Raw genomic sequence first — 56,597 nt, 5'->3', positions numbered from 1 at the left:
GGCATTTGAAATTGCGGTTGTGCGGTTTGAGGGGCAGGTCTATCGCTTCATCTTTGCGGCAAAACATGCAGACAAGCGGCTAAAGAAAGACTTTGATTTCACACTTGGTAGTTTCAGGAAATTAAGAAGTGCGGATCTAAAGCAAATTCAACATTTTGAAGTGGAAGTTGTTGAGGCAAAGCCTGGACAAAGTGTCAGCAATTTGGTGGCGCGAATGGGTGGCGTTTCAGATGCCAGTGCGTTGTTCAATGTGCTCAACGGATTACTGCCGGGTGACCAATTGATTTCGGGACGTAGTTATAAGGTTATACAAAAAAAATAGGGCCGGTCGAATGACCAGCCCCATTTGGATATCTCTTGTATTCTAAAAACTATGCAGCGGCTTCTTCGGAATCGTCTGCATCGTCAGATTTTGCGCCACGACGTGGGCTTTTTGCCAAGTTTTTCTGGATCAGCTTCAGCGCTTCGGTCAATGTGATTTTATTGACGACGCTGATTTCACGTGACATGCGATCGATCGCTGCTTCAAACAATTGGCGTTCTGAGTATGATTGCTCGGGCTGTTCTTCAGAGCGGAACAGATCACGCACAACTTCAGCGATTGAAATCAAGTCACCAGAGTTGATCTTGGCTTCATATTCTTGTGCCCGACGGCTCCACATTGTGCGTTTAACGCGGGCGCGACCGGTTACGGTTTTCAGTCCTTTTTCAACGACTGAGTCTTCGGCTAGTTTGCGCATACCAACACTTTTAACTTTGGCGAGCGGAACGCGAAGGGTGAGTTTGTCCTGTTCGAAATTGATGACAAAAAGCTCAAGCGAAATGCCTGCTACTTCTTGCTCTTCAATACCGGTAATTTGGCCGACGCCATGTGCAGGGTAAACAACAAATTCGCCTGTTTTGAACCCTTGACGCTGTACTGACTTTTTAGTTGCCATTCGGTAAACTCCTAATTGACGCCCCGGCACTTCTTTTCGAATGTGCCCTTACTGATCCATCCTGATCATTATCGCGAAAAATGCCGTTCACGAAACTTTTGAAGGTTTAGTGATTGGTTACCAAAATCCTAATTTAATTGCTGTGGAGCAAAAAAAACGTGCCCTCCGGCACGGTTGGGTAAACGACAAAATTACGACTGTGTTCAATATATAACACAAAAACGCGACAGAATCAATTTCTGCGCGTTTAAGGCGTGATCGTGCTTAATTTTCCCAATTTTGAACGCTATAGCGATCAATCACCTTCGCCAGGGGCCTCAGAGAAATACTTCTCAAGCTTGCCTGTTTCACCGTCAAATTTTGCGGCGTCTGCGGGTGGTTCACGCTTCTCGGTGATGTTTGGCCATACGTCTGCGAACTTTGTGTTCAGCTCAAGCCAAGCTTCTTGGCCAGGCTCTGTGTCCGGCAAAATGGCTTCGGCGGGGCATTCTGGCTCACATACGCCGCAGTCGATGCATTCGTCAGGATGGATTACGAGCATGTTCTCCCCCTCATAGAAACAATCTACAGGGCAGACTTCTACGCAGTCCATATATTTGCATTTAATACAATTGTCGGTGACGATGTAAGTCATACGGCGGGTTCCATTAGGTGTTCATTCGCTCAAGTGACAGTTGGGGGAGGTGCAACTGGACTTACCCGGTCCCTTGGAGAAACTGACGGTCTATTGGCTAATGAATTTTTGCCTAAAGTGCAAGGGTGGTTTTGAGCAAGCATTTTCAAACCTAGGCCAAAGTGTGAAATCTCGTTTCAATCGGGCTTTATTAGGCGGTCTGTGTCGCGTCTTTGGCGTTTTGTGGGGCGACCTGCGCCTTTTTCACGCACCGCTTGAGGTAAGGGGCGGGGGCCATCATGTTTGGGAATTGGGGGCGGGCTGAGGTCTTCATAGAGCAAAGCTGCCAAAGTGGCTGAGCCACGATTTTCGCCAAGATCAACAATTTTGAGCACCTTGATGCCGCGGGGCAGGGTGACGGTCAGCACGTCACCGCGTTTGATTCTTGTTGCCGCGTTTACGCAGCGCTCAGCATTGATGCGGACGTGTCCCCCGTTCACCAGCTTTTGCGCTAATGTGCGGGTTTTTGCGCATCGGGCAAACCAGAGCCATTTATCAAGCCTACGCTTTTGCTCGGGTTCACCCATGTTGGTATGTTTATTTTTTTAGCGCAGCCAAAGCAGCAAACGGCGAATCGGGGTCGATTGGCTTTGGTTTATGCTGGGGCTTGCTTGGGCGTTTGTGCTGATTGGGTTTTTTGTTGCCCGGTTTATTGTCTTTATTGCCCTTGGCGAACTGTTTGCGGTTTTGCTCGCGCTTTTTGTTGTGCTGCTGGTTGTTGTTGCGGCGCGGGGCTGGGTGCCAGACCTCGTCAAACTGTGGCTCTACAACGTCCGATTTTGCTTCAACTTGTGGTTCTGTGACTTCAGTTGCTGCTTCACCTTGCGGCTCGTTATTGTTTGCCGCCACAACAATGTCATCGCCTGTTTCAGGCGCAACAGGTGCTGTTTCAATCAAGGTCTTGGTGACCTTGTAGCCCAAAGAGGTCAGTACGGTTGAAAACTCTTCGCCAGCGCAACCCAAAAGGCTTGTCATTTCCACGGTGACGCGGAAACCGTTGCCCTCGGCTGCCCCTTCTGGGGGGCTGTCTTGATTGCGTTTAGGATCAAAGGCGATCAATGGGCGAATCAAATCGGCTAACCGTTCCAAAATGTCCACGCGCACTGCCCGGTTGCCCGTAACTTTGAAACCAGCAATTTCGTAAAGCTGTGTGGCGATTTCTGGATCGATATCAATCGAAGTGCGGCCAGACAATATGATTTGTGGCAGTTCGCGCACGCCCGGTTGACGCACACCGCCATTTTGCAGCGCCCACAAAATGAGCGCCATTTCGCGTGGTGCAGGCTTAAGCGAAAGCGGGAGATAGATGTGGTAGGCGCCGAATTTGATGCCCATTTTGCGCATGATGGCACGCACATCTTGGTCGAGCGATTTCACTTCGTCAGCAATCTCTGCTCTTGGGATCACCCCAAGGCTTTCAGACAGACGGAACGCAACACCACGGGCAGCACCCTCAAGTTCGGCGGGTTCACGCAGCGAAATGAGCTGCTCAAGTTGGGTATTGATCGCGTGACGTAGCCACAAGTCTAATCGGTCTTGTACCGCGCCTAAATCTGGACCAGTCAGGCTTTCGTCAGCCAAAATGATCAGGCGTGGGGTCAACATGTCATCGCCTGGGGCTAGTTCTGCGATGACTTCACCGCGCCAGCGGATAAGGCCGTCAGCGGTCAAAACAAACTCGTCGTTTGGCGAATCGGTTACTTTTTCGGCCCGTTTCTTGATCTCAGGCGCAATGGCTACGCTGGCCGCAGAGCGAAGATTTTTGGTTTCCCCGCCATCTTGAGATGAAAGGGTAAAGCGAAATCCTTGGATGGATCCAATGGTTTGACCCTCAAGGGATACTTCGCCGCTCTGTGATATTTCCGGTGCAGTCATTTGTTTATCTCTTAAATGGCGCATTAAAACACTTGTTCGACGATCAATAAATCGCTGCGTGAGACGCTTATGTAATGCGTCCGACAATGTATTTTCAATCTCATTTGTTTTTTCACGCCAATAGGTAGGGTCTTTTAACCAGTTTTTTCGATTTGCGACATAGGTCCAGGTTCGAATTTGTTTGATCCGATTGGACAAAGTGTCAATTTCACCTTGGTCATTGTCGCAAAACCTGACCTGTTCGGCAATCCAGTCTTCGCTAATTGTTTCACTTTGTTCAAGATTTAGGAAGATTGTGGCAATTATCTCACCATGTTGGGCGGGTGAAATGTTGCGATAATCGGGAATGAGGGCGCAATCCCATGCCAATTGAGTGACTTTTTTGCCGGTTTTGGGCCCAATGTCGGGGTGCCGCATCAAAAATTCGAGGCCCAATTGGTCTTTGGCGATAGGGACATTGGTGAGTTTTTGATGGGTTGAGCGCACATCCAAGGACTTTTGTAAGAGCTCGAATGAGGCGAAATTTAGATCTGCATTGCGCCATTGCAACACTTTCACCGGTTCAAATTCGTGGCTTTCAAGCTGTTGCACCAACTCATCAGAAAATCCTTCAACACCCCCCGTCACCCCAAAAGTGCCATCTCGCGTATGGCGGCCGGCCCGTCCTGCGATTTGCGCAAACTCGGCAGGGTTTAGAGGGCGCATTTGTTTGCCGTCAAATTTCATGTCAGCGGCAAAGGCCACATGGTTGATATCAAGGTTTAACCCCATGCCAATCGCGTCGGTTGCAACCAGAAAGTCGACCTCGCCATGCTCGTATAGTTCAACCTGGGCGTTGCGTGTGCGTGGGCTAAGGGCCCCCATAACAACAGCTGCGCCACCGCGCTGGCGTCGGATCAACTCGGCAATGGCGTAAACTTCGCTGGCGGAGAAGGCAACAATTGCGGAGCGAGGCGGCTGACGGGTGATCTTTTTTGATCCCGCGTAGGTCAGCTGCGAAAAGCGCGGCCGGTAGATGATTTCGGCATCTGGCAGCAATGCAGCAATGATCGGGGCCATGGTTGATGCACCCAAGAGCAGTGTTTCATGGGTGCCGCGTGCATGAAGGATGCGATCGGTAAAGATATGGCCCCGGTCCAAGTGGGTCGCCGTTTGAATTTCGTCCACTGCGACACATTCAACCGTTAGATTTGCAGGCATTGCTTCAACGGTTGCAACCCAATAGCGAGCATTCTTTGGCGATATACGTTCTTCGCCAGTGACCAGCGCTACGGCACCAATGCCAACCCGTTCGACTAGTTTTTGGTAGACTTCGCGCGCCAAAAGCCGCAGCGGCAAGCCAATCATGCCGGTCCGGTGTGCCAGCAAACGCTCAACCGCATAATGGGTTTTGCCCGTATTGGTTGGGCCCAAGATCGCCTTAACGTTGCCCGAGGAAAAGTGGGTCGTCATAGTTTCTCCGGCGTCCTTTGGAGTTGTGGCTGGTTTGACTGTCTTTTTTTGAGACAGGACGGCGGGTCAAAACAGCTTTGGATTAATGATTGGTACAAAAGAGGAACGAACACGGTCCGAATCGCGGTTTTGCACCAATTCTTGCTTCGTTCCCTACAGTATATGGTGGGTCATAGGGCTTGGGGCTACTATTTTTCTCATAACCCCAAGATTGTGGTCTTGAAAAAGCAAAATCATGTTCACCAATGTTTCGATATGCTTAATTTGTATAAAATCCTAATCAATGTTTCAGTTGTTTGAATGTTCAGATGGTGTTTTTTTTGTCCAAGTTAATCTTTGGGGCTGAAAATGGGCGAAAAAAACACACAATCTTTACGAAAAAGACTTTGACGTGTCGAAATGACCGGGCCGATTTGGGCGTTATGGTTAACGGTATCTCTGCGATTTGGCTGGCTTTATCAATAATTTAGCCGTGTGAGCACCATAGAGAGATCGCCAAAAGCTGTGCCCACCAAAACGCGATAGGGAATCATATAACCCGATTGACCCAAGGGGGCGTACCAGATCAAAAACCGCTGGTTGGATTGCATATAGGTGGTGGTATCAGAATTTGTGAAGTGCCCGGATATTGGATTGTAACGCATGGTGCATAAAATAACGGGGCCCTGATAGCCAGTAGCTTTGGATGTTGCGGTTTGCTCTTTTGCAAACTTGAGGTCGATATTGTAGCGCTCAACGCCTGTATAGACTTTTAGTTGGCGGTCGCACAGCGCCGGTTCTAAGCGATCTGCTTTCAGAAAAAAGGACGCAATGGGGTCATTAATATTCTGGCGGTGTTTGCGCACAATAGGAACGCGATTTTTGTTTTGGCTGAGGGGCGGCATGACTTGAGAGCTGGTGACATTGCCCTGGTTGGCTTGAAACATAACATTAAACGATTGATCGTTTGCAATGGTTTCTAGTTCGAATCGTTCGCTTTGCAGCTGGTCGCCTGATGAGTTGCCCGAGGAGGCAAACCGCGCAGTACCCGCTGCCACTAAAGAGGCCAAGCCCGTTACATCGCCTAAAATATTTACGCTGTAGATTTGTCCATTGTCTTTAAATCCGACACTGACGGTTGAAATATTGACGCCCCTCAAGGTGACAACATAATTGGCGTTTGCGTTTAGATTATTGGCCAAGGCGCTAAAAGGCGCGCAAAAAAAGGCCGCGATAAATAGGATTGAGCGGAAAAGAGTTGGGGTAAACGATGCGGCCACGATGTCGGTCGATCCTTGGTTAATGCATAAACTATTGCGCTTTTGACGAATCACTGATTTTTAACAGTGCCGACATGGTTTGATGCTTTCAAGGCAATTCGGATTGATTTTTGGCGAGAAGTGCTTGACTAATGGTCAGCGATTATCTACTTAAACGCGACTTTTTCATGTAATTGAGACCTGTCGGGCTCCGCGATTTGTGCGAGACAGACTAGGTACTATGGATCGAACGGGAATTAAAACATGGCACGGCGTTGTGAACTTTCTGGCAAAGGTGTGATGTCTGGTAACAATGTGAGCCACGCGCTCAACCGGACTCGTCGCAAGTTTTTGCCTAACTTGTGCAATGTGACTTTGATGTCTGAAACTTTGGGCCGCAACGTGAAACTCAAAGTTTCAGCTGCTGCTTTGCGTACTGTTGAGCACCGCGGTGGCTTGGACGCATATTTGCTTAAAGCAAAAGACACTGAATTGTCAGATCGCGCTTTGGGCGTTAAAAAAGAAATCCGTTTGGCGCAAGCGTCTTAAGCTACGGTTTCTTTTAGATTTTTGATTTGGAATCCGCGGAACGAATGTTCGTTTCGCGGATTCTTGTTTTCATAAGTGGCGTCGGTCTGTTGCCGGAGTTGCCGCGTAACTCAAGAGGTGCATTATCATGCTCGCTCGTTTTTTAGTGGCCGTTGTTGCCATGGCGATTGTCGTTGTCGCTTCGAACTATTTGGTCGCCATTCCGGTTGAGGTTCAACTCGGACCGCTAGACCTTAAAGAAATCCTCACCTGGGGTGCCTTTACCTATCCATTCGCATTTCTTGTAACTGATTTGACCAACCGTCATTTCGGCCCAAAATCTGCGCGCATCGTTGTGTTGGTTGGATTTTCTTTTGCCGTCTATTTGTCGCTACAATTGGCCAACCCACGTATTGCCGTGGCTTCTGGCTCTGCGTTCTTGATCGCACAATTGTTGGATATTTCCATATTTGATCGATTGCGTTCTGGTGGGGCTTGGTGGCGCGCGCCCTTGATTTCGTCAAGCATTGCTTCGGCAGTGGATACAGCGATTTTCTTCTCTTTGGCGTTCGCACCCGTATTTGTGGGGATCGACAATTTCTTTGCTCAAGCGGATAGTTCGCTAGGATTTGGTGTGCCTTTGCTCAGCATGGGACCTGAAGTGCCTTTGTATGTTTCTCTGGGGCTCGGGGATCTGATCGTCAAAGGTCTAATGGTGTTTGCACTGCTCGCGCCTTACAATTTCTTGCGCCAATTTGTTTCTGATCGGCGATCCGCTGAAAAAGCGATCGCCTAAAAGCGAACTAACCATTCGCACCCAACGTGCTGAATTGATGTGAGCCAATTTAGCCGTGTAGCAAAGCGCCCCGAAATTTCGGGGCGTTTTTTGTTGGGCGTTTAAAAAAGCTTCCCGCTTAGCTTTGAACAGACGGGTTGGACCATTTGGTTGGCGCAAATGGTTGCGAAAGTGCGCGCTTCACCAGCTCTAGATGATCTTGGCCATAAAATGGGTCGCCATCAACGATATAGGTTGGGGACCCGAAAACACTGTGCTCACGCGCCCAATCTGAGTTGGCTAGCAGTTTGTTTTGCACCTGTTGTGAAGCGGCTTTTTCCATCAACGCCTCAGCATTGTGACCCATATCCGATGCCACCTTTTGAAGCGTTTCATGGTTCGAAAGATCAGCGTCATCGCGCCAGTGGGCTTGAAGAATAGCATGGGCCATTCGATCAACTTGTATGCCCCTGTCCCCAAGGGCAAGAATTAGCCCTGAGGCAAGGCTATAGTCAGCGTCGTGATAGGTTGGTCGGAAGTTGACAATTGGCACCTTGCGGTACGCCGCCCATCTCTCGATTTGTCGACCAAAAAAATAATCCACATGGGCTTGTGTGCGTTCCCGAAATGGTTTTGAGCCTTGTGTTTCAACAACTGGCGACAACAGAATGGGTTTGTGCACCAATGTGGCGTTGTGTTCAGCGCATATTTTGTTCAATTCAGCAGAACCCAAATAGGCAAAAGCGGAATGGGCTGAATAGATATATTCGATTGTTGGCATTGGTTTGGGCCGATCCTGATCCGTTTTCTTAGCGTCAAAGCTGTAACAGTTTGGCGCAGCAATCAAGTTCGCAGTGGCTATATCTCGCTGATATCTTCTTACCTGTCTTGCATCTGAGTAAAGAGGTTGACCTGCCTCAATGACGCTGAACGCCTTTGGACTTAGCTTTTTTGAAAAGGAGGAAACTGACATGGCTTACATCTCTTTAACACCTGAAACGCTGCCAACAGAGCATATTTGCTGTGCGATTTCTGACAAGAAATGCACCAAAGGCTACGAGGCAAAAAAGCAATGGCTCTCGGATCAACATGCGCATGGCTATCGGTTCACGCGTTTGGACGAGCGTGGCAAAGTGTTTATCGAATATGGCCCGGGTGCTCAAACGTGGATGCCGGTTGTTGCGCCGGAGTGGATGGTGATGGGTTGTTTTTGGGTGTCGGGGAAATTCAAAGAGCAGGGCCACGGCAAAGCGCTTTTAAAGTCCGCCCTAGCCGATGCAAAACAACAAGGGTTGGCCGGCTTGGTTTCTGTTGTGGGTAAGAAAAAGATGCATTTCCAAAGCGATGGGAAATGGCTTTTGCGGCAGGGGTTTCGTCAAGTTGACGAGTTGGAAAATGGCTTTGTTCTCTTGGCGCTTGAAACCGGTGAGATGCCAAACGCCGAGCTACCGCATTTTGCTAAGAGCGCAAGGCTGGGGCTTGATCCAGCAACCAAAGGCGTCACGGTCTATTATTCAAATCGCTGCCCATTTACAGATTTTCATATTGAAACTTCACTTAAAGAAACTTGCGAAAAACGTAATCTGACCGCAAAAATCATCAAGTTGGACAGTTTGGAAGCGGCGCAGAATGCGCCAACACCAGCGACGATTTTCAGCCTCTTTATCGATGGTCGTTTTATCACGACTGACCTGAGCGTGTGCATGGACACTCGGTTTGATAAGATCGTCGATAAGGTGATTTCCAAATAGAGAAGCCCGCTGCGATAGCAACGGGCTTCCAATTGTCACCAGCTTTGCAGCGGGTTGATTAGTGATCCGCCAAATATGCGGTCAAAATATCACGGGCCGCTTTCAGATCAGTTTTGTCGATCATTTCGGTGACCGTATGCACATAGCGACAGCCGACAACGATGCCGACAGCTTTTGCACCAGCTGCAGCTTGTTGAGCTGCTGCGCCATCTTGGCCGCCACGGGCCAGAATTGTGCGCTGATAAGGGATGTCATTTTTCTTGGCCAATGCTTCAACTTCACGCACGAGGCCGATATCAGCGATGAATGAGCTGTCTTTGACGTGCAGGCCAAAACCTTTGCCTTGGATGGTCACGGCTTGGTGCTCAGGCACGCCTGGGGTGTCGCAGGCAAGGGTTACGTCAATACCTAGCCCAATGTCAGGCTGGATTGCGTGAGACGCTGTGCGGGCACCGCGCAGGCCAACTTCTTCTTGAGTGGTGAAGGCCACATGAATTTCGCAATCGTGAGAAGATTTGTCCTCAACCAATTTGCGGATAGATTCGATGCCCAACCAACATGCGACGCGGTTGTCGAGTGCTTTGGAGACCACTTTGTCTTCCAAATCCAGCAATGGCTCATCCATCACCACATAGTCGCCCACTTGCACAACGTCTTTGGTTTTTTCGCCCATGCCAAGGTCAATCACAAACTCAGAAACCGTTGGGATTTTTTTGCCTTCTTCAGCGGACTGAATGTGGATTGGTTTGCCACCCGGGTTCATCACCGCTTTATAGTCGCCATTTTCGGTGACCACGAGTACACGGCGGCTGAACAGGTTGCGGGTGTCAAAACCACCTACATTGTCCACATAGACGTGGCCTTTGTCTGTGACGTGAGAAACCAAAAATCCGATCTCGTCCATGTGGCACAAGAGCATGATTTTTTTGGGTGGATTTGCAGGTTTGCCGGTTGGGTTGCGTTTGCACAAAAGTGAACCCATAGCGTCGGTTGTTACTTCGTCAAACAGGCCGTCGATTTCTTTTTCAATGAGGTCGCGGATGCGGTCTTCGCGGCCCGGCGCGCCTGGTGTTTCGCACAGGCGTTTAAGTAGATCGATATTCATGAATTATCCCTTGTTTTGAGTATGCTCGTTATCCTCGAGCTTGCGTTGAGGTGGGGGCATATTAGACAGATTTTATTGGTGAAATCAAAATTATTTTACCCATTCAAATTGCAGCAAAAGGGTACGTTCCCAGCCGCGAAAATTGTCATCTGATAGAATGGAAATGACGGTTTCACCCTTTGTGCCAATATGGGTGGTCAGACCTTCCATATTGTCCACATCGCCGCCATTCGCTTCGAGCAGTTTTTTGCCTGAAAGGATTGTGTTGGCCCGAACGTCTTGTGCGGGAACCAATTGCAACTGCATGGAAAACCCAAATATCCCCACGTCGCGAAAGAGAATCAGCAAATCACCTGAAGGGGTGAAGGTGCAGGCGGTCGGGCGAAAACCACCTTCAGCTTTTACGCTTAGGTCGCCGCCATCACGTTTGCCCGAGAGCCAGGCGCGATTGTTGCCCTTTTGGTCGCGCACATCCTCCAAAATGACCAATGTCGAACCTGCGACCGGGGAAGTGGGTGGCGCGATGCACAATGATTCAATGGAGCCATTATTACGTTGCCGGGTGATCCAGCTTGGCAGGGCATAGTCTTTTGCCGCGCCTTCTGGTTTTCCATCGATAAGGCCAAAGTCCGCCACGCGGGTAAGATGTTCAAAGCCAACGCGCACCGCGCTTGGGGTGCCATTGCGATAGATGGTGTCAATGGCTTCTGGGTCGCGCGAAAAGTTTGAAGGAAGGTTTGCGCCCTTTGAGTTTTTGATCCGTTTGATTTCGGCCCTGTTGATGGCAATTGGTGCGTTTGTTGCGTCGTAGGACAGCTGAGCTGTGATCATACGGCCCTTGTCGGTCACGATCGCCAAATCCCCATTTTGGGAGGTGAACGTGAGGTCCGACAGGCCGCCAAAATCAGGGTGTGTGCTGGTGAGGTGCAGGCCACCACGCCAAATGAGATCTATTCCCACGGGCTTGCCAATCGATTGGCTCTTAAACCATTTGATTTGAGCGGCGTTTATGGTGAGCTTTTCGGCAAAAGCAGTGCCGGGCGCACAAAGGGCGCCAAGCATCATTGCGATCAGAAACGGATTTCGGGCTATTTTCGGCCTCTGCGACGGGTTTCTTGTGGCAATTCTTCGTCAAACAAATCTGCAAGATTATCGGTCAAAGCACCCGCCAATTCTTCAGCGTCCAGCAAAGTGACTGCACGTCGGTAATATCGGGTCACATCGTGACCAATACCAATGGCAACCAGTTGCACGGGTGAGCGGGTTTCTATGTCTTCGATTACGTAGCGCAGATGTTTTTCCAAATAATTGCCGGGGTTGACGGACTGCGTGCTGTCATCAACAGGCGCGCCATCAGAAATCACCATCAATATGCGGCGATTTTCGGGCCGACCCAAAATTCGCTTGTGGGCCCATTGCAGCGCTTCCCCATCGATATTTTCTTTGAGCAAGCCTTCACGCATCATCAAACCCAAGTTGGACTTGGCGTGCCGCCATGGTTCTTCAGCGGATTTATAGATGATGTGGCGCACGTCGTTGATACGGCCCGGATTGGCAGGGCGTCCCGCTTGCATCCAAGCTTCACGAGATTTGCCGCCTTTCCATGCGCGGGTGGTGAAGCCCAAAATCTCAACCTTAACGCCGCAACGCTCAAGCGTTCTGGCTAGAATGTCACCACAGATCGCGGCGATGGTGATCGGGCGACCACGCATAGAGCCAGAATTGTCGATCAGCAAGGTTACAACCGTATCGCGGAAGTCGGTGTCTTTTTCGATCTTAAATGAAAGCGGCTGCAGCGGATCGGTGACCACTCGGGTAATCCGTGCGGTATCAAGCAAGCCTTCTTCAAGGTCAAACTCCCAAGAGCGGCTTTGCTGGGCCATCAAGCGGCGTTGCAATTTGTTGGCCAAACGGGCCACAGCGCCAGAAAGGCCATCCAACTGCTTGTCCAATAAGGCGCGCAATTGTTCCAATTCGTCTGGTGGACAAAGGTCTGCAGCGCTTACGGTTTCATCGAACTTTGTGGTGAAAATCTTATAGTCCGGCATGTTGCGGAAATGATCACGAATATCATTGTCCGGCTGAGCATTGGGGCTGTCTTCGCCATGTTCAAGCGGGGCCTCTTGATCTTCCATATCCTGCATGTCGGCGTCTTCGCCTTCGGTTTCACCTTCTTGCTCGGTGTCACCTGGGGCTTGTTCCGCATCGATCTGCTCTTCGTCCTGATCAGACGTGCCGTCTTGCTGGTCGGCGTTTTCATCTGGGGCGTTTTGCGGATCCGCATCTTCGCCCGTATCGTCCTCGTCGCCGTCCAAATCGGTTGGGTCCGCGTCAACGATCAATTCCATATTGCGCAATGCAGTGCGGCAAAGTTTGGAAAACTCGGTTTGGTCATCAACCAGATTCGCAAGATTGTCGAGCTGGTCGCCAGCTTTTTGCTCAATGGTTTCGCGCCAAAACTCAACCAACCGTTCGCCGGAAGAGGGAATGTCGATACCCAATAGTTTTTCGCGCAACACTAGGCCCATAGCCTCAGCCAAAGGGGCATCGGCGATATCGGTGACAGATGCATAGTTGGCACGGAACAATTTGTCCTCAAGCATGGCGGCCAAATTGCCCTTCATGCCCGGCAGGCGTTGGGTGCCAAGCGCTTCCACACGTACCTGCTCTAAACTGTCAAATACGGCTCTGGCATCAGGGTCTTGGGGCGAAAACTTTTTGTGCAATTTTTGGTCGTGGGCGGCCAATCGCATGGCCATGGCGTCGCCTTGCCCACGGGCAATAGCAATGTCTTCAGGTTTTGGCAGGCGAGGCAGGTTGGCCAGCCGCGCCTTGTCTTTGGTCAAAAGAGGTCTGTCGGAGGTGAAGGCCACTTCCAACTCTTTATCCTCGGCAATGGCGCGCATGGTCACGCCAACCGCGTTTTTCAACGTGGCTGACGGATCAGGTTTATTGGCGCGTTTGGCGATGACAGACATAGTGTGCCTTTTTTCTGTTAGGCGCTCAGAGCGATATTTGCAGCAGATTCAGGCAAATCAGTACCAAAGACGCGTTGATAGAACTCAGCCACAACTGCGCGTTCCAACTCGTCACATTTATTGAGGAATGTGAGGCGGAAGGCCATGCCGATATCGCCAAATATTTGGGCGTTCTCCGCCCAAGTGATGACCGTACGCGGGCTCATCACGGTCGAAAGATCGCCATTGATGAAAGCTGAACGGGTGAGGTCGGCAAGTCGAACCATGTTTGAAATGGTTTGGCGCCCCTCTTCGGTGTCAAAGCTTTTGGCTTTGGCCAACACAATGCCCACTTCTTTATCGTGCGGCAAATAGTTCAGGGTGGTCACAATCGACCAACGGTCCATTTGACCTTGGTTGATTTGCTGGGTGCCGTGATAAAGGCCCGATGTATCACCCAAACCAATGGTGTTGGTGGTTGAGAACAAGCGGAACGCTGGGTGCGGCTCGATGACTTTGTTTTGGTCAAGCAAAGTGAGGCGACCTGAAACTTCGAGCACACGTTGGATCACGAACATGACGTCCGGGCGACCCGCATCATATTCATCGAACACGATGGCGATATTGTTTTTCAGCGCCCAAGGTAAAATACCGTCGCGGAACTCAGTGATTTGTTTGCCATCTTTGATCACGATAGCATCTTTACCCACCAAATCGATCCGGCTGACGTGGCTATCCAAGTTCACCCGTACAAGCGGCCAGTTCAAACGGGCTGCAACTTGTTCGATGTGGGTGGATTTACCCGTGCCGTGATAGCCTTGCACCATGACGCGGCGGTTGTGCTCAAAACCGGCAAGAATGGCAAGTGTTGTTGCTTTGTCGAACAGGTAGTCAGGGTCAACCGGGGGCACATGTTCGGTGCGCTCTTTATATCCTTTGACCACTAGATCTGAATCGATGCCAAAAAGCTCACGTACTGAATATTCGGTATCAGGCAGGGGTGCTGTCACACTCATAATGGGTAACCTTTTAGATAGAACGTATTTCTCAAATGGGTTTTGGCACAATTTGCGCGCAAAAGGTAGGGCGGGGTGTCGTAAAGATGCAAGATCTATAGCAATAAAATTTGGGCTCGACCAGTGCCGAGCCCTGTGTTCGTTTTCGCGCCTTAGGTCTTAAACAAACCCTTTGGACTTTAGGTGATTGTACGCTGTTACGATATTGCGCAGACGCTCTTCAGAGCTTTTGTTGCCACCATTGATGTCTGGGTGATGGCGTTTCACGAGATCTTTGTAGGCTTTTTTGATTTCGTCTGGACCAGAAGTTGGGCTGACATCAAGCATTTCGAGCGCTTTTTTGTCCGCATCTAAGATCTTGCGTTCAGCGGATCGATTTGGGCCTGCGGACTTGCCTTGCATGCGCTCATAGCGGCGAAAAACGTTCGATGGGTCGTGGTTTTTCTTTTTGCGACCGGCAGTGCTTAGTCCTTCAGAATCGGGCGCAACCTTGTTGACCCCCATATCCCATGTGGGACGGCCGCCGGTGCGGTCAGTCACGATTTTTTGAATTTCATCATCCTTCATTTCAGAGAAGAAGTTGAAACTCTTGTTGTACTCGCGCACATGGGCCATGCAAAATTGGTAATAGCCTGGTTGATCCGAGCCTTTTGGCGCTTTGTGCGCACCGGCCTGGTCGCAACCCTTCCAGGCGCAACGGGGCAGATCGTCTTCAGGTTTTACCGCAGAAGATGCGCGGCGTTTCACTTTGATTTTATCGAAGAGCTTGGAATTCAAGGTACGTGCTCTTAAAGTTAGAGAAAAGGACACCTCTTTTACATCAAAAACCGGCGAGAGCAAAACCCCTTATGTCGATGAAACAGACAATCATTGAGAAATTAACTGAAGAATTCCATCCAACACACCTGAATGTGATTGATGAGAGTGAATTGCATCGTGGGCATGCAGGATATCGTGAAGGTGGCAACTCGCACTTTCGGGTGCAGATTTCCTCGCCAATGCTGGACGGTAAACTGCGCGTTGCTCAGCATCGCGCCATTATGGATTGTCTGGCTGTTGAGCTAAAACAGGAGATCCATGCTTTTGCGATAGAGGTCAGCCCGAGCGCAGGCTAACGAGCGTTCTTGAGGGTCCTCGCTCTTGATAGAAGTCAAATCAGTCAGCTTTAAACTGCGATATCCTTCTTGCTTTTGAGGAGGAGATAATGAACGAGGAACGCACCTATTCACACAAGCGCTCAGCGATCATAATTGCTGTTCTTTTTATTATTGCAACGGTTGTCTTTTCGCTCGCTGAGCTCATCTACGCCCCCATACTCAATGCGCCAGACTATTTAGAAACCATCTATCCCAATAGGGTCCAGGTGATGGTTGGCCTTCTTATTCAAGTTGGCTCTTTGGTTGCCGTGCCGCTCATCGCGGTGGTGTTTTATCCAATTTTGAGGCGACAAAGTGAAATCTTGGCGCTCGCATATGTGGTTATGCGCAGCTTTGAAGCATTGTTGCTGATTGGGGTGGGTGAAATAAACAAGCTCTCTTTGATCGGGTTAAGCAAAGAATATATCGCGGGCGGTGGTGCTGAGCGGCAGATGATTGAACATATTGGCGCCTCCATTCAATCTGTGAATTATTGGGGCGCGGAGGCGGGGCCGGTGTTTTTGCTGTTTTTCGTAATCGGCGCGATTATTCTCAATATATTGCTGTTTCAGTCCAGGCTGGTGCCACGATGGATTTCATTGGCAGGAATAGTTTCTGCCGTGCTGTTACTGTCGGGCAGCCTGTTTTATACGTTTGAACTTATCTCACCTACGCTTGCAACCGGGCTCATGGTGCCAATTGCCGTGCAAGAGATGGTTTTTGCCCTTTGGTTGATTTTCAAAGGGTTTGATGAGCGCGCCTTGAAGAATCTGGGGCACTTAAAAACCGCATGATGTGGGATTGGTTGAGCGCGTTGGTCTTTTAATTAGCGCATCAACAGGGCTGACGTATTTATGTGTTTTCAACCGAAGTGAGGTTGCGAGCCAAAAAGCAGTAGTGGAGCAACAAAAGTATTGACGTGTGCCGTGGCGTGTTGCAATGTCACGGCACTGCCCAAGCTTCGTCCAAGTGCAGCTCAAATCAACGTCTGATTTGCGCACTTAGGGACCAAGCAATGCAGTATATTTTTCACAAAAGAGTAAATTTAAACGCCCCGCGCTTGCTTCTGCATGCGCGGTTTTTTGCGTGCGGTTTTGCATGTGGGGCGTTTTTTGCTCACTTATCGAATCAAAGGATAGTTTGAATGAAAAACGCTGCTACAGCGCCATCAGAGAATGTGCCCAAGGCGATCATTTTGACGCTTGTGTCATTGGTAATTTTTGGGGTGCAGGATATTGCTGTCAAATTATTGGTGGCCGATTTTTCGGTCATGCAGGTGGTTATGATCCGGTTTTGGGGGGTGGCATTATTCACCCTGATATGGATCGGTCGAAACAGTGACCTTCGATTGGTTGCACGCTCGCATTATCCCAAACTGCAAATCCTACGGTCTGTTTTGTTGCTCATTGACATTTGGCTGTTTTCCGCTGCACTGGGCCATATGCAAACCTCTGATTTGCAGGCCATGTTTATGCTCTATCCCATTGTCGTCAGCTTGCTGGCTGTACCGATCCTCGGGGAGAAGATGGGGATTTACCGTTGGATTGCTGTTTTGGTCGGCTTTGTGGGCGCAATGGTTGTCATTCGCCCTGGCTTCCAAACGATTGATGTTTCTATCTGGTTGGTCGTTGGCGCTGTATTGAGTTTTTCGCTTTACACGGTGTTGACGCGAAAAGTGGCCACAAAAGATAGTACCAAAACATCGATGCTTTATTTGGCTCTGGTGGCTTTGGTCTTGTCCACTGTAACTGGTGTATTTGAACTTGAAGCCATGGGTATGCGCGGCTGGTTGCTGATGATTATTGTTATCGTTTGCGCCATTGCGACGCACCTCTTGTTCACCGTGGCGTTAAAACATGCGCCAGCGAGCACATTGCAGCCGCTAAATTTCTTGGCGCTGCCGGTGGCTGTGGGGCTTACACTTTTGTTTTTTGGGCATATGACCGATGTGATCACCTTGATAGGTGGTGCGATTACCATCGGTGCGGGTTTGTTGGTTTGGTTTAGAGAAACCAAATCGAAAAAGGCACCAACAAACTAAGATCAGACGCCTTAGGCCCTGTCATTTGATTTGACAGGCAGCTGGATCACATTAGAGCCCGTCGCTTGGCTTGGGAGTATTTCTTGCATGCGGCGGGCGTTCACCGCGTTTACAGGTTTTGAGAAGAGATAACCTTGGAACTGGTGCACGCGCTCGCCTTTTGACAAGAATTCAGCCTTGGTGATGTCGTCGACGCCTTCGGCCACCAATGTGATCTCCATTTGTTTGGCGATCAGGGATACGCCGTTCAGAATGTTGCGGGAGATCTCAACCGTTGCTGCATCGTCGATGATGGATTTGTCGATTTTGATTTTATCAATTTCAATTTGACGCAAATAGTGAAGGCCACAATAGCCTGCGCCAAAATCATCTAAGGCAATTTGAACGCCTAGCGCGCGCACCCGCTCAAGAGTGGTTCGAATGTGCTCGACATCATTGATCAAAACAGATTCGGTGATTTCAAGTTCCAGCCGATATGGGGGCAACCCGCTGTCGTTAAGGGCCTCTTGAACGGTGGTCAAAAAGTCAGATCGGATCATTTGTACGGGTGATACATTCACCGATACAAATAGGTCGGGGTGCCAACTCGCACACTCGATACAGGCTTGCTGCAGCATGTGTGCGCCAATATCCAAAATCAATCCTGTGCTTTCAGCGATGGGGATGAATTGTTCTGGGTTTAGGATTTCGCCATCGGGCAATTCAATTCGGCAAAGGGCTTCGAACCCTGCAATTTGCAGTGGATTTTTGGCCTGAACGATGGAATGGAAATAGGGTATTAGGGTGCCTTTTTCAATTGTATCGCGCAGAATGCCCTCGATCCGGCGGCGGTTTGACGCTTCTGAGGCGAAGCGGGGTTCAAAGACGCAACTGGCGTGGCCGGTTTCTTTGGCTTTATAAAGCGCCAAATCAGCGGCTTTGAGCAATTGTTCTTGGTTGGTGCCATGAAACGGCGAAAGGGCTGTGCCAATAGAAGCGGTCACATTAATTTCGTGGTCTGACAGATTATACCGCTTCGCCAGATGCACGCGCAGCTCGCGGCCAAAATGGGTGGCAGCCAATTCATTTGACGTGGCAAATTGAATGACGACAAATTCATCGCCGCCAAACCGAGCAACAAATCCGGCGTTGCCGACCCAGTCTTGAATGCGCCGCCCTGTTTCAATGATCAGTTCATTGCCCACATCATGACCAAGCGAATCGTTGACCTGTTTAAATCGGTCGATATCTAGGAAATGTAGCGCAAAAGCTGTTTGGTTTTTGTCGTCAGTCAGAAGATTTTTCAACTGGTTGTTAAGCGCCAGCATGTTGGGCAGGCCGGTTAAATGATCGGTTGTGGCTTGCGCTTTGATAATGGCATTTGCGCGCTGTAAGCGCCCTGAAGTGCGGTAGGATGGGAACAGAAAGATCGGGGCCACGAAAGAGGCAATGACAAGGGTCACCCCCAATTGGTACCAAATGCCTGCGTAATAGACACCAACAGTATTATAGGCGATCACTGCAAGAATAGAGGCAAGCACTGTTGCCCCAGTTGATTGAAACAATGTCAGTTTGAACGGGCTGATCGAGGGATCGCCCGCAAAGTACTGACATAGTTTTTTCCAACATTTTTTCATCATCATGCTCAAAAGCATAATGAGCAGAACTTATGATAAGATCCGCAAATTGGGTGGCATTTTAGCCAACCGATTTTCCCTTTGAATTTCAACGACCTGATGAGAGCTTGATCTGTCGAGACCTCAGAAAATACTTAGGGAATTATCTTTAGTTCTGTGATGCGATTTCGTTCTTTTTTCAACACGCGGAAGCGCTTGCCGTGGAATGTGAAGGTCTGGTTGATGTTGGGGATCATTTTAGCTTCGTCCAAAACAAGACCAGCAATGGTGGTGGCATTTTCATCGGGCAGGTTCCAATCGAGCGCACGATTGATATCGCGGATCGGCAGAGAGCCATCAACAATATAGGAGCCGTCTGGTTGTTTTTTCGCCCCTTCCATGACTTCATCATGCTCGTCGGCAATTTCCCCAACGATTTCTTCCAATATGTCTTCAAGGGTTATGAGCCCTTCAACTTCGCCATATTCGTCGACCACCAAGGCAAAGTGCGCGTTTTCGCGCAAAAACGCGTTGAGCTGTGCCTGCACGGGGGTCGTGTCTGGTACAAACCAAGGTTTTGAAACGATGGCGGAGATATTGAGCTGCTCCACGTCGCCACCGGCTTTGAACAAAGCCCGCAGCATGTCTTTGGCATGTACAACACCGACAATGTTTTCTTTGTCGTCCTTCCACAATGGAATGCGGGTATAGGGGCTTTCAAGGATTTCCTGGACCAGCTGCTCTTTGGGCATTTCAGCGTCTAAAGCGAGCATTTTGGTGCGGTGGACCATCACGTCGGATACTTCCAATGCGCTGAGATCTAAAATGCCGCCAAGCATATCGCGGTCGTTTTTGATCACCTCGCCCTCTCGGTGCAAAAGGTCCACAGTGCCGCGCAATTCTTCGTGGCCGGTCATGCCCGTGTCATCGCCTTCGCGGCGGGCACCCACCATGCGCAATAGGGCGTTGACAAGTTTTTGGATGGCAAATGTGATTGGGGCAAATAAGGCCACGATGGGCCGCACAATTGGGGCAACGCCCAACGCAAATTCATCAGGTTTGGAAATGGCCCAGGTTTTTGGCAAAACTTCAGAAAATATAACAACAAGCGCGGTCATGGCGATCGTTGCATATATCACACCCGTGTCACCAAACAGGGCGATCAACACGCTTGTGGCCAAAGAGGACGCGAGGATGTTGACGAGGTTGTTGCCCAGCAATAGTGCGCCGATCAAGCGCTCTTTATCGGCAATAAGTTTTTCAACGAGCTCAGCACGCTTGTTTCCGGCCTTTACCCAGTGGTGAATGCGGGCGCGGGAAGCTGCGGTCAGGGCTGTTTCGGAGCCAGAGAAAAACCCAGAAAGGGAAAGCAGCACCAGAATTGAGACCACCGAAATCCAAAAGGTTGGTGGCATTGATGCGAAAAACTCAGCCATTAGGTTCGTTGCTCCTCAAGAAACGCAGAAATTGAATGTGGGTCACATCCCTTTTGAATGAAAGCCTTGCCAACGCCATTTGTCAAAATAAAGGTGAGTGTGCCGCGCGATACTTTTTTGTCTTGAGCGATATGATGCATTAATTCTTCGGTTGAAGCGAGGGGGCCTGGGATATCGTTGAGCTCGGTTGGCAGACCAACGGCTTTGAAGTGGTTGGTGACACGCACTGCGTCTTGGCCATTGGCGATACCAATTTTGGTGGAATAGCGATGGGCCAGCACCATGCCGATTGAAATGGCTTCGCCGTGCAACAAGCGATCTGAATAGCCGGTGACCGCTTCAAAAGCATGGCCAAAGGTGTGCCCCAGGTTGAGCAGGGCACGCGCGCCATGTTCTTTTTCGTCCGCTGCAACAAAGCGCGCCTTTGCGCGGCAAGAATGGGCGATGGCTTTTGCACGGGCGGGGCCGCCTTCAAAGATTTCGCGCCAATGTTCTTCCAGCCAAAAGAAAAACTCTTCATCGTCGATCAGGCCATATTTTGCCATTTCTGCATAGCCGGCACGGAACTGACGTTCAGACAAAGTGCCAAGCGCTTGCAAGTCGGCAGCCACATAGCGGGGTTGATGAAAGGCACCAATTAGGTTTTTGCCGTGGGGCGAGTTGATACCGGTTTTACCGCCAACAGAACTATCCACTTGCGCCAACAATGAGGTCGGAACTTGCACAAAATCCATGCCGCGCCGGATAATGGAGGCAGCAAAGCCTGCCAAATCACCCACAACGCCGCCGCCAAATGCAATAATAATGTCGTTGCGCTCAAGCCGTTCATCGAGCAAAGCCTCAACAACACGATTAAGCTGTGCGTTACATTTTGAGCTTTCCCCTGCAGGAATGGTGACCACCGAATAGTCTAGCCCTTCGCTCTCAAGGGCGCGTTTGAGACGAGGCAATTGCTCGCGTTCAACGTTCTCATCGGTCACAATTCCATAGCGTGCGCCGGGAAACATGGTTTTGAGTTTTGCGCCCAGTGTGTCGATGGCGTCAGGGCTGACATTAATATCATAGGCACGTTCGCCCAGATCAATATGAACGATATTATTGCTCGTCATTTGTTTTTTTTAACTTTGCGGTTGGGTCCAAATGGTCGGCGACGGCCGCCACTATTTCTGCACCAATTTGTTCGTGGCTTGCTTCATGGGACATAACGGTTACATCCGCTTCAGCGTAAGTTGGATATCTTAAATCAACCAGTGCTTTGAGTGTGCCAAACGGGTCAGGCGTGCGCAAGAGCGGTCGCGTGTTGCGGCGCGAAACACGTTCAAACAGCAATTCAACATCGGCTTTCAACCAAACGCAAATAGCGTGCTGCGATATGTTTTTGCGGGTGATCGGATCCATATATGCGCCGCCACCTGTTGAAATGATCGCATCACGGCGGGTGCGCAAAAGCCGGGCGATCACGCGGGTTTCCCCTGCGCGAAACTCTTCTTCACCATGGGTTTCAAAAATATCGGGAATTGGCATGCCCGCTGCCAATTCAATTTCGTCGTCGCTATCAACAAATTCAAGCCCCAAAAAATGGGCGACACGTTTGCCGACCGTGGATTTGCCTGCGCCCATCATGCCGATGATCACAATTGGTTTGGCGCCGCGATTTGCGTTAACCCGATCTGCATTGCGTTGCACTACGGTGCTGTCTAGTTCGACGGGCACTAACTTCTCCACCTTGTTCTTGAATGAGAGGTTGAAGCGATCTGTGGGGGAATTGTCAAGCCACCTCGCTCAATCAAATGCTTGATTGGAACCGCGAAATGAACGAAAAAGGGTGCAATTGGAAGGAACCAAGTCCAAATGCCCACGCTTATTCGTTTTCTGGTCTTTATCGGTGTACTCGCAGCGATCATCTATGGCTCAATGTATGCGCTGACGATTTTTGTTGAGCCCGAACCTCGTGAAATGAGCCAACGCATTCCCTCGCGCGACTTGTTCAACAACTAATGACTGATCAATATTTGGTCGAAAACTTCCTAGAAATGATGAGTGCAGAGCGCGGCGCTGCCAGCAATACGCTTGAGGCCTACCGGCGCGATCTCACCGATTATGCGGGGTTTGTTGATGGTCAAAAACATCAAATCGGTACCGCGGACCGTCAGCTGGTGCAGCACTATTTAATATCGTTGGATGAGCGCGGTTTTGCGCCTTCAAGTGCGGCGCGGCGTTTGAGCTCTTTGCGCCAATTCTATCAGTTTTTGGTTTCTGATGGGGTGCGCCCTGATGATCCAACCCGGGTCATTCCCGCGCCAAGAGCGGGCACCAAACTGCCAAAGACCATGAGCATTGAAGAGGTGGATCAGCTTTTTGCGCAGGCCGAACGTGAGGCAACGGAAGAAGAATTGTCAGCCAAGGCAAAACTTAGGGCGCAAAAGCTATATGTTTTGTTGGAGCTTTTATATGGCACGGGCATGCGGGTTTCTGAATTGGTGGGGCTTTTGCGCTCAAGCGTGACGCGAGAAGGGTCGATGTTAAACATTATCGGCAAAGGCAACAAAGAACGGGTGGTGCCGCTCAACGATCGCGCAAAAGATGCATTGTTGAATTATTTGCAAGGTTTGGCGCCGGGGCGGTTTGTTTTTCCGGCAAAAACGGACACCGGCTATATGGCCCGTCAAGTGTTTGCGCGTGAACTGAAAGCATTGGCGGCGCGCGCTGGATTGGATACTTCAAAAATCTCGCCACATATTTTGCGCCATGCTTTTGCCTCACATTTGTTGGAAAGGGGGGCAGACCTTCGTGTGGTGCAATTATTGTTGGGGCATTCTGATATTTCAACGACACAAATCTACACGCACATTTTGGATGAGCGGTTGACCTCGCTTGTGCAAGATCACCATCCCTTGGCCAAGGAGTAGGGGCATTGAGCGCCAAAACACGATAGCAGTTGGGCGAATGAGTTGCTAATCTGCGCATCAAAGCTTGACATTAACCGGGGGAATGGCCACTTTCCGCCGCAATCATATGGGTTCAAAAAGCCTTCAGCGATCGCTGGGCTTTGGAACGACAAAGAAGACGGATAAAGATGCAGTCCTATCTCGAATTTGAAAAGCCAGTCGCTGATATTCAAGGCAAAGTTCAAGAATTGAAATCGCTCGCACAAAGTGGCGAAGCGGTTGAAATTGACGATGAAGTGAAACGTTTGCAAACCAAAGCAGACGAGGCCATGCATGAGATTTATGGGCGTTTGTCCCCTTGGCAAAAAACCCAAGTGGCGCGGCATCCGCTGCGGCCGCATTTCGTTGACTATATCAAAAGCCTGATCACTGATTTTGTGCCATTGGCTGGCGACCGAAAATTTGCCGAAGACGCTGCGGTTCAGACGGGCTTTGGTCGGTTTGATGGAAAACCTGTTGCCATTATCGGGCAAGAAAAAGGCTCGAATACTGAGACGCGCCTGAAGCATAATTTCGGCTCTGCCCGGCCTGAAGGCTACCGCAAAGCGGTGCGTGTGATGGATATGGCGGATCGGTTTGATATTCCGGTGTTGTTCTTTGTGGATACCGCCGGTGCTTATCCGGGCGTTGGCGCTGAAGAGCGCGGCCAAGCCGAAGCGATTGCGCGATCTACCGAAATGTGCCTTGAAATTGGCGTGCCCTCAATTGCTATTGTTATTGGCGAAGGTGGTTCAGGCGGTGCGATTGCAATTGCGACGGCGAACAAAGTGGTGATGCTCGAGCATTCGATTTATACGGTTGCTTCGCCAGAAGCGGCGGCTTCAATTTTGTGGCGTGACGCGGCTAAAGCGCAAGATGCGGCAAACAATATGAAGATCACCGCGCAAGATCTTTTGCAGTTTGGCATAATTGATCAGATCGTGCCTGAGCCTGTTGGTGGCGCACATCGCCACGCACAAGAGGTTATGCAATCCGTGCACAAAGTGATTGAGGATTTCTTGGCTGAGTTTGACGGCAAGGGCCGTTTGGAAGTGCGCGAACACCGGCGCGAAAAATACCTCGCGATGGGCTCAAACCTCACCTAAATGTGAATTGGCTATTGCGTAAAAGCATTAGGCACCCCAATTGATTAACTGTAATTTATTGGGGTCCCCTTATGCTATTTGGCCGGGACCTGCATTTGGAGAGTTTGGTGTTGATTGGTTTGCGTCAATTTACAAAATTATCGTTGATCGTGTTGGCCATTGGCCTGCTTGGAGCCTGCACCACAGGGTTTGAAAGCAACCGGCACAATATACCTCTATCTTCTTTGACCAAAGCGCGGCTGAGCCAAATGGGCTCAAGCGAAAAGGCGCCCATGTTGGTTCGTATTTTCAAACGAGACAGCGAGTTGGAAGTGTGGAAAAAGGTTGAGAAAACTGGCAAGTTTGAGCACTTCCGTACCTATAAAATCTGCGCGTGGTCGGGCGATCTTGGTCCAAAAATCAAAGAGGGCGATCGTCAATCACCTGAAGGATTTTATGATGTAACCCCGGGTCTGATGAACCCACGCTCCAACTATTTCTTGGCGTTTAACCTTGGTTTTCCAAACAAATTTGATCGTGCGCATGGCCGCACCGGGTCAAATATTATGGTGCACGGCGATTGTTCTTCGCGCGGCTGCTATGCGATGACGGATGAACAGGTTGGCGAGATTTACGCTTTGGCACGGGAGACTTTTAAGGGCGGCAGCAAAAGCTTTCAGGTTCAAGTTTTTCCATTTCGCATGACGGCGGAAAACTTAGCTGAATTTAGCGACAGCAAGCATATGTCTTTCTGGCGTGATATCAAAGTAGGTTACGACCATTTTGAGTTGACCAAAGAACGCCCGAAGTGGGAAGTGTGCAATGGTCGATATGGCATCAATCGGGCAGGCGGTTGCGGCGCTTCAACATTGAACGCTGATATGAAAGCGGCCTATAGCCAAATGCAAACTGCAGATGCGGCTGCTTTTGAAGTTGCCATGGCCAACAAGGCTCAGTCGGAAAAAGATGCGGCCGCCGCAGCGCAGCGCAAAATTGAGGCGGCGCAAGCAGCTGAAGAGCGCAAAATTGCGGTGAATCAAACCACGAAGAAAGTGACGAGCTGGTTTGGTGGTTTGTTTGGTGCAGGTGAGCAGACTGAAGGTGGTGAAGACGCGAATGCGCCAGTGCCGCCGCCGCGGCAGTAGGCTTTAACATCGATTGACAGCTGATAAACGTGCGCTAGTGTCTTTGATATGAGTATTGAAGAGATTTTGCGCTGGTCCTCCTTGAAACATGAATTGGCTTTGGAAACTCAGCTTTTCGGTTTTCCATCAAAAAGGGTGCAAAATTGGCTACATCAGCAATTGAACTTCATCCATGACCCTGATTTTGCACGACTGTTTTCCGACAATATTGACCGTTTTGATGTTGAGCCAAGCGCCTACAATCATCGATTGATCGAAACTGAAGATGGCGCGATGCTGGCCGGCATTCGGTTTTATGGGCTGGACGTTGACCGACCCTTCGTTGACGTTATCGCGCATGAGTTTTCTGATCTTTATGCTTTGCGAAAACATGTCAAAGAGCATTGGTGTGTATTTGCGCCTCAATTTGTGCGCCTCACTGCTCCCGCGCATGAAATGCCAACTGCAGATGCAGTGCTAGATTGTTCCATTCATGGCGCTCAATATGCCCAAATGGCTGAGGCAACGGAACAGGTTTCTCTATCTCAAGATGCAGATGTGTGCGCCCTCAAAGAAATGATCGATGTGCGATATGAACGGGTGAAGCGGGATCACCCACAATTGCGGCGCAACACTAATGGCGCCGATTTGGATGATCTGACAAGTTGTCATGAGAACGGTGACCTCTATGTGGCGCATGTTGCACACCAGTCAGAGCCCATTGGTATGTTTTGCATTCGCGACAGTGCGATTGGCTGGCTGCAAGGCGATGAGGTGGTGGAAGAAGTGATTGTTTCTTCCGCGTCCGGACATGGATATGCCGCCCATATGCAAATGAGTTTGGCCACATTGCGGGCAAAACAAACACCAGAGCGGTTGATGATTGGTACCATCGATAGGTACAATCATGCATCACGAAAATCAGCAGAACGCGCGGGGCGACCTGAGATTATGCGACGGGTGTTTTTGCCGCTTTAGAGCTTTTTGATCCAATAGCCAACTGTTTTGGTTTCATCTAAAGCAGCGGTGTCGATCATTTCAAACCCCAGCTTTTCATGGAAGGCAACAGAGCCAGGGTTGGGTGGACAATGGTTGATTTCACAGCACACCATTTCTATGCCATCAGCTTTCGCCTTATCCATTAAATCAAGATAGAGCGTTCTGGCGTGGCCTTTGCCGCGCGCATGTTGCGCGGTGACGATCCTATCGACATAGGCAAAACTATCGTAGCGCTGTTTGAACCAAGAATAATTGATCCCATCATGGGGCGAATTGTGACTCATGGCGATCAGAAACGCGTCGAGTTCGCCGATGGTTTTGGTGAGATAAGAACGCTTGGTTAAGCGCTCAAGATCTGCGGTCTCAAGGAATGATGTTTCTTTGGCGTGAATGTTGTTGAGCGTTAAAACGCGATCAAATTGTTCAAATGATAGGGTCATTACTGCTCCTTAGAGCGGCCAAAAGACAAGAATGGCGGGCACGGACACTGCCACGATGATGATCTCAAGAGGCAATCCCATGCGCCAATAGTCGGAGAAAGAATAGCCGCCCGGCCCTAGAATGAGCATGTTGTTTTTGTGCCCGATAGGGGTGAGGAAGGCGCAACTTGCTGCAACGGCAACCGCCATCAAAAATGGGTCCGGATTGACCCCTAATTGGTTGGCGAGGCCAATGGCGATGGGGGCGGCAACAATGGCCGTGGCGGTATTGTTTAGAACATCTGAAAGGGTCATGGTGACGATCATGAGCAAGGTCAGCGCCATCCACGCAGGAAGACCTGCGGTGGCCGCAGCTAAACCATTGACGATCAGTTCTGTGCCGCCAGAGCTTTCAAGCGCCGCACCTAGGGGAATCATAGACCCCAATAAAACCACCACGGGCCATTCAATCGTGTCATAAAGTTCACGTAAGGGCACAATGTCGGTGAACACAAAGATTATGGCCACAACCGCCAAGGCGACGGGCAGGTATATCCAGCCAAAGCTGGCCGCAATCAGGGCTGCGGCAAAAACACCGATGGCGAGCCATGCGCGATCATATTGGGTGACAGGCAATTGCCGGTCGGCAAGGGGCAAAAAGCCCATGCGGCCGATAACATCTTCAACATTGTCTGGCGCACCTAAGAGCAGCAATATATCGCCGGGCTCTAGTTCTGTCTTGCGCACCTGGGTGCGTATGGCCTTGCCTTGGCGCGATATCCCTAACAGCGAAACACCATAGCGCGGCAATAGTTTTGATTGCATGGCCGTACGGCCCGCCAAACGGCTCTCACGTGTTACAACAGCCTCGGCCAAAACTACATCGCCCGACAAAGCGTTGTTTGTTGCGGTTTGGCCTTGGAATTTAAGGCCCAATGCGCCGACCAAAGCGTTTATGGCTTCAGGTGAAGCTTCAATGATCAAATGATCACCTGCTTTGATTTCTTCGTTCCGGGCCCGGCCGGCCAAACGCTTCCCACGTCGGGACAAGCCCAGCACATGGCAGTCGTTCTCTTCGGCGATGGCGTCGAGTTCTTTTACCTTTTGGCCGATCGCTTTGCTGTCATCGGCAACCACCAAATCCGCGATATAGCCTTCAAGTTCTGCCAATTCACTTGTGGCGTTTTTGCTGCGGGACTGTTCAGGGATCAACCGCCAGCCGATGGTGGCCACATAGGTGATGCCAACTACAGAGGCGATGATGCCAACAGGGGCAAAATCAAACATCTTGAACGGTTCGCCCAAGGTGGTCTCGCGGATTGAAGCGATAATGATATTTGGCGGTGTACCAATAAGGGTAACTAAGCCACCCAATATGGTAGCAAAAGACAAGGGCATTAGGGTTTGGCTGGGTGTGCGGCCCGCCTTTTGGGCGGCTTGAATATCTACAGGCATCAACATAGCCAACGCCGCTACGTTGTTCATAAAGGCGGACAGAATACCCCCAAGACCACCCATAATAGTGATATGCATGCCAATGGAGCGCGATTGATCAATTACTGAGCGGGTGATCAAATCTACTGCGCCTGAGTTTGTTAGGCCACGTGATACAATAAGCACCAATGCAACAATTATGGTGGCGGGGTGGCCAAAGCCGGAAAATGCCATTTGTGTTGGCACAAGCTGCAGCAGCAATGCAATAATAAGTGCGGTGAATGCGATGAGATCATAACGCCATCTGCCCCACAAGAGACCGACAAAGACCAAAAAGAAAAGGGAAAATAGGAGGATTTGGTCAAGGGTCATAAAGCGGAGAGCCTAGTTGAATTGGCGATTTGATTTTGTTTGATAATCGCAAATTCGTGGGCTGTCGACTAGGGGGTAAAACGGATTAGTTTTCTTTGTGTGGTTTGGGGTGAACGGGGAAATTTCTCCGAAATTGGGTTTGGGAGAAATGATGATGTCAGAATTTGTGAGCCTTGTGACCAGCATAAGGGATTGCACCCTTTGTGCCGCCCATTTGCCGCTTGGGCCCAGACCGGTGTTGCAAGTTGGCACAACAGCAAAAATATTGATTGCGGGGCAAGCGCCCGGTCGCATCGTGCATGAAACGGGCAAACCTTTTGACGACAAAAGCGGCGAACGGTTACGCAATTGGTTGGGGGTAACACCAGCCCAGTTCTATGATCCAAATATTTTTGCCATTGTGCCGATGGGGTTTTGTTTTCCCGGCACTGGTTCGTCCGGTGATCTGCCGCCCCGCCGTGAATGTGGTGCCACTTGGCATGATAACTTGTTTGAACAGCTGCCGCAGTTGGAATTGAAGATTATCATTGGCGCTTATGCGATGGATTATCATTTGGGTAATCGCCAGTCCAAAACGCTCACACAAACTGTTGAGCGCTGGCAAGAGTTCTTGCCAGACTACTTGCCCTTGCCGCATCCCAGTCCGCGCAACAATATTTGGTTGCGACGAAATGCTTGGTTTGAAACGGAAGTGGTGCCAAATTTGCAAGCGCGGGTGAAGGAACTGTTGGAATGAAAACCAAAAACCTGCCGCGTTGGAATAGTGGGCTGATCTATTTGACGAAGGGATGGCCGCTTGTTCATCAAGCCCTTCAGAAAATGTTGGTGTATCGTACCGCCACTTTGCCCCACTTTGAAAATGAACGGGCCATCAATTGGTTCGAAAGCCGATTGGCTGATGCAAAATGCTATTTAGAATTTGGCAGCGGAGGATCGACTTTTTTGGCGGCAAAGCGGGGCTTGCCTTTTGTCAGCAAAGAGAGTGATTTGCTTTTCTCGCTGAGCGTGCGTCAGACAGTTGAGCAGGCGGGATATCAAAACGCTAATCAGCATTACATTCATGCAGATATTGGGTTCACAGGGGATTGGGGTTATCCAAGCAAAGGGCGTGATTTATCTAAGAACCAAATCAAGCGTTTTGCGCAATATTCAGACCTGCCCCAAGGTGTAAGACCAGACTTCATTCTGATCGATGGGCGCTTTCGGGTCGCTTGCGCGCTGAAATGCGTTCAGGCCCTTGGGGATGAAATAGAATGGACCATGGTGGTTGACGACTACATAGATCGGCCCGAGTATCATGTCATTGAGCAATTCGCGCAGTTGCAAGAAATGGTTGGTCGTTTGGCGGTTTTTCAAAAGCGCGCAGCCGTACCGGCGGATGCATTGGCTCAAGTGTTAAGCGAATATCTTTTTGACTGTCGCTAGGCCCATTATGCAACGGGCGCACCGCTGAGGGCCGCGAGTATGGTTTTTAGGCAGGTTTTTTCAAAACAAAGAAAATAAAGCGTGGCTGTGTGGTTAGCTTCTCATAGGCATCTGGAAACTTCTCTTTGGCGGTTTCAAGCGGCATGGGCTCTTTTATGGTTTCAATTTGTAAGCCTGATGCGTTTATTTCTTCAATCATTTGCGTTAGCGGGCGACGCCAATAGCGCACGAGCATCGTTTCGCCATCAATTTTGCGTTTGTTTTCTATTGGTGCATGAGCAAAGTAGTTTTCACTTTCGACTTTTTCGATTTCAATGAACGGGTGAAGTGTTGAAAAAACAAGCCGCCCGCCAGGTTTTAAGAGCCGATGGAATTCGCTCAGCGGTGTTTTCCAGTCCTTTATGAAATGCAGCGCAAGTGCACATAAGATGCCGTCAAATTCAGCCTCTGCATATGGCAAAGGATTGGATAAATCCGCAATTTTAAATTGCATTTGATCGCCTAGAGCGTCTTTGGCAAATTGGAGCATTTTTGCACTAATATCGCATCCGGACACGCTTGCGCCCTTTGCCAAGAGGTCGGCGCTGTGTTTTCCCGCCCCGCAGCCAGCATCCAAAAGGTTCAGGCCATTTATATTCCCCATCAATTTAATAGATGTTGGGCGTTCATAAAGATCGTGCCATAGGCTAACTTTGTCGACGTCATAAAACTTGGCAAGTTGATTAAAGTCCGTGGCCGTCATTGGGTTCCCCTAGAACAAAAAAGCCGCCCGATAAATCGAGCGGCCTTTGATTTTTTAAACGTTACATACCGAACTAGGCAATTGCGCCGTGGCAGTGTTTGTACTTTTTGCCAGATCCACATGGGCACGCTTCATTGCGGCGCACCTTGCCCCAAGTTGAGGGATCTTCTGGATTGATCTGATCGGTTGCTGGAATAGCGTCATTTTCACCGGTGAAGGGGTCGATGTGCTGTTCCTGCATTGGGGGCATTTGTGGCTCTGGTGGGGCCACTTGCACTTGTACGTGGCTCAGTTGAGCGATCACTAATTCGCGCAAGCTGTCGAGCAATGTTTGGAATAGTTCATAGCCTTCTTGCTTATACTCATTAAGTGGGTCGCGCTGGGCAAGGCCACGCCAACCCACCACTTTTGACAGGTGATCAAGGGTGACCAAATGCTCGCGCCAAAGACCATCAATGGATTGCAGCAAAATCTGCTTTTCGATTTGGCGCATGATTTCGGGTGAATAGTCGGCTGCTTTTTTGGCTGCAGTTTCATCCGCCAATTTCACCAAACGCTCTGTTACCTGTTCGGCGTCGATGCCTTCTTCTTCAGACCATTCTTTGATCGGGGCATCTACATTGAGGTAAGTCTTGGCGGCTTCTGCCAATTGCTCATGTTTCCATTGCTCTGGGTAAGAGCGCTCGGGAATGGCTTTTTCAATGATGTCATGCACAACGTCTTCGCGCATTTCTTTGATGGCTTCGGCCACATTGGCATTGTCCATCAATTCAAGGCGTTGTTCAAAAATGACCTTACGTTGATCATTCATCACATCATCGTATTTGAGGATGTTTTTACGAATGTCGAAGTTGCGGGCTTCTACTTTTTGTTGGCTGCGCTCAAGGGCTTTTGTGACCCAAGGGTGGGCAATGGCTTCGCCATCTTCAAGGCCCAATTTTACCAACATGCCTTCCATGCGTTCTGGCGCAAAAATGCGCATCAGATCGTCTTGCAAAGACAGGTAAAACTTGGAGCGACCCGGATCACCCTGACGGCCAGAACGGCCACGCAATTGATTGTCGATCCGGCGAGATTCGTGCCGTTCGGTGCCGATCACATAAAGGCCACCAGCGGCGAGCGCTTCTTGCTTGCGGGTTTCAATTTCAGCTTCGATTTGCTTGATTTTGGCGTCGCGCACTTCACCTTCAAGGTCACCGCATTCGTTTTCAACGCGCATTTCTAAGTTGCCGCCAAGCTGAATGTCAGTGCCGCGGCCCGCCATGTTGGTGGCGATGGTCACTGCGCCGGGCATGCCTGCGTCTGCGATGATTTGCGCTTCTTGTTCGTGATGACGGGCGTTGAGAACTTTGATGTCCTTGGCGCCTTTTTTCTTGAGCAAGTCAGCCAAGAACTCAGATTTTTCGATCGATGTGGTGCCGACCAAAACCGGTTGCTTGCGCTTTTGGCATTCAAGAACTTCGTCGGCGATGGCGGTGAATTTTTCTTCCACCGTGCGGTAAACTTCGTCTTCCTCGTCAATCCGCGACAAATCTTTGTTGGTTGGGATTGAAATAACGTCCAACTTATAAATGTCGGCAAATTCTTCAGCTTCGGTTGCCGCGGTGCCGGTCATGCCGGCAAGCTTATTGTAAAGACGGAAGTAGTTTTGGAACGTGATCGAAGCTAGCGTTTGGTTCTCTGGCTGAATTTTTGCGCCTTCTTTAGCTTCTAGAGCTTGGTGCAAACCTTCAGAAAAACGACGGCCCGGCATCATACGGCCAGTGAATTCGTCGATGATGACAACTTCATCATCGCGCACGATATAGTCTTTGTCACGCGTGAAGAGTTTGTGCGCCCGAAGGGCTGAATTGAGGTGATGAACGATAGAAACGTTCTCAATGTCAAAAAGGCTTTCGCCTTTAATCAGATCGGCTACTTTTAGGATGGTCTCAAATTTTTCGATCCCATCATCAGTGAAAGAGGCAGAGCGTTGTTTTTCGTCCAGTTCAAAGTCTTCGTCGGCCAAGTGCTTCATCAGTGCGTCAATTTGCACATAGAGATCAGAGCGATCTTCAGAAGGACCTGAAATAATCAAAGGCGTACGCGCCTCATCGATCAAAATTGAATCGACCTCATCCACGATGGCGAAGTGGTGGCCGCGCTGCACCATTTGTTCTTTAGAGAACTTCATGTTGTCGCGCAGATAATCAAAGCCAAATTCGTTGTTGGTGCCATAGGTCACATCCGCTGCATAGGCGGCGCGGCGTTGATCGTCGGATAGGCCGTGAACGATGATGCCAGTGGTCAGGCCGAGGAAACTATAGACTTGGCTCATCCATTGCGCATCGCGGCTGGCCAAGTAGTCGTTCACGGTCACCACATGCACACCGTTTCCGGTTAGCGCGTTCAAGTAAACGGCCAAAGTGGCCACAAGGGTTTTACCCTCACCGGTGCGCATTTCAGCAATGGCGTTATCGTTGAGCACCATGCCACCGATCAGCTGAACATCGAAATGGCGCATGCCCATCGCGCGCTTTGCAGCTTCGCGTACTGTGGCAAAAGCGGGTACCAAAAGATCTTCTATTTTGGTGCCATTTTGGTGCTGGGCTTTAAACTCATTTGTCCGGGCTTGTAGTTGCTCGTCCGTCAGTGCCGCGAGCTCAGGCTCTAGCGCGTTAATTTTTTCAACGATCGGGCGATATTTTTTTACTTGGCGGTCATTTGAAGAGCCAAAGATTTTTCGTGCTAGCGCGGCGAGTGCCATATGAGCGGTCCCATTTTGTTGCCAATTCGCCTTATTTTCGGCGCATCAGCGGAAAATTCTGTGCGAGAACGTGATGATCGATGGGCATAAGGGCCTATTTTTTATCTATTCAAGCGTTGGGAGATGTAAGTGCGGTGAAGTGTCTTGTCAACGCCTGCCAAATCACGCAAACCTCAAATAAATATGTTCGCCACCTATCCGCCGTTTTTAAGGCGGCGGGTGCCCAAAAGAAAAAGAAAGTCTGATAATGCTGAAAAATGACCTGAAACGCCAAAATGGTTTTCGAAAATTCTTGCTCGGCGGGGCAGTTGCTTTTGGCATGTTGAGCGCCCCTGCGGTCTTTGCACAAGAGATTTTGGGCCCGGATGTGGTGATTGCTGTTGTGGGTGGCGAAAATATCACCCAAGCAGAATTAAGCTATGCGCTTGAAGATATGGGCGAAGAAATTACGCAAATCCCGGTGAATGAGCGCCGCGACTTTTTGGTGCAGATGCTGGTGGATATGAAAGTCATGGCCCAAGCTGCGCGCAAGGCTGGCATGGCGGACACAACTACATTTGCAAGCCGCAAAACCTATTTGGAAGATCGGGCGTTGCGCCGGGCCTATTTGCAGGATGTGATGGCCACAGAGGTCAGCCAAGATGAGCTGAAAGCGGCTTATGATGATGCATTCAAGAACTTTGAAGGCAAAGACATGTACCACGCGCGCCACATTTTATTGGCTTCAGAAGATGATGCCAAACTGGTTGTTGTTGAGTTGGACAATGGTCGCGATTTTGCTGAAGTCGCTAAAGAAAAATCCACAGGCCCATCCGGTCCACAAGGGGGCGACCTTGGCTACTTCAGCGAAGGGGACATGGTGCCAGAGTTTTTTGAAGCGACCCGTGCGTTGGAAGTTGGTGCGCATTCGGGCCCAGTTCAATCGCAATTTGGCTGGCACGTGATCAAACTTGAAGATCGTCGTCCGTCCACGCCACCAACGTTTGAACAGGTTTTACCCCAAATCCGCCAGCGTGTTATGGTTGGCAAGTTCGAGAAGTTGGTTGAGGACCTTAAAGCGGGTTCAAATATTCAAATCATGAATGTGGGCAACTAATATGGCTAAAGTGACGGCTGTGTCGCCACTGGCGCCAGAGAGTTTTCCAGGGCTAGCGAAGGTCGAGGGGGCGGAATTATTTACCGCTTCTATTGGCGAGGGCTATCATGGGCGCGCTAACTTATTTGTGGCGCGCATGGTGCCTGGCACCACAGTTGCCGGGGTTCTAACCAAAAGCAAGTGTCCTTCCGCCCCCATTGATTGGTGCAAACAAAACCTTGTTGCCGGCTCTGCCCGCGCCTTGGTGGTTAATGCGGGCAATGCCAATGCCTTTGTGGGCAAAGTTGGCGCGCAAACTGTGCAAAAAACCGCAGATGCTGCGGCTGAATTGTTGCATTGTGAACCTGGTGAAGTGTTTATTTCCTCGACCGGGGTAATTGGTGAACCGCTGGATGCCAAGCCGCTTGTGGCTGCGCTAGCGCAATCGCTAAAACAAAGCGCAGACTATGAAGCTGCGGCCAATACCATTCGCACAACGGACACTTTTGCCAAAGGCGCTGGTGCTTCTTTTGATCTTGATGGGGTGGACGTTTGTATTTCGGGCATTGCAAAGGGATCAGGGATGATTGCGCCGAATATGGCGACCATGCTGTCTTATATTTTTACCGATGTTCCAATTGCTGCAAATGTTTTGCAAGCGATTTTGGTTGAAGGCAACGCAAAAAGCTTCAACGCCATAACAGTGGATAGTGATACCTCCACCTCAGACACCTGTTTGGTTTTTGCAACGGGTGCCGCAAAGGGGCGCGGACTTGAGCCGATCACAAGTTTGGATGACCCACGTTGCACGGATTTCTCTCAAGCGTTGCACGCCGTTTTGCATGACCTTGCGCTGCAAATTATCCGCGATGGTGAAGGGGCAACCAAATTGATGGTGGTCAAAGTGGTTGGCGCAACTTCGGATCAAAGTGCTGATGTTATTGCGCGTTCAATTGCCAATTCACCATTGGTGAAAACAGCGCTTGCGGGTGAAGATGCAAACTGGGGTCGCGTGGTCGCAGCGGTTGGCAAAGCAGGTGAGCCAGCTGATCGCGATAAGTTGCAAATACGGTTTGGTGATTTGGTGGTGGCAAAAGAGGGCTACCGCTCGCCGGATTATTCTGAAGCGGTGGCCAGCCAATATATGAAAAATCAAGAGATCGAAATTGGTGTTGATTTGGGCTTGGGCGCGGGTGAAGCGACCATTTATGGCTGTGATTTGACGCATGGTTATGTGTCGATCAATGGGGACTACCGTAGCTAGGCCAGAGCAAGTTGGGGGGCCAAGATGAAAATCACGATTGAGGCGATCGTAAGGGCAGACATTGAGACTGTTTGGTCATGTTGGAATAGTCCGGACGACATTGTGAACTGGAATGCAGCGTCTGATGATTGGCACACAACTACTGCAAGTGTCGATTTACGGGTTGGCGGTCAAACTTCCTCTCGCATGGAAGCCAAAGATGGCAGCATGGGTTTTGACTTTGTTGGCACGTTCACCACCATTTTTGAGCATGAGCTTATTGAATTTAAATTGGAAGACGGTCGGACCGTTCGGGTGCAATTTAAGGGCTCAGATGGATTTGTGAAAATCACAGAAACATTTGATGCAGAAGATGAAATTGAAATGCAGCGCGCGGGTTGGCAAGCTATTTTGAACCGATTTGCCGCCTATACCGAAGAAAAACTCAAATAATCTGCAATCGAAAGAATATGTTTTGACAGATCAAAAACCGGTTTTGTTGGTGGTCGCTTGCGCTTTGGTGGATGCGGATCGGCGTGTGCTTATTGCGCAACGGCCCCAAAACAAGAGCATGGGCGGCTTGTGGGAATTCCCTGGGGGCAAGGTCGAGGCGAATGAAAGCCCGGAAGAAGCGATCATTCGTGAGTTGAAGGAAGAGTTGGATATCGACACCCAACAGGCTTGCCTTGCGCCGCTCTCATTCGCGTCTTTTTCTTATGAGAAATTTCACCTTCTGATGCCACTTTATGTATGCCGGAAATGGCAGGGGACCCCCAACGCGCTTGAGCATTTAGCGCTGAAGTGGGTCAAGCCGCAGCGTTTGCGCGATTACCCAATGCCCCCGGCAGACGAACCGCTGGTCGCCCATTTGTGCGATCTGCTCTAAGTATGAAGCGATGCCAAGGCAGGGAACTGACCCATGAAGATCCAACTCAAAGCTTTTCTGCACAATGATAGTGGGGCAACAGCCATCGAGTACGGTCTGATCGCTGCTGTTGTGGCGGTGGTGGTTATTGCGTCTTTTAATGGACTTGGGGATGCGCTGAATGACTTGTTCAATGGGAACGAGAAAAGCATCATCGGGGCGATGAGCAACGCGAATAAATCCTGAGGGCTTTTGGCTCTATTTATCTTTTTCAAGCACGTCTTTGAGTGAGACTTTTGCGCTACCCGGTGCAAGAGGTTTTTGTTGGCTTTCGTGGGGTGCCCATGCAGAAAGCCAGATGAATTCCAGTGTGGCGGGCACGCGGCCATCGTCATTCTGATGGTCTTCAATATAGTGGCCGATGACTTTGCCCAACAGTTTTCTCGTGGTGGCTTTTTGAGGCACCTCAATCATGGGGTTTGTGGCCCCAAAGGCTCTAAGTTCGCTCATCAGCGCGAGGGGATGTTCGTAGCGCACCGTATGGTGTTCCAGGTCCGCGACAGGCAAGGCAAAGCCCGCGCGTTGCAATAGGGCGCCCGCATCGCGAATGTCTATGAATGGCGCCACACGCAAGAATGCTCCCCCAGAGACTTCTTCGTCCGCCTTTAGCCAAACAGCGCGAAGTTCCTTTAGCGTTTCGCCACCAAGGGCGGCTCCCATAAACAAACCATCGGGTTTGAGGTGGTTGCGGATTTGGCTGAGAAAACCGGGTACGTCATTGATGGTTTGCAGGTCCATCAGCGAAATGATCAGATCATATCGATCGGCAGAGGGCGTGAATTGTTCAACATTTAGGTGCTGAATATCCTTAGCGGGCAGCAGAGTGGTTGCTGTTTCAAACTGGATCGGGTCCGATGCTGTGTGCCCCTTGTCCAACAAATATTCTTGAGAGGGCGCGACGAATAACGCTTTTTCGAATTTGCGGGTGATGGTGGCCAACCGGCTTTGGAGTTCACCATGCACCAATTCAGCGATGAAATGGTCATCAGCAAAGCCCCGGCGTTTCAATCGTGTTTGAATTCGGCTACGATTAAAAATCACGGGTGGCTGCATGGTGTGGCTCCAAATTTACTTTGAGCATTTTTATGACGACGATGGGCAACAACAAATGGGTTGCGCAAGCCAAATCACTAAAATTGAGCGCTCAGTCGGGCGCGATCAAATGGCGCGACCGGGCTTTGGATATGCTTTTTCCACCCTGCTGTCTAGCGTGTGATGCCCCCATTGTTGCAGCGGATGGGTTGTGCGCGCCTTGTTGGGGCAAGTTGCGGTTTATCTCTAAACCCTATTGCCCGGTTTTGGGGATTCCGTTTGCGGCAGATCTTGGGGCTGGGGTTTTGAGCGCTGAGGCCATTGCGCAGCCGCCCACATTCGCCCGGGCCAGGGCTGCGGTGATCTATGATGATTTGGCGCGCCAATTGGTATCCCAATTCAAATATGGAGATCGTTTGGAGTTGGCGAAATTTTGTGCCCAGTTGATGTATATTGCGGGCGAAGATTTTTGGGCGTCTTCTTGTGTGTTTGTGCCCGTACCGTTGCATTGGCGGCGCAGGTTGTCGCGGCGGTATAACCAAAGCCAATTGCTTGCGGACCAATTGGGGCAACTGACGGGGTTTGAGGTGCGATCGGACTGGGTGGAACGTAAGCGCTTTACCCGGCAGCAGGTGGGGTTGAGTTCAAAAGATCGCGAGCAGAACGTGCGGGGCGCATTTGTGGTTGCCGACCAATTTTTGGAACAATATCAAGGGCAACACATTGTAATTGTTGATGATGTTGTAACTACAGGGGCCACGGTTGAGGCAATTGCGCGTAGCTTTAAAGCAAAATATCGCGACAAGGTGAACGTCTTGAGCTTTGCACGGGTTGTCACAGGGCCTATTGGTGCAATATAGAAACTGGTCCCACTTGATCAACTAGGAGCAATTTGTGCCCACGATCGAAATCTATACCACACCCACTTGCCCATATTGTCTGGCTGCTAAAGCATTACTTGATAAAAAGGGCGTTGCTTACACAGAAATGACTGTCATCGGCGATCCTGCTAAACGCCAAGAAATGCTTGAGCGCGCAAACGGCAGCCACACTGTGCCGCAAATCTTTATTGACGGCCAGCATATTGGCGGGTTTGACGATATGAATGCCTTGGACCGACGGGGCAAACTTGACCCGTTGCTTAAACGCGCTGCGAGCTAAAATGCTGCTTGGCGCCTTTCAAATGTGCTCTTCAATGGATGCGACAGAAAACCTGCGCGCCATTGAGGGCGCTTGCGCAAAGGCGCATGAACAAGGCGTAACCTATCTGCAGGTGCCAGAAATGGCGGTGATGTTTGCAGAAAACCATGATGGCCTTCAACGCTTTGTTGCCAATGGCCTTGATGTGGCGCTCGCCCAACTTGGTGAAATGGCCAAAACCTATCAGCTATATTTGCACGTTGGTTCGGTTGCAGTTGGCAGTGATAGCGGTAAATGCTTGAACCGGGCTTTTTTGTTTGCTCCTGACGGCACCCAAAAAGCCTATTACGACAAAATCCATCTATTTGATGCGGATGTTGCAGGCGATGCACCTTACCGCGAAAGCAAGAATTTTGATGCGGGTGAGCGCGCTGTAGTGGCGGATGTTGCCGGTGTCGGGCTTGGCATGGCGATTTGTTATGATGTGCGCTTCCCCCAATTGTTTGCCACGTTGCGCCAAGCTGGCGCACAAATTCTGACCGTACCCGCGGCCTTTACTGCACCCACAGGCAAAGCCCATTGGGAAAGCTTGTTGCGGGCGCGGGCGATTGAAACAGGATGCTATTTGGTTGCGGCAGCGCAAGGGGGCGATCACGCCAATGGGCGCAAAACCTATGGCCATTCGATGATTATTGACCCTTGGGGCAAAATTGTTGCCACTTGCGGAGATGGGGGCAATGGGTTAATTGTCGCCCCGTTCGACGCTGAACAGGTCAAAGAGGCGCGATCTCGCATACCGACACTTGCCAATCAACGGCATTTTTCGCTAAGCGTTAACCATAATGCGGCACAATGACAACGATGAAACATAAGGGTGTCCTTTCGTGATCCAGTATTCGCTTAGCTGCGCAAACGAACATAAGTTCGAAGCTTGGTTTAAAAATGCCGATGCCTATGACGTGCAAGCAAGTCAGGGTGTTTTGGAGTGCCCAGTTTGTGGTTCAGCCGATGTCAACAAAGCCTTGATGGCACCCGCTGTTGGCAAAAAATCAAACCAAAAAGTTGCCTTGTCTGCCGGTCATCCTGAGCAAAAAGCTTTGCGTGACGCTATGAACAAGTTGCGCAACAAAGTGGTCAGCGAAGCGGAATATGTGGGTGATCGGTTTGCCGAAGAGGCGCGCAAAATTCACCTTGAAGAAAGCGAGAGCCGTGGCATTTACGGTGAAGCAACGTCCGAAGAAGTAAGCTCTTTGGTTGAAGAGGGTGTTGATTTTTTGCCCTTGCCCGCGGCCCCTGAAGACCATAACTAGCGTTTAATTTCAGCGCTTTAGATGATTAAACCGCCAGCTTCGCTCGGCGGTTTTTTTGTATTTGTCTTTGGCGTTGACATTTATGTAAGTTTTGACTTACGGTAAGTTATGGCTTACCAAGAAATCTTCTCAGCATTGGCAGACCCAACCAGGCGACAGATTTTTGAACATCTGCGCGACCAGCCCAAAACGGTTGGCGAGTTGGCAAAGGGGCAGACCGTGTCGCGCCCGGCGGTGTCGCAACATTTGCGGGTATTGCAAGATGCGCATTTGGTAAGCGTTCAGCCGCAGGGCAACCGCCGTTTGTATTCGATCAAACGTGAAGGCCTGAAAGAATTACGCGATTATCTCGACTGCTTTTGGTCGGATGCTTTTTCTGCTTATCGGGCAGAAATCGCAAAGGTTATGGATGAAAAGGGAAAAGAATAATGTTGGAACCACTTGTTAAAACAATAGATGTGCCTTGCGATCAAGCCACAGCATTTGATGTTTTTATCAACAAAATGGACAGTTGGTGGCCGTTGGGCAAATTCACTTTGTCCGCCATGAAAGGCGAACCGGCCACCGGTATTCGCGTTGATGCGCGGCCAGATGGGCAAATTGTTGAATTGGGTGCAGGTGGGGTTGAAACCCTTTGGGGCACGATCAAAGAATATAATCCCAACGATTTCCTATCAATGGATTTTCACATTCCTGCCCCCGGTCACGAAGAAGTGGGCGAGCGCACCTTGGTTGAAGTGCGGTTCACATCGCTTGGGGACAATTCGACACGGCTTGAATTGACCCAAAGCAATTGGGAAGCCTTGGGCGATATGGCTGAAATGGTGCACGGCGGTTACGGCCATGGCTGGACCATGATCCTAGAAGGCGGCTATTTGGCTTCGTTTTCGGGTTAAATTGCGCAAAGAACAGGGAGGCAGCGGCGATTTGGTCGCTGTCAGTTTGTGAATTGATCTAACTCATTTGCTTCTGCCACCGACGGGTGCACCCTTTGTTGATGGAGGTTAGCATGGCGCAAGGTTGGAAAAAGGAAATTGATGACCTTTTAGGTCGCGAAGCGGAAAACGGCGGTCCGCACTGGTCTCGCACAGATGGCGATATTCATGCACCGGCGGGTTTTTGCACGATTGACGTCTTAACGGCGTTGGGTGGCATGGGGGCCCGTGCTGACGCACACAGCCAGCTCCAAACGGCGCTTGATTTTGTTAGAACCTTTCGAAATGACGATGGGTCGTTCAGCTACAACAAACGTAAAACCCATTTACCATGCATGACCGCGAGAATTCTTGCGGCATTTGGGTGGCTTCACGCGCCGATAGATGAAGAGCTGGAAGCAAGCTATCAACATTTGATCGACTTACAATGGGGCGATGGCGGATGGCGTTGCGCAACGGCCAAACTCGGCAAATCTGCAGCAACAGACGCCAGTAATCCAGGCACAACTCTATTTGTTTTGGACGCGTTTCGTTTTCGGAAAAACAATGCATCGGTGCAAAAGAGCCTTAACCGCGCGGCCCTCTTTTTGCTGGATCATTGGGAAAGCCGCTTGCCTTTGGGGCCTTGCGAGTTCGGTTTAGGTTCGCGTTTCTTAAAGGTTGAATACCCGTTTCGCCGCTACACGTTGTTTTATTATGTGTTCGTCTTGGCCCATTACAAGTGTGTTCATAAAGACAAACGCTTTTTGGCCGCGTTAGATGAGTTGGCAACACATGTTCAAGGTGAAGAGATCATTCTTGATGTCGTTCACAAGGCTTGGCGTGAATATACGCCGTTCGCCAAAGACAAACCGAGCGCATTGGCGGCCCAATATTGGAAAGAGATTGCTCGACAGATGGGTGGTCCCGCCTAACCTTTTAACTTCTGTGCCAACAACATGTAATTCACGCTCAAGTCTTTTGAGCGTTTCCATTTGTCTTCTAGGGGCGAATAGGAAACGCCGGAGCGCTCCATGATTTGCATGTTATTGCGTTTTAGAATGGAGGTGATTTCTTCCGGCGTTACAAATTTGTCGTATGTGTGGGTGCCTTTAGGCAGCCAACGCAGCACGTGTTCTGCACCAACGATGGCAAGGGCATAGGCCTTAAAGGTGCGGTTGATGGTGGCGACAAACATGATGCCGCCGGGTTTAACGAGGGCGGCGCAACTTTCAAGATAAAGTTGGATGTCGTTGACGTGCTCGATGACTTCCATGTTCAAGACCACATCAAATTGCTCGCCTTGTTCCGCTAGGGCTTCGGATGTGGTGGCGCGATAATCAATATCCAACCCAACGCGCTCGGCATGATTTTGAGCAATTTTAATGTTCTTCTCGCCTGCATCCGCGCCCACAACGGTTGCGCCCAGGCGCTTCATGGGTTCACACAGCAAGCCGCCGCCACAGCCAATGTCAAGGAACCGCAGGCCTGCAAAGGGTTCGCGGGCCGTTTCGTCTAAATTGAAATGGCTGATCACGGCGTTTCTAATGTAAGCTAGGCGCACTGGATTGAATTTATGCAGCGGTTGAAATTTGCCTTTCGGGTCCCACCATTCGTCGGCCATAGCGGTGAAGCGTTCAACTTCTGCGGCTTCAATTGTGGTTGCTGACATGTTTTTATCCTTAAATCGGTAGCGGCCAGATTAGGTGAAACCAAGACCAGTTGGTTCAAACTCGACTTGCATTATACGCCAATAACACCCTAACAGATCAGGTGAGATATTGTCTCAGTCAAGCACAATGTTGGCTTTTTGTTGATTGAATTGCTGGTTTATGGCAATGGTCCGCCCGCGACAACTTTAAAGTGCACCCTATTTAACCTGTGGCAGTAAACGTCAGACAGGGCAAAAAATCAGGAACGTTTTTAATGGCAACCATCGTGATGAAGTTTGGCGGCACCTCTGTCGCTGATATTGAACGGATCAGGCATGCGGCCCGACATGTCAAACGTGAAGTTGATCTTGGCAACAAGGTTTGTGTTGTTGTGTCTGCCATGTCTGGCAAGACCAACGAGCTTGTTGGCTACGCCCGCGCCGCAGCAACATTGCATGATGCGCGCGAATATGACGCTGTTGTGGCCTCTGGTGAGCAAGTCACCGCTGGGTTGATGGCGATCGTTCTGCAAGACGCTGGTGTGCCCGCGCGCTCTTTTGCGGGTTGGCAAGTGCCGATTGAAACAAATGATGCGCATGGCGCCGCGCGGATTACCAATATTGAGCCAGACCTTTTGCAAGAGCGCATGGATGAAGGCGTTGTTTGTGTGGTCACGGGTTTCCAAGGCATCTCGCCACAAAACCGGATTACGACGCTTGGGCGGGGTGGATCTGACACAAGTGCGGTGGCGGTTGCTGCAGCGGTCAAAGCGGATCGGTGTGATATTTATACGGATGTGGATGGGGTCTATACAACGGACCCGCGCATTGTGCCAAAAGCCAGACGGCTTGAAAGAATTAGTTTTGAAGAGATGCTTGAAATGGCATCATTGGGCGCGAAAGTTTTGCAAACGCGTTCTGTCGAATTGGCCATGGCGAAAAAAGTTCGGCTGGTGGTGCGTTCGAGTTTTGATGACCCTGAAACAGTGCCTGCTTTGAATGCAGATGGGTCTTGGAATGGTCCTGGAACGTTGGTTTGTGATGAGGATGAAATTATGGAAAAGCAAATCGTATCTGGTGTGACATGCGCGCGCTCAGAAGCCAAAATCACACTGCGCGGCGTGAAGGATAATCCTGGCGTGGCGGCAGACGTATTTGGCCCATTGGCCGATGCTCAGATTGTGGTGGACATGATCGTGCAGAATATTTCTGACGATGGCCGCGAGACCGATATTACCTTCACCGTGCCAGACACTGAGTACGAAAAGAGCCTTAATGTGCTCAAAGAAGCGGGCAAGTCTACGCTCGAATATGATTCGATTTCTGGCTCAAAAGGCTCTGCAAAGATCTCTGTGGTGGGTGTTGGCATGCGTTCGCACGCTGGTGTTGCCGCTTCAATGTTTAAGGCTTTGTCCGATAAAGGCATTAATATTCAACTGATTACGACTTCTGAGATCAAAACTTCAGTATTGATTGATGAAGAATATGCTGAACTTGCAGTTCGGGCGTTGCATACTTACTACGGACTTGATGTAGAAGAGGCCTAATCGGGTTAACCGAAGACGGCACAGGCGGCCACATTTGTGGTTGAGGGAAAAATGACAATTATGACCACTGGTCCAAGGGAGCTGTTGCGTCGTTTAAGAGCGACCATGGCTGAAACTTTGGGTATCCAGGAGCGGCTAGATAAAATCGTTGAGTTGATTTCGGATAGTATGCACGCCGACGTGTGCTCTTTCTATGTCTTGCGCGATGATGGTCAATTGGAATTGTTTGCCACTCAAGGGCTCAAGCGCGAAGCGGTGCATAAAACCACTTTGCGATTGGGCGAAGGCCTTGTTGGCTTGATCGCGTCTGAAGCGCAGCCGCTCAATTTGGCCGATGCACCTTCGCATCCCGCTTTTGCCTATCGTCCTGAAACGGGCGAGGATCCCTACCACTCGTTTCTTGGGGTGCCGGTATTGCGATCCGGGCAAACCCTTGGTGTTTTGGACGTTCAGGGCCGCGAAGGTCGACTTTACTCCGAAGCTGAAACAGAAGCCCTGCTGACCACGGCTACCTTGTTGGCGGAAATGGTTTCGACCGCGGAATTTGGTTTATTGGTGGGCTCTGGGTCCAACATTGAATTACGCCGCCCGCGCACGTTTGAAGCGGCCAGTTTTTCTGATGGTATTGCTTTGGGCAAAGTGTTCATCCACGACCCACGGGTGGTGGTGACCAATTTTGTTGCCGAAGATGTGGACGCAGAAACACAGCGGTTGGAACGCGCGGTGCGCACCATGCGCATGTCGATTGATGATATGTTCAACCAACGTGACATGCAGGCACGTTCTGAACACCGTGAGATTTTGGAAAGCTACCGCATGTTCGCCCATGACCGGGGGTGGTTGCGGCGGTTGCGTGAGGCGGTGGCCAGCGGGTTGACCGCAGAAGCTGCGGTTGAACGGGTACAAAACGATACGCGCGCGCGCATGATGCGCCAAACGGACCCTTACATTCGGGATCGTTTGCACGATTTGGATGATTTGGCGAACCGTTTGCTGCGGGTTCTGACTGGCGACACGAAGGTTTTCGGGCGGCATGAATTGCCCGAAAATGCGATTTTGGTGGCGCGGAATATGGGGCCGGCTGAATTGCTGGAATATGACCGCACCAAACTCAAAGGCGTAGCGCTTGAAGAAGGCGGCATGACCGCCCATGTGGCCATTGTTGCTCGCTCGCTTGGCATTGCGGTGATGGGGCAGGCGGACAATATCACCTCGATCTGTGAAACGGGTGATAGTATTATTTTGGATGCGCAAACGGGCACGATCCATTTGCGGCCAACTGAAGATGTTGAAGCCACATATGCAGATAAGGTTCGCCTGAGCGCTAAGCGCCAAGAACGGTTTGCAGCGCTTAAGGACAAACCATCGGTTACCCTTGATGGGGTTGCAATTACCCTGTTGCACAATTCAGGATTGCTGGCTGATCTGCCCGCGATTGAAGAAACAGGCGCCTCAGGCATTGGGCTTTTTAGAACTGAATTGCAGTTCATGATCGCATCCAAACTCCCACGTTTGGCCGAGCAGGTTGAACTATATAGCCAAGCGATGGATCTGGCGGCGGACCGCCCGATTGTATTCCGCTTGTTGGATATTGGGGGCGATAAGGTTGTGCCTTATCTGCGCTCAGCGACTGAAGAGAACCCGGCCATGGGCTGGCGTTCATTGCGTTTGGGTTTGGATCGACCTGCCCTATTACGCACGCAAATTCGCGCGCTTTTGCAGGCGGCGAATGGCCGACCTCTGGACATCTTAGTGCCTATGGTTACGGACTGTCATGAGTTCATTGAAGCCCGCCAGATGGTCAATGTTGAGCTGCAGCGTTTGCATAATTCTGCGATTGCGGTGCCATCAAAATTGCGCGTTGGGGCAATGATTGAAGTGCCCTCGCTGTTGTTTGAGCTGGACCAATTGTTGCCGCTGACGGATTTTGTTTCCATAGGGTCCAATGATTTGGTGCAGTTTTTGACCGCTGCTGACCGGGCAAATGCGCGGGTTGCGAGGCGGTATGATGCGATTGCGCCATCGCGTTTGCGGGCATTCAAGCACATTGCAGACGCTGCAAAACGGCATGAAAAACCTTTGACCATGTGTGGTGAATTGGCCGGCCGTCCAATTGAAGCTCTGGCGCTAATGGCGGTGGGCATTGAGCGGTTGAGCATGGCCGCATCATCAGTTGGACAAATCAAAGAATTGGTATTAAGCCTTGATTTAATGCAGTTGCGCTCCCAATTGGCAGAGGCGCTGGACAATGACTCGGGCAACCTAGACATTCGTGAATTTCTTTATGCGCTAGCGGACCGGCAAGGTCTGCCGCTTTAGCGCTCTTACACATTAGAAGGTGCCTATTTATGGCGAAATTACCGACCGAAAAGTTGGATGCAATGGTTAGCCGCTACCAAGCGATTGAAGATCAGATGTCGCAAGGCCCTGATGCAGAGACCATTGTAAAGCTGTCTAAAGAACATTCTGAACTTCAAACTGTCGTGGAAAAAATCCGCGAGTTTAACGCTGCCAAATTGGGCCTTGAAGAAGCTGAGGAAATTATCGCATCGGGCGATAAAGAACTTGCTGAGTTGGCCGAAATGGAGCGCGAAGAGCTTAAGGAGAAAGTCGAGCAATTCACCCAAGACATTCGTTTGTTGCTGCTGCCAAAAGACGACGCAGACGACAAAAGCGCTATTTTGGAAGTGCGCGCGGGTACGGGCGGTGATGAGGCCGCGCTTTTTGCGGGTGATCTGTTTCGCATGTATCAACGCCACGCGGAGCTTTCAGGGTGGAAAATGACCATCATGGATCAAGCTGATGGGGATATGGGCGGCTACAAGGAGATTGTTGCCTCTATAAAAGGCAATGGCGTTTACGCGCGGATGAAATTTGAATCCGGTGTGCACCGCGTGCAGCGGGTACCTGATACCGAATCAAGCGGGCGTATTCATACCTCTGCGGCAACCGTTGCGGTTTTGCCCGAGGTTGAAGACATCGATATTGAAATTCGCAACGAAGACATTCGTATTGATACAATGCGGGCTTCGGGCGCTGGTGGTCAGCATGTGAACACCACCGACAGCGCGGTCCGCATTACGCACATTCCAACGGGTATCGTTGTGCTTTCGTCTGAAAAGTCTCAACACCAAAACCGGGCCAATGCGATGAAGGTTTTGCGGGCACGGCTTTATGAAGAACAACGCGAAAAACGGGATAGCGAACGGGCCGATGCACGTCGGGACCAAGTGGGGTCCGGGGACAGATCTGAACGCATTCGCACGTATAATTTCCCGCAAGGTCGAATGACAGACCACCGGATCAACCTCACGCTATATAAGTTGGATAAGCTGATTGCGGGCGAGGGGCTGGATGAGGTAATTGACGCACTGATTACCGAGAATCAAGCCGCCCAATTGGCCGCTTTGGATGAAGACGTATAACTCAGTGGTCAGTTATGCACAGCGTTTGCTTTTTTGGCGCAAGAAATTTCAAGCTGCGGGCTTAACGACCGCGGGGCTAGACGCTCGCTATTTGCTGCTGTTTGCGGCAAAAATGGATGCGGCCCAATTGATCAGCGCCGATCAGAATGAAATACCTGCCGATGTGTCAGCCGCATTTGATGGCATGGGGGAAAGACGTTTAAAAGGCGAGCCTGTAGCGCGCATTTTGGGCGAAAAGGAATTCTTTGGGCATAACTTTTTGCTCAATAAAGACACGCTGGTGCCGCGTCCTGAAACCGAATTGATCGTTGATATTGCGCTCGAGCGCTTTCCAAGTGACGGGCGCTTGTTGGATTTGGGCACCGGGTCCGGCGCAATTGCCATAACCATATTGCTGGAGTTTCCGGACGCTATCGGCACCGCCGTTGATATTTCTAAGGGGGCGTTGGATTGCGCCCGCGAAAACGCCATTCGACACGGGGTCGAAGATCGTTTGACCTTGTTGCAGGGCAGTTGGTTTGAACCGGTCGAGGCGCAAAAGTTTGATCTGATCATTTCAAACCCACCCTATATCGGCCTTGATGAGCGTAACCAGATGAACGCTGAAGCATTGGGCTTTGATCCACAATTGGCGCTTTTTGCTGATGAAGGCGGACTTGCGGCCTATAAGTCGATTATTGATCGGGCAAATGAATATTTGGCGGGTGATGGGTGGTTGATTCTTGAAATTGGCTATCGGCAGGCTGATGTGGTCTCCAAACTCCTGTCAGATAATGGTTTTGATGAAATTGCCAAACTGTCTGACCTATCAGGACATGACCGGGCGCTATTGGCTCAGCGTTAAAATTGGCTTGTAAATCAGGCATTAATCGAAGAATAATTTTTTTCTTGGAAAATTTAGACGAACCATATAGGTTCCATTTGCGTGTTAAATTATTGGGTGCAGGTCATCCAATCGCGAATCTACAATTGAAACGAATTTTTGATTGATAGATCGCGCGCACGCCGGACAGCAGGCATATAGCAGCATCCATCTTTGCATAGACAACGAGCAGACTTCTTAAGTGAAGCGCTTGGGCCGGATTTGGATTGCAATTACATTTTATCAAATGTGAGCCATGTGCGTTGCCCAATGAGATAAGAATTATTTGTAGCCATCGCATGAGACATCTATGAGACCTGGACAAAAAAATAATCGCTCACGTGGCCGTGGAAACGGCGGCGGTGGTGGCGGTCGCAAACATGTCAATCCGTTGTCACGTAGTTACGAAAGTAACGGCCCAGATGTTAAGGTGCGCGGCAACCCAGCAACGATTGCTGAGAAGTACGTGCAGTTGGCACGGGACGCTCACGCATCTGGCGACAGTGTGAACTCTGAAAACTACTACCAGCACGCTGAGCATTATTTCCGGATCATTTCTGCTGCTCAAGCCCATACACAAGCGCGTCAAGAAGAGCGCGATCGTGCACAGGCTGAACGTGGTGAAACTGCACCTGAAGAGAATCGTGCAGACAACCAAGCTTCAAAAGCTGAAAACACGCCTGTGGAACCTGCAGTTGTAAAAGAAGCTGATGCGCAGGTTGAAGCCAGCTCGAGCGACGAAAAGCCAAGCGGCGGTGAAGAAGAAACGCCACGGCCACGTCGTGCACCGCGTGCGCGTCGGCCACGTCGTAAACCGGTTGAAAATGCCGAACTTGCAGAAGCGCCACAGCCTTCGATGAATTTGGCAGAGCCGGAACCCAAAAAGGTTGAGCCTGCAGTTGAAGCGGTGAAAGAAGAAAAAGCGCCGCCTGCAGTAAAAAAGACGCCTAAAGCCAAAGGCGACGACAGCCCGGCAAAAGAAGCGGCTGAATAATTAAAAAGGGTCAACTGAATAGTGGCCCTTTTTTTGATTCTATACCCCCAGTTCAACTGTGGTCAGGTTTATAATCGCAAAAACTAGGCGGCGGTGCCTGCGTTGAATTGCCGGCGATAGTCACTGGGTGAAATTTTCAACTTGTTCCTAAAATGGTGGCGCAAGGTTTCGGGCGTTTTAAAACCACTTCGGGCGGCAATGTGCTCGATTGACAGGTCGGCCTTTTCGAGCAATTCGCGGGCAAAATAGATCCGCTCGGTGGTCAGCCATTGGGCTGGGCTTTGCCCCGTTGTTTGTGCAAAACGCCGAATCAAAGTTCGCTCTGACATGACAGCATGGGCGGCCATGGATTTGATGGACCAATTGAGATCAAGGGTTGTGCGTACATGGTCGAGCAATTGTGCCAATGGCCCTTTGGAAGGTTGAGCCACCGGGCGTGGCACAAATTGCCTTTGGCCCCCCTCACGATGGGCGGGCAAAACTAAACGTTGGGCGATAATGTTCGCAACATTCGTTCCAAAATCTTGCCGGATGACATGCAGGGCCAAATCGATGCCCGCAGCAGACCCTGCAGAGCTTAGGATCTTATTGTCCGTGCAATAGAGCACGTTCTCTTCCACCAGAGCAGTTGGCGCTCGCGCCTTGAGCGCCTCGATATATCGCCAGTGGGTGGTTATGGTTTTATCTTGTGTTAACCCCAGTTCGGCCAGCAAAAACGCGCCCGAACAAATGGCCATAAAGGTTGCGCCCCTATGGTGGGCGGTCAGCATTTGCACCAGCAGTTCATCGCTTGGTTTCTTGTTTGTTGGCCAGCCGGGGATAATGATCAGGTCGGCTGTGCCAATATCTTTAATGTGAGAATCGCATTGCACCACCAATCCGCCGGCGGCCTGCAAAGGGCCTTCCTCCACTGCGATGGTTTTGCAGGTGTACCAGTTCTCTATTTCAGGTCGCGGGGTGGCAAAAATTTCAACACTTAGTCCAAATTCAAATGTGCAGAGCTGATCATAGGCAAGGATAACCACCTGTTTGGGGGGAGGTGACTGTGCGTTTTTGGTCATTATGAGGTGCATGCTTTGTTTTTTTAAAGTTCATGGTTTGGCGAAATTTTAACGTAGATTATAAAACTCGCCAATGGGGTTAGGCGACAAACTTTGACGTTGCTGCCGTTTTCGTGACCCCAATGATTCATTTTCTTGCAAAAAAATTGCCCGATCCCCTTTTTCTTGCTCAAAGATTGCCCATATCAGTTGGCGAAGGACGTGCTGAGTGTCAGGCGTTCGTTTTAAATCACGCTTTGGTTTTGATTCCGCTCAATGTGGGAAAGAGCTAAAAGCGATACAACACTTCGAGACGCAATGATCTGTGCCAATATGTGGGCAGGTAAAGCGGGCCGAAAATGGAGAGTTGAAACGTGAATATTGAAAAATATACCGAACGTGCGCGTGGATTCGTTCAGTCAGCGCAAACTGGTGCTCTTTCTGCTGGGCACCAACAGTTTTCCCCCATCCACCTATTGAAAGTCCTTTTGGACGATGATCAGGGCATGGCCTCTGGTCTTGTTGATCGCGCCGGTGGCAATTCAAAAGCCCTGCGCGCCAGTGTGGCTGCGGGTTTGAACAAAATCGCTTCTGTTTCTGGGGGCGGTGGTCAGCTTTACATGAGCCGCGAAATGGCGCGGGTTTTTGAAACAGCTGAAAAAGCTGCAGACAAGGCCGGTGATTCTTTTGTCACCGTTGAGCGTTTGTTGCTCGCCTTGGTGATCGAAAAAGACAGTGATGCGGGCAAATTGCTTAAATCTGCGGGCGTTACGGCCAATGGGTTGAATGATGCCATCAACGAGTTGCGCAAAGGGCGCACCGCTGACAGTCAGAGCGCAGAAGAAAGCTATGATGCATTGAAAAAATATGCGCGCGATCTCACCGAAGCCGCTCGCGAAGGTAAATTGGACCCAGTGATTGGTCGAGACGAAGAGATTCGCCGGGCTATCCAAGTTCTGTCACGTCGGACGAAAAACAATCCGGTGCTGATTGGTGAGCCGGGCGTGGGTAAAACTGCGATTGCCGAAGGTTTGGCACTGCGAATCGTCAATGGAGACGTGCCCGAATCAATCAAGGGTAAGTCATTGCTTTCGCTTGATATGGGGTCGCTGATTGCTGGTGCGAAATATCGTGGGGAGTTTGAAGAACGCCTCAAAGCGGTTTTGAACGAAGTGACGTCTGCGGACGGCAATATCATTCTGTTCATCGACGAAATGCACACATTGGTGGGTGCCGGCAAATCGGATGGGGCGATGGATGCATCAAACCTGTTAAAGCCAGCGTTGGCGCGGGGTGAATTGCACTGCGTGGGTGCAACAACCCTCGACGAATATCAAAAACACGTGGAAAAAGACGCCGCTTTGGCCCGTCGGTTTCAGCCTGTGTTTGTTTCTGAGCCAACTGTTGAAGATACAATTTCGATTTTGCGCGGACTAAAAGAGAAATATGAGTTGCACCACGGGGTGCGGATTTCTGACGGCTCTTTGGTTTCAGCCGCTACTTTGTCTAATCGCTACATCACAGATCGGTTTTTGCCGGACAAAGCCATTGATTTGATGGACGAAGCATCAGCCCGGTTGCGCATGCAAGTGGACAGCAAGCCTGAAGAATTGGACGAGTTGGACCGCCGAATCATTCAATTAAAAATTGAACGCGAAGCGCTGAAAAAAGAAACGGATGATGCGTCTAAGTCTCGTTTGGACAAGCTTGAAACTGAATTGAGTGATCTGGAAGAACAAGCAGATGCGCTTAACCAAAGGTGGGTTGCAGAAAAAGACCGTTTGGGTGCGGGGCAAAAGCTTAAAGAACAGCTCGATCATGCTCGGACGGATTTGGAGAATGCGCAGCGACAAGGCGATTTGGCCAAAGCGGGTGAATTGGCTTATGGGCTAATTCCCGAACTTGAGCGTAAAATTGCAGCGGCTGAGGACGAATCGGGCAGCGCTGAAACCACCAGCATGGTGGAAGAGGTGGTGACCCCTCAGCACGTGGCTCAAGTGGTGTCGCGTTGGACCGGCGTGCCGGTTGATAAAATGCTTGAGGGCGAACGCGACAAGCTGTTGCGCATGGAAGATGATTTGGCCAAACGTGTTGTTGGTCAATCTGAAGCGGTGACCGCTGTTTCAAAAGCCGTGCGTCGTTCACGGGCTGGGCTGCAAGATCCGAACCGGCCCATGGGCTCCTTCATTTTCCTTGGGCCAACTGGTGTGGGTAAAACCGAACTGACCAAAGCATTGGCGCAATTTTTGTTTGATGATGACACCGCAATGGTGCGCTTGGATATGTCTGAGTTCATGGAAAAACACTCCGTGGCCCGCTTAATCGGCGCGCCTCCGGGGTATGTTGGGTATGATGAAGGGGGCGTGTTGACCGAAGCGGTTCGCCGTCGGCCTTATCAGGTGATCTTGTTTGACGAGATCGAAAAAGCCCACCCGGATGTGTTCAACGTTTTGTTGCAGGTATTGGACGATGGTCGGTTGACCGACGGACATGGCCGCACGGTTGATTTCCGCAATACGCTGATCATCATGACATCAAACCTTGGTGCTGAATATTTGGTTGAACAAAAAGAAGGCGAGTCGGTTGAATTGGTGCGCGGTAAAGTGCTTGACGCTGTGCGGGCAAGCTTCCGCCCTGAATTCTTGAACCGGGTTGATGAGATCTTGCTGTTCCACCGTTTGGCCCGCTCAGATATGGGCGCCATTGTGGATATTCAATTGGGCTATTTGCGCAAGCTATTGGTTGAGCGCGATATTACGCTTGAACTTGACGATGCGGCCCGCGATTGGATTGCTAATGAGGGGTATGACCCCGCTTATGGCGCACGACCTCTGAAACGGGTGATCCAGCGGGTATTGCAAGATGAGTTGGCCGAGAAGATTTTGGCTGGCGAGATTGCCGACGGGCAAACTGTGCACGTTAGCGCAACTGAAACGGGTTTGGTGATTGACCCTGACGCTTCTGTTCAAGAAGCGGCTCAATAATCCTTCAAACTGCACTGGCGTCGCAATGATGTGTCGCCAAAATCAACGATCAGCATATGCTCGGTATCAAATGATGCCGGGCATATGTTGGTTTTGCGTGATGGTTATTTCAGCTTACCAACTTCAATCCGAATAAACTCGGGCAAATAATTTGGCGTACAACCAGGTGAGGTATGATCACCTTTATACAGCCCCAATCGTTCACCCAACCCAATGCATTGGTCGCGATATTGAGGGTCATGAATGCCGATTTGTCCGGCGGTGAAATTCATGGCCCACTGCACTTGGGGGTCTTCCTTGCCGAGATTATTTTCGAGCGAGGTGAGAAGTTGCTGGGTGTTGTTGGGCGGCACTTTGCCCGTCCATCTTAAACGCCCTTGATGGTACCAAAACAAGCGCCTGAGTACCGGCGAAGCATGATGTTCCCAGCTTTCCAGCAAGGCTGTTGTGCGTTTGGACTTCATCAATTGATGGGCCATCAACCATTCAGAAAGCTTGTCGCGCTCGCTTGGTGGATGGTTTGCAATGTCTGCTGCAAGTTGTTCAATCGATTCTTTTGAAAGTTCTGATTTATTCAGAATGAGTGTTGCGACAAGGCGTGGGCCAAACTCGCCCGTGGACCATAACTCAAGCGCCAGCGAATGGTCCTGCTTGATCGCGGTCGCAAGTTTTTTGACCTCACCCATTCTTGGGTTTTGCCTATCGATTCTATCGTAAACCTCTTGCGCTGCGCTCGACAGTGCCATCATGCTCCCCCAACTTCGATTGTTTTGCAATAATGCGCAGGTCTATTAAGAGTTGCAAGCCATCTGGAATTGCCTTTAGGAGACAATATGGTTGAATATTTAGGGCTGATTGCCGTGATCATTATGGTTGGATCCTATGCGTTGGAGGACCGGCATCCGCTTTTCGTTTTGCTGTTTGCTTTGGGCTGCGCCATGGCAGCATTTTACGCTTGGTTGATTGGCTCAATTCCATTTCTTATTGCCGAGGGCATTTGGGCGATCATTGCGTTTACGCGTTGGCTGCGCCGCGCGCGGAAAACTGAGCGGCCCTAACCGCCAAATAAAGTGGCAGCGCCACGGATAACCCCAAACACAGACCTGCCAAGAACGCCGCCCACCAGTGCGGCACATTGTGCTTTCGTGAATCGGAAAAACTCCAAATCCAAAACACAAATGTTGCCCAAACGATATCCAACGTGAAGCCGATGGTTGGGCCGTTGGCGACAACATGGCTGATGAACAGCGGCAGGTTTAAACCCTCATTTTGGATGAATGGCACATATTGCGACCAAGGCAATATCAGCCCAACAACGGCGAGCAGGGCGTAGAGGCGGGTTTGGGTCATGTTGATACTCCTTAGTTGCGCCAAACCTAAGCGACCGCTTGGTATAGAATCAATTCCGTCCTAGGGAATGGGATGGGTATAGGCTTTGTGCGCAGCTGGTGGGTGCCAAAATCTGTATTAGAACAAGCGTCTTTGATCCCGGCTCAAGGCCGGGAATGCCCCATGGGGGATGCTGTCTTTGATCCTTTTGGTCCTGCATCAAGTGCGGGACGGTGCGGATGTCGGTGCGCTTTTCCCCCGTACCGCCCCGGACTTGATCCGGGGTCTAGCTTGCGCCACGGCATGATGTTCGCGCAAAGGGATTGCACCGCGCTTTCCAGATCCGCTGCGCTCGGAAAGAAATAGCCCAATCCGCTCGTTGGGTAGTTTCAGTATGGGTGGAACTGAGGGTTGTTCGCCATTTCAAACTGCAGTCGAAAATCAGCGTTCGATGAGACAGTGCTAAGGCAATGCCCTAATTACTGAAAGTTTTGCTTGCTCAAAATACGAAGTACCTCTTAAAAATGAAAGTGATTGCTATAATTAAGGGTTACTAATGTCGTTTTTTGAGATTAATAAGATTTCTATTGAAAATTTTAAGCGGATCGAAAGTCTCTCGCTTGAACTAGGAAAGATCACAGCACTAGTTGGAAGCAACACAAGTGGAAAAAGCAGTGTGTTGCAAGCCGTTCAACTTGCAATATCGTTGTTACAAGCAGCATATCGGCCCCGTCCAAGAAGCAAAGCGATAATTGTTGGATCAATATCTGATGAGGAGGTTTCATTTCGGCCAACTCACAAAATTGTAGATTTACGCAGAGAGCGACCGGCTACCGAAAGTGCAGGGTTCAATGTGACACTGGACGGACTGATGCAGATCGAAGGACAAAGAATTGATAAGACTTTAACATTGCAGGTCCGTCGAGGCAGGAATGCAAACATTTCATTACGTCGAAGTGGAGACGATGACTTTGCTGTTGAATTGGCTAATCCAGAAAATAACGCGTCAGTTTTTACCCCAGGACTGTCTGGCGTTTCGACCAGAGAAGAATTGAAAACTCGCGGAGCATTAGCTTCAAGCGTTATGCAGGGAGATGCAAATACATACTTGCGCAGTCTGTTGTACCATCTGTTCCAAGATGAAACCGGCAGGACAGATGAGAATAGTCAAATTTGGGACTCTTTAGACTGGAACACTGCGCCAATTGCAATGCTACTTGACAGTAAATGGAAACGATTTTGTTCGCTACTAGATGAGGTTTACAATGGCGCTCGAATTTCCATATCGCACGATGCTGATACTGATCAATTCATCGAAATAGTTGTAAATTATCAAA

58 protein-coding genes (2 of these 58 cut by a window edge) are annotated in these 56,597 nt (G+C 50.2%); 34 read left to right on the top strand and 24 right to left on the bottom strand.

Translation table 11 applies throughout. The features are described from left to right. A protein-coding gene (locus O4H47_RS16375; protein ID WP_269395089.1) for a M48 family metalloprotease crosses the window boundary here: on the top strand, positions 1–322 show its 3' end. Its footprint begins 1,130 nt before the window's first position; the window shows 322 of its 1,452 coding nt (coding positions 1,131–1,452); the start codon falls outside the window, past its left edge; the stop codon is at positions 320–322. A gap of 49 nt (positions 323–371) precedes the next feature. On the opposite strand, the gene O4H47_RS16370 is transcribed toward O4H47_RS16375, so the two are convergent. The 5 genes from O4H47_RS16370 to O4H47_RS16350 all read right to left on the bottom strand — a co-directional run bounded on the left by O4H47_RS16370 (position 372) and on the right by O4H47_RS16350 (position 6,197). Beyond that, a complete protein-coding gene (locus O4H47_RS16370; protein ID WP_269395088.1) occupies positions 372–938 on the bottom strand; it encodes a CarD family transcriptional regulator in 567 nt (188 codons plus the stop codon). A 295-nt stretch (positions 939–1,233) separates the two neighbouring features. Next, positions 1,234–1,572 (bottom strand): ferredoxin FdxA, encoded by a 339-nt coding sequence (gene fdxA, locus O4H47_RS16365; protein WP_269395087.1) that lies wholly within the window; start codon positions 1,570–1,572, stop codon positions 1,234–1,236. A 176-nt stretch (positions 1,573–1,748) separates the two neighbouring features. Next, positions 1,749–2,138: an RNA-binding S4 domain-containing protein gene (locus tag O4H47_RS16360; protein ID WP_269395086.1), complete on the bottom strand. Its 390-nt coding sequence runs from the start codon at positions 2,136–2,138 to the stop codon at positions 1,749–1,751. A gap of 10 nt (positions 2,139–2,148) precedes the next feature. Beyond that, entirely contained in the window at positions 2,149–4,938 is a 2,790-nt protein-coding gene (locus O4H47_RS16355; RefSeq protein WP_269395085.1) for a helicase-related protein, read from the bottom strand. Between the two features lie 458 nt (positions 4,939–5,396). Further along, positions 5,397–6,197 carry a DUF3108 domain-containing protein gene (locus O4H47_RS16350; protein ID WP_269395084.1) on the bottom strand — a complete coding sequence of 267 codons (801 nt, stop codon included), beginning with the start codon at positions 6,195–6,197 and terminating at the stop codon, positions 5,397–5,399. A 243-nt stretch (positions 6,198–6,440) separates the two neighbouring features. Between O4H47_RS16350 and rpmB the strand changes: the two genes are divergently transcribed. After that, the gene (rpmB, locus tag O4H47_RS16345) at positions 6,441–6,725 is read left to right on the top strand and encodes a 50S ribosomal protein L28 (RefSeq protein WP_269395083.1); all 285 of its coding nucleotides are present in this window, start codon (positions 6,441–6,443) and stop codon (positions 6,723–6,725) included. 127 nt (positions 6,726–6,852) lie between these two features. After that, on the top strand, positions 6,853–7,500 hold the full coding sequence (locus tag O4H47_RS16340) for a VUT family protein (protein WP_269395082.1): 648 nt from the start codon (positions 6,853–6,855) through the stop codon (positions 7,498–7,500). Between the two features lie 118 nt (positions 7,501–7,618). On the opposite strand, the gene O4H47_RS16335 is transcribed toward O4H47_RS16340, so the two are convergent. Next, positions 7,619–8,452 (bottom strand): 2-hydroxychromene-2-carboxylate isomerase, encoded by an 834-nt coding sequence (locus tag O4H47_RS16335; protein ID WP_269395081.1) that lies wholly within the window; start codon positions 8,450–8,452, stop codon positions 7,619–7,621. Between O4H47_RS16335 and O4H47_RS16330 the strand changes: the two genes are divergently transcribed. Further along, positions 8,451–9,230: a GNAT family N-acetyltransferase gene (locus tag O4H47_RS16330; RefSeq protein WP_269395080.1), complete on the top strand. Its 780-nt coding sequence runs from the start codon at positions 8,451–8,453 to the stop codon at positions 9,228–9,230. The genes O4H47_RS16335 and O4H47_RS16330 overlap by 2 nt on opposite strands. A 58-nt stretch (positions 9,231–9,288) precedes the next feature. Here O4H47_RS16330 and O4H47_RS16325 read toward each other — a convergent pair whose 3' ends face one another. From O4H47_RS16325 to O4H47_RS16305, 5 genes are all read right to left on the bottom strand, one after another. After that, positions 9,289–10,335 (bottom strand): M42 family metallopeptidase, encoded by a 1,047-nt coding sequence (locus tag O4H47_RS16325; RefSeq protein WP_269395079.1) that lies wholly within the window; start codon positions 10,333–10,335, stop codon positions 9,289–9,291. Positions 10,336–10,425: 90 nt separating this feature from the next. Next, complete coding sequence (locus tag O4H47_RS16320) at positions 10,426–11,397, bottom strand: esterase-like activity of phytase family protein (RefSeq protein ID WP_269395078.1); 972 nt, start codon at positions 11,395–11,397, stop codon at positions 10,426–10,428. Positions 11,398–11,423: 26 nt separating this feature from the next. Further along, positions 11,424–13,313 (bottom strand): cobaltochelatase subunit CobT, encoded by a 1,890-nt coding sequence (gene cobT / locus O4H47_RS16315; RefSeq protein ID WP_269395077.1) that lies wholly within the window; start codon positions 13,311–13,313, stop codon positions 11,424–11,426. A 17-nt stretch (positions 13,314–13,330) separates the two neighbouring features. Beyond that, on the bottom strand, positions 13,331–14,308 hold the full coding sequence (cobS, locus tag O4H47_RS16310) for a cobaltochelatase subunit CobS (RefSeq protein ID WP_269395076.1): 978 nt from the start codon (positions 14,306–14,308) through the stop codon (positions 13,331–13,333). Positions 14,309–14,467: 159 nt separating this feature from the next. Next, a complete protein-coding gene (locus O4H47_RS16305) occupies positions 14,468–15,085 on the bottom strand; it encodes a J domain-containing protein (protein ID WP_269395075.1) in 618 nt (205 codons plus the stop codon). Between the two features lie 71 nt (positions 15,086–15,156). Between O4H47_RS16305 and O4H47_RS16300 the strand changes: the two genes are divergently transcribed. The 3 genes from O4H47_RS16300 to O4H47_RS16290 all read left to right on the top strand — a co-directional run bounded on the left by O4H47_RS16300 (position 15,157) and on the right by O4H47_RS16290 (position 17,485). Continuing rightward, positions 15,157–15,423 carry a BolA family protein gene (locus tag O4H47_RS16300; protein ID WP_269395074.1) on the top strand — a complete coding sequence of 89 codons (267 nt, stop codon included), beginning with the start codon at positions 15,157–15,159 and terminating at the stop codon, positions 15,421–15,423. An 89-nt stretch (positions 15,424–15,512) separates the two neighbouring features. Then, positions 15,513–16,238, top strand: a complete 726-nt coding sequence (locus O4H47_RS16295) for a DUF4386 domain-containing protein (RefSeq protein WP_269395073.1) — start codon at positions 15,513–15,515, stop codon at positions 16,236–16,238. A 350-nt stretch (positions 16,239–16,588) separates the two neighbouring features. Next, entirely contained in the window at positions 16,589–17,485 is an 897-nt protein-coding gene (locus O4H47_RS16290) for a DMT family transporter (protein WP_269395072.1), read from the top strand. Between the two features lie 11 nt (positions 17,486–17,496). Here O4H47_RS16290 and O4H47_RS16285 read toward each other — a convergent pair whose 3' ends face one another. The 4 genes from O4H47_RS16285 to O4H47_RS16270 form a co-directional block, all read right to left on the bottom strand. Continuing rightward, a complete protein-coding gene (locus tag O4H47_RS16285) occupies positions 17,497–19,101 on the bottom strand; it encodes a putative bifunctional diguanylate cyclase/phosphodiesterase (protein WP_269395071.1) in 1,605 nt (534 codons plus the stop codon). 134 nt (positions 19,102–19,235) lie between these two features. Next, positions 19,236–20,516 carry an HlyC/CorC family transporter gene (locus O4H47_RS16280; protein ID WP_269395070.1) on the bottom strand — a complete coding sequence of 427 codons (1,281 nt, stop codon included), beginning with the start codon at positions 20,514–20,516 and terminating at the stop codon, positions 19,236–19,238. After that, complete coding sequence (aroB, locus tag O4H47_RS16275; RefSeq protein WP_269395069.1) at positions 20,516–21,625, bottom strand: 3-dehydroquinate synthase; 1,110 nt, start codon at positions 21,623–21,625, stop codon at positions 20,516–20,518. Before aroB ends, O4H47_RS16280 begins: the two co-directional genes overlap by 1 nt. Next, on the bottom strand, positions 21,612–22,229 hold the full coding sequence (locus tag O4H47_RS16270; protein ID WP_269395068.1) for a shikimate kinase: 618 nt from the start codon (positions 22,227–22,229) through the stop codon (positions 21,612–21,614). Before O4H47_RS16270 ends, aroB begins: the two co-directional genes overlap by 14 nt. Positions 22,230–22,367: 138 nt before the next feature. Between O4H47_RS16270 and O4H47_RS16265 the strand changes: the two genes are divergently transcribed. The 5 genes from O4H47_RS16265 (at position 22,368) to O4H47_RS16245 (ending at position 26,630) form a co-directional block, all read left to right on the top strand. Continuing rightward, complete coding sequence (locus tag O4H47_RS16265; protein WP_269395067.1) at positions 22,368–22,514, top strand: histidine kinase; 147 nt, start codon at positions 22,368–22,370, stop codon at positions 22,512–22,514. Continuing rightward, complete coding sequence (locus O4H47_RS16260) at positions 22,514–23,425, top strand: site-specific tyrosine recombinase XerD (protein WP_269395066.1); 912 nt, start codon at positions 22,514–22,516, stop codon at positions 23,423–23,425. The genes O4H47_RS16265 and O4H47_RS16260 overlap by 1 nt, the downstream gene beginning before the upstream one ends. Before the next feature lie 167 nt (positions 23,426–23,592). Continuing rightward, a complete protein-coding gene (locus O4H47_RS16255; RefSeq protein WP_269395065.1) occupies positions 23,593–24,549 on the top strand; it encodes an acetyl-CoA carboxylase carboxyltransferase subunit alpha in 957 nt (318 codons plus the stop codon). Positions 24,550–24,620: 71 nt separating this feature from the next. Continuing rightward, entirely contained in the window at positions 24,621–25,673 is a 1,053-nt protein-coding gene (locus tag O4H47_RS16250; RefSeq protein ID WP_269395064.1) for a L,D-transpeptidase family protein, read from the top strand. Positions 25,674–25,721: 48 nt separating this feature from the next. Next, complete coding sequence (locus O4H47_RS16245) at positions 25,722–26,630, top strand: hypothetical protein (protein WP_269395063.1); 909 nt, start codon at positions 25,722–25,724, stop codon at positions 26,628–26,630. Here O4H47_RS16245 and O4H47_RS16240 read toward each other — a convergent pair. Continuing rightward, entirely contained in the window at positions 26,627–27,091 is a 465-nt protein-coding gene (locus tag O4H47_RS16240; protein WP_269395062.1) for a GNAT family N-acetyltransferase, read from the bottom strand. The genes O4H47_RS16245 and O4H47_RS16240 overlap by 4 nt on opposite strands. 9 nt (positions 27,092–27,100) lie before the next feature. Then, positions 27,101–28,876, bottom strand: coding sequence for an SLC13 family permease (locus O4H47_RS16235; RefSeq protein ID WP_269395061.1), 1,776 nt, complete (start codon positions 28,874–28,876; stop codon positions 27,101–27,103). Positions 28,877–29,030: 154 nt separating this feature from the next. Between O4H47_RS16235 and O4H47_RS16230 the strand changes: the two genes are divergently transcribed. Beyond that, a complete protein-coding gene (locus tag O4H47_RS16230; protein WP_269395060.1) occupies positions 29,031–29,612 on the top strand; it encodes a uracil-DNA glycosylase family protein in 582 nt (193 codons plus the stop codon). Beyond that, complete coding sequence (locus tag O4H47_RS16225; protein ID WP_269395059.1) at positions 29,609–30,301, top strand: hypothetical protein; 693 nt, start codon at positions 29,609–29,611, stop codon at positions 30,299–30,301. The genes O4H47_RS16230 and O4H47_RS16225 overlap by 4 nt, the downstream gene beginning before the upstream one ends. A gap of 46 nt (positions 30,302–30,347) precedes the next feature. On the opposite strand, the gene O4H47_RS16220 is transcribed toward O4H47_RS16225, so the two are convergent. Further along, positions 30,348–31,043, bottom strand: coding sequence for a class I SAM-dependent methyltransferase (locus O4H47_RS16220; RefSeq protein ID WP_269395058.1), 696 nt, complete (start codon positions 31,041–31,043; stop codon positions 30,348–30,350). Positions 31,044–31,116: 73 nt separating this feature from the next. Beyond that, entirely contained in the window at positions 31,117–33,789 is a 2,673-nt protein-coding gene (gene secA / locus O4H47_RS16215) for a preprotein translocase subunit SecA (RefSeq protein WP_269395057.1), read from the bottom strand. 247 nt (positions 33,790–34,036) lie between these two features. Here secA and O4H47_RS16210 point away from each other — a divergent pair, with 247 nt between their 5' ends. The 5 genes from O4H47_RS16210 to O4H47_RS16190 are packed head-to-tail and all read left to right on the top strand — an operon-like array spanning position 34,037 to position 37,218. Then, complete coding sequence (locus tag O4H47_RS16210; protein WP_269395056.1) at positions 34,037–34,885, top strand: peptidylprolyl isomerase; 849 nt, start codon at positions 34,037–34,039, stop codon at positions 34,883–34,885. A gap of 1 nt (position 34,886) precedes the next feature. After that, positions 34,887–36,128, top strand: a complete 1,242-nt coding sequence (gene argJ, locus O4H47_RS16205) for a bifunctional glutamate N-acetyltransferase/amino-acid acetyltransferase ArgJ (protein ID WP_269395055.1) — start codon at positions 34,887–34,889, stop codon at positions 36,126–36,128. A 24-nt stretch (positions 36,129–36,152) separates the two neighbouring features. Further along, the gene (locus tag O4H47_RS16200; RefSeq protein WP_269395054.1) at positions 36,153–36,560 is read left to right on the top strand and encodes an SRPBCC domain-containing protein; all 408 of its coding nucleotides are present in this window, start codon (positions 36,153–36,155) and stop codon (positions 36,558–36,560) included. Positions 36,561–36,582: 22 nt separating this feature from the next. Continuing rightward, positions 36,583–36,993 carry a (deoxy)nucleoside triphosphate pyrophosphohydrolase gene (locus O4H47_RS16195; RefSeq protein ID WP_269395053.1) on the top strand — a complete coding sequence of 137 codons (411 nt, stop codon included), beginning with the start codon at positions 36,583–36,585 and terminating at the stop codon, positions 36,991–36,993. 33 nt (positions 36,994–37,026) lie between these two features. After that, the gene (locus tag O4H47_RS16190; protein WP_269395052.1) at positions 37,027–37,218 is read left to right on the top strand and encodes a Flp family type IVb pilin; all 192 of its coding nucleotides are present in this window, start codon (positions 37,027–37,029) and stop codon (positions 37,216–37,218) included. A gap of 12 nt (positions 37,219–37,230) precedes the next feature. Here the strand turns inward: O4H47_RS16190 and O4H47_RS16185 are convergent, their stop codons facing one another. After that, positions 37,231–38,085 carry a methyltransferase domain-containing protein gene (locus O4H47_RS16185; protein ID WP_269395051.1) on the bottom strand — a complete coding sequence of 285 codons (855 nt, stop codon included), beginning with the start codon at positions 38,083–38,085 and terminating at the stop codon, positions 37,231–37,233. A gap of 32 nt (positions 38,086–38,117) precedes the next feature. Between O4H47_RS16185 and O4H47_RS16180 the strand changes: the two genes are divergently transcribed. The 7 genes from O4H47_RS16180 to O4H47_RS16150 all read left to right on the top strand — a co-directional run bounded on the left by O4H47_RS16180 (position 38,118) and on the right by O4H47_RS16150 (position 42,363). Next, on the top strand, positions 38,118–38,924 hold the full coding sequence (locus O4H47_RS16180; RefSeq protein WP_269395050.1) for a ComF family protein: 807 nt from the start codon (positions 38,118–38,120) through the stop codon (positions 38,922–38,924). 34 nt (positions 38,925–38,958) lie between these two features. Continuing rightward, positions 38,959–39,225: a glutaredoxin 3 gene (grxC, locus tag O4H47_RS16175; RefSeq protein ID WP_269395049.1), complete on the top strand. Its 267-nt coding sequence runs from the start codon at positions 38,959–38,961 to the stop codon at positions 39,223–39,225. 1 nt (position 39,226) lies between these two features. After that, complete coding sequence (locus O4H47_RS16170) at positions 39,227–40,060, top strand: carbon-nitrogen hydrolase family protein (protein WP_269395048.1); 834 nt, start codon at positions 39,227–39,229, stop codon at positions 40,058–40,060. 28 nt (positions 40,061–40,088) lie between these two features. Then, positions 40,089–40,514 (top strand): DUF1178 family protein, encoded by a 426-nt coding sequence (locus O4H47_RS16165; RefSeq protein WP_269395047.1) that lies wholly within the window; start codon positions 40,089–40,091, stop codon positions 40,512–40,514. A 108-nt stretch (positions 40,515–40,622) separates the two neighbouring features. Further along, entirely contained in the window at positions 40,623–40,943 is a 321-nt protein-coding gene (locus O4H47_RS16160; protein ID WP_269395046.1) for an ArsR/SmtB family transcription factor, read from the top strand. Beyond that, positions 40,943–41,410: an SRPBCC domain-containing protein gene (locus O4H47_RS16155; RefSeq protein ID WP_269395045.1), complete on the top strand. Its 468-nt coding sequence runs from the start codon at positions 40,943–40,945 to the stop codon at positions 41,408–41,410. Before O4H47_RS16160 ends, O4H47_RS16155 begins: the two co-directional genes overlap by 1 nt. Before the next feature lie 113 nt (positions 41,411–41,523). Continuing rightward, entirely contained in the window at positions 41,524–42,363 is an 840-nt protein-coding gene (locus O4H47_RS16150) for a hypothetical protein (protein ID WP_269395044.1), read from the top strand. On the opposite strand, the gene ubiG is transcribed toward O4H47_RS16150, so the two are convergent. Next, positions 42,360–43,100: a bifunctional 2-polyprenyl-6-hydroxyphenol methylase/3-demethylubiquinol 3-O-methyltransferase UbiG gene (gene ubiG / locus O4H47_RS16145; protein WP_269395043.1), complete on the bottom strand. Its 741-nt coding sequence runs from the start codon at positions 43,098–43,100 to the stop codon at positions 42,360–42,362. The two genes, O4H47_RS16150 and ubiG, sit on opposite strands and share 4 nt — an antisense overlap. Before the next feature lie 254 nt (positions 43,101–43,354). Here ubiG and O4H47_RS16140 point away from each other — a divergent pair, with 254 nt between their 5' ends. From O4H47_RS16140 to O4H47_RS16120, 5 genes are all read left to right on the top strand, one after another. Continuing rightward, a complete protein-coding gene (locus O4H47_RS16140) occupies positions 43,355–44,626 on the top strand; it encodes an aspartate kinase (protein ID WP_269395042.1) in 1,272 nt (423 codons plus the stop codon). A 51-nt stretch (positions 44,627–44,677) separates the two neighbouring features. Continuing rightward, the gene (ptsP, locus tag O4H47_RS16135) at positions 44,678–46,945 is read left to right on the top strand and encodes a phosphoenolpyruvate--protein phosphotransferase (RefSeq protein ID WP_269395041.1); all 2,268 of its coding nucleotides are present in this window, start codon (positions 44,678–44,680) and stop codon (positions 46,943–46,945) included. A gap of 29 nt (positions 46,946–46,974) precedes the next feature. Further along, positions 46,975–48,051 (top strand): peptide chain release factor 1, encoded by a 1,077-nt coding sequence (prfA, locus tag O4H47_RS16130; protein ID WP_269395040.1) that lies wholly within the window; start codon positions 46,975–46,977, stop codon positions 48,049–48,051. Beyond that, positions 48,038–48,895: a peptide chain release factor N(5)-glutamine methyltransferase gene (gene prmC, locus O4H47_RS16125; RefSeq protein ID WP_269395039.1), complete on the top strand. Its 858-nt coding sequence runs from the start codon at positions 48,038–48,040 to the stop codon at positions 48,893–48,895. The genes prfA and prmC overlap by 14 nt, the downstream gene beginning before the upstream one ends. A gap of 328 nt (positions 48,896–49,223) precedes the next feature. Beyond that, complete coding sequence (locus tag O4H47_RS16120) at positions 49,224–49,907, top strand: DUF4167 domain-containing protein (protein ID WP_269395038.1); 684 nt, start codon at positions 49,224–49,226, stop codon at positions 49,905–49,907. An 83-nt stretch (positions 49,908–49,990) separates the two neighbouring features. Here the strand turns inward: O4H47_RS16120 and O4H47_RS16115 are convergent, their stop codons facing one another. After that, positions 49,991–50,968: a helix-turn-helix domain-containing protein gene (locus O4H47_RS16115; RefSeq protein ID WP_269395037.1), complete on the bottom strand. Its 978-nt coding sequence runs from the start codon at positions 50,966–50,968 to the stop codon at positions 49,991–49,993. Between the two features lie 353 nt (positions 50,969–51,321). Between O4H47_RS16115 and clpB the strand changes: the two genes are divergently transcribed. Then, positions 51,322–53,931 carry an ATP-dependent chaperone ClpB gene (gene clpB / locus O4H47_RS16110; RefSeq protein WP_269395036.1) on the top strand — a complete coding sequence of 870 codons (2,610 nt, stop codon included), beginning with the start codon at positions 51,322–51,324 and terminating at the stop codon, positions 53,929–53,931. A gap of 104 nt (positions 53,932–54,035) precedes the next feature. Here the strand turns inward: clpB and O4H47_RS16105 are convergent, their stop codons facing one another. After that, entirely contained in the window at positions 54,036–54,677 is a 642-nt protein-coding gene (locus tag O4H47_RS16105; RefSeq protein WP_269395035.1) for a DNA alkylation repair protein, read from the bottom strand. A gap of 87 nt (positions 54,678–54,764) precedes the next feature. Between O4H47_RS16105 and O4H47_RS16100 the strand changes: the two genes are divergently transcribed. After that, positions 54,765–54,989 (top strand): hypothetical protein, encoded by a 225-nt coding sequence (locus O4H47_RS16100; protein WP_269395034.1) that lies wholly within the window; start codon positions 54,765–54,767, stop codon positions 54,987–54,989. Here the strand turns inward: O4H47_RS16100 and O4H47_RS16095 are convergent. Then, a complete protein-coding gene (locus O4H47_RS16095; protein ID WP_269395033.1) occupies positions 54,946–55,281 on the bottom strand; it encodes a DUF2834 domain-containing protein in 336 nt (111 codons plus the stop codon). The two genes, O4H47_RS16100 and O4H47_RS16095, sit on opposite strands and share 44 nt — an antisense overlap. A 535-nt stretch (positions 55,282–55,816) precedes the next feature. Here O4H47_RS16095 and O4H47_RS16090 point away from each other — a divergent pair. Next, positions 55,817–56,597, top strand: the 5' end (the start) of a protein-coding gene (locus O4H47_RS16090; RefSeq protein ID WP_269395032.1) for an AAA family ATPase. It continues 1,097 nt past the right edge of the window; the window shows 781 of its 1,878 coding nt (coding positions 1–781); the start codon lies at positions 55,817–55,819; its stop codon lies off the right edge, out of view.

This window comes from Maritalea porphyrae, from assembly GCF_027213965.1.
Classification (GTDB): domain Bacteria; phylum Pseudomonadota; class Alphaproteobacteria; order Rhizobiales; family Devosiaceae; genus Maritalea; species Maritalea porphyrae_A.
This window is presented reverse-complemented; position numbering and strand designations above follow the sequence as displayed.

Coding starts and splice junctions, on each gene's coding strand:
- O4H47_RS16370 (WP_269395088.1), bottom strand. CDS start 938: ATGGCAACTAAAAAGTCAGTACAGCGTCAAGGGTTCAAAACAGGCGAA.
- fdxA (WP_269395087.1), bottom strand. CDS start 1,572: ATGACTTACATCGTCACCGACAATTGTATTAAATGCAAATATATGGAC.
- O4H47_RS16360 (WP_269395086.1), bottom strand. CDS start 2,138: ATGGGTGAACCCGAGCAAAAGCGTAGGCTTGATAAATGGCTCTGGTTT.
- O4H47_RS16355 (WP_269395085.1), bottom strand. CDS start 4,938: ATGACGACCCACTTTTCCTCGGGCAACGTTAAGGCGATCTTGGGCCCA.
- rpmB (WP_269395083.1), top strand. CDS start 6,441: ATGGCACGGCGTTGTGAACTTTCTGGCAAAGGTGTGATGTCTGGTAAC.
- O4H47_RS16340 (WP_269395082.1), top strand. CDS start 6,853: ATGCTCGCTCGTTTTTTAGTGGCCGTTGTTGCCATGGCGATTGTCGTT.
- O4H47_RS16330 (WP_269395080.1), top strand. CDS start 8,451: ATGGCTTACATCTCTTTAACACCTGAAACGCTGCCAACAGAGCATATT.
- O4H47_RS16335 (WP_269395081.1), bottom strand. CDS start 8,452: ATGTCAGTTTCCTCCTTTTCAAAAAAGCTAAGTCCAAAGGCGTTCAGC.
- O4H47_RS16325 (WP_269395079.1), bottom strand. CDS start 10,335: ATGAATATCGATCTACTTAAACGCCTGTGCGAAACACCAGGCGCGCCG.
- O4H47_RS16320 (WP_269395078.1), bottom strand. CDS start 11,397: ATGCTTGGCGCCCTTTGTGCGCCCGGCACTGCTTTTGCCGAAAAGCTC.
- cobT (WP_269395077.1), bottom strand. CDS start 13,313: ATGTCTGTCATCGCCAAACGCGCCAATAAACCTGATCCGTCAGCCACG.
- cobS (WP_269395076.1), bottom strand. CDS start 14,308: ATGAGTGTGACAGCACCCCTGCCTGATACCGAATATTCAGTACGTGAG.
- O4H47_RS16300 (WP_269395074.1), top strand. CDS start 15,157: ATGTCGATGAAACAGACAATCATTGAGAAATTAACTGAAGAATTCCAT.
- O4H47_RS16295 (WP_269395073.1), top strand. CDS start 15,513: ATGAACGAGGAACGCACCTATTCACACAAGCGCTCAGCGATCATAATT.
- O4H47_RS16290 (WP_269395072.1), top strand. CDS start 16,589: ATGAAAAACGCTGCTACAGCGCCATCAGAGAATGTGCCCAAGGCGATC.
- O4H47_RS16285 (WP_269395071.1), bottom strand. CDS start 19,101: ATGAAAAAATGTTGGAAAAAACTATGTCAGTACTTTGCGGGCGATCCC.
- O4H47_RS16280 (WP_269395070.1), bottom strand. CDS start 20,516: ATGGCTGAGTTTTTCGCATCAATGCCACCAACCTTTTGGATTTCGGTG.
- aroB (WP_269395069.1), bottom strand. CDS start 21,625: ATGACGAGCAATAATATCGTTCATATTGATCTGGGCGAACGTGCCTAT.
- O4H47_RS16265 (WP_269395067.1), top strand. CDS start 22,368: ATGCCCACGCTTATTCGTTTTCTGGTCTTTATCGGTGTACTCGCAGCG.
- O4H47_RS16260 (WP_269395066.1), top strand. CDS start 22,514: ATGACTGATCAATATTTGGTCGAAAACTTCCTAGAAATGATGAGTGCA.
- O4H47_RS16255 (WP_269395065.1), top strand. CDS start 23,593: ATGCAGTCCTATCTCGAATTTGAAAAGCCAGTCGCTGATATTCAAGGC.
- O4H47_RS16250 (WP_269395064.1), top strand. CDS start 24,621: ATGCTATTTGGCCGGGACCTGCATTTGGAGAGTTTGGTGTTGATTGGT.
- O4H47_RS16245 (WP_269395063.1), top strand. CDS start 25,722: ATGAGTATTGAAGAGATTTTGCGCTGGTCCTCCTTGAAACATGAATTG.
- O4H47_RS16240 (WP_269395062.1), bottom strand. CDS start 27,091: ATGACCCTATCATTTGAACAATTTGATCGCGTTTTAACGCTCAACAAC.
- O4H47_RS16235 (WP_269395061.1), bottom strand. CDS start 28,876: ATGACCCTTGACCAAATCCTCCTATTTTCCCTTTTCTTTTTGGTCTTT.
- O4H47_RS16230 (WP_269395060.1), top strand. CDS start 29,031: ATGTCAGAATTTGTGAGCCTTGTGACCAGCATAAGGGATTGCACCCTT.
- O4H47_RS16225 (WP_269395059.1), top strand. CDS start 29,609: ATGAAAACCAAAAACCTGCCGCGTTGGAATAGTGGGCTGATCTATTTG.
- O4H47_RS16220 (WP_269395058.1), bottom strand. CDS start 31,043: ATGACGGCCACGGACTTTAATCAACTTGCCAAGTTTTATGACGTCGAC.
- secA (WP_269395057.1), bottom strand. CDS start 33,789: ATGGCACTCGCCGCGCTAGCACGAAAAATCTTTGGCTCTTCAAATGAC.
- O4H47_RS16210 (WP_269395056.1), top strand. CDS start 34,037: ATGCTGAAAAATGACCTGAAACGCCAAAATGGTTTTCGAAAATTCTTG.
- argJ (WP_269395055.1), top strand. CDS start 34,887: ATGGCTAAAGTGACGGCTGTGTCGCCACTGGCGCCAGAGAGTTTTCCA.
- O4H47_RS16200 (WP_269395054.1), top strand. CDS start 36,153: ATGAAAATCACGATTGAGGCGATCGTAAGGGCAGACATTGAGACTGTT.
- O4H47_RS16190 (WP_269395052.1), top strand. CDS start 37,027: ATGAAGATCCAACTCAAAGCTTTTCTGCACAATGATAGTGGGGCAACA.
- O4H47_RS16185 (WP_269395051.1), bottom strand. CDS start 38,085: ATGCAGCCACCCGTGATTTTTAATCGTAGCCGAATTCAAACACGATTG.
- O4H47_RS16180 (WP_269395050.1), top strand. CDS start 38,118: ATGACGACGATGGGCAACAACAAATGGGTTGCGCAAGCCAAATCACTA.
- O4H47_RS16170 (WP_269395048.1), top strand. CDS start 39,227: ATGCTGCTTGGCGCCTTTCAAATGTGCTCTTCAATGGATGCGACAGAA.
- O4H47_RS16160 (WP_269395046.1), top strand. CDS start 40,623: ATGGCTTACCAAGAAATCTTCTCAGCATTGGCAGACCCAACCAGGCGA.
- O4H47_RS16155 (WP_269395045.1), top strand. CDS start 40,943: ATGTTGGAACCACTTGTTAAAACAATAGATGTGCCTTGCGATCAAGCC.
- O4H47_RS16150 (WP_269395044.1), top strand. CDS start 41,524: ATGGCGCAAGGTTGGAAAAAGGAAATTGATGACCTTTTAGGTCGCGAA.
- ubiG (WP_269395043.1), bottom strand. CDS start 43,100: ATGTCAGCAACCACAATTGAAGCCGCAGAAGTTGAACGCTTCACCGCT.
- O4H47_RS16140 (WP_269395042.1), top strand. CDS start 43,355: ATGGCAACCATCGTGATGAAGTTTGGCGGCACCTCTGTCGCTGATATT.
- ptsP (WP_269395041.1), top strand. CDS start 44,678: ATGACAATTATGACCACTGGTCCAAGGGAGCTGTTGCGTCGTTTAAGA.
- prfA (WP_269395040.1), top strand. CDS start 46,975: ATGGCGAAATTACCGACCGAAAAGTTGGATGCAATGGTTAGCCGCTAC.
- prmC (WP_269395039.1), top strand. CDS start 48,038: ATGAAGACGTATAACTCAGTGGTCAGTTATGCACAGCGTTTGCTTTTT.
- O4H47_RS16120 (WP_269395038.1), top strand. CDS start 49,224: ATGAGACCTGGACAAAAAAATAATCGCTCACGTGGCCGTGGAAACGGC.
- O4H47_RS16115 (WP_269395037.1), bottom strand. CDS start 50,968: ATGACCAAAAACGCACAGTCACCTCCCCCCAAACAGGTGGTTATCCTT.
- O4H47_RS16105 (WP_269395035.1), bottom strand. CDS start 54,677: ATGGCACTGTCGAGCGCAGCGCAAGAGGTTTACGATAGAATCGATAGG.
- O4H47_RS16100 (WP_269395034.1), top strand. CDS start 54,765: ATGGTTGAATATTTAGGGCTGATTGCCGTGATCATTATGGTTGGATCC.
- O4H47_RS16095 (WP_269395033.1), bottom strand. CDS start 55,281: ATGACCCAAACCCGCCTCTACGCCCTGCTCGCCGTTGTTGGGCTGATA.